This is a genomic window from Actinospineispora acaciae DSM 45401 (assembly GCF_000620785.1).
GTDB classification, from domain to species: Bacteria; Actinomycetota; Actinomycetes; order Mycobacteriales; family Pseudonocardiaceae; genus Pseudonocardia; species Pseudonocardia acaciae.
On record NZ_JIAI01000009.1, the window covers coordinates 284749 to 341123 of the forward strand.

General features: G+C 71.8%; 53 protein-coding genes (2 of these 53 only partly in view). 25 read left to right on the forward strand and 28 right to left on the reverse strand.

Translation table 11 applies throughout. The features are described 5' to 3' along the window. From N912_RS0133390 to N912_RS56285, 6 genes are all read left to right on the forward strand, one after another. A protein-coding gene (locus N912_RS0133390; protein WP_028925827.1) for a LacI family DNA-binding transcriptional regulator crosses the window boundary here: on the forward strand, window positions 1-868 show its 3' portion. The gene continues 122 nt to the left of window position 1, outside the view; 868 of the gene's 990 nt are visible here — the last part of the coding sequence; its start codon lies off the left edge, out of view; the stop codon is at window positions 866-868. Between the two features lie 338 nt (window positions 869-1206). After that, window positions 1207-2622 carry a family 2B encapsulin nanocompartment shell protein gene (locus tag N912_RS0133395; protein WP_425415341.1) on the forward strand — a complete coding sequence of 472 codons (1416 nt, stop codon included), beginning with the start codon at window positions 1207-1209 and terminating at the stop codon, window positions 2620-2622. A 1-nt stretch (window position 2623) separates the two neighbouring features. Then, window positions 2624-4027, forward strand: coding sequence for a family 2B encapsulin nanocompartment shell protein (locus N912_RS0133400; protein ID WP_028925829.1), 1404 nt, complete (start codon window positions 2624-2626; stop codon window positions 4025-4027). Further along, on the forward strand, window positions 4024-5208 hold the full coding sequence (locus N912_RS56280) for a family 2 encapsulin nanocompartment cargo protein terpene cyclase (protein WP_051581157.1): 1185 nt from the start codon (window positions 4024-4026) through the stop codon (window positions 5206-5208). The genes N912_RS0133400 and N912_RS56280 overlap by 4 nt, the downstream gene beginning before the upstream one ends. A 29-nt stretch (window positions 5209-5237) precedes the next feature. Continuing rightward, window positions 5238-6098, forward strand: a complete 861-nt coding sequence (locus tag N912_RS0133410) for a geranyl diphosphate 2-C-methyltransferase (RefSeq protein ID WP_028925830.1) — start codon at window positions 5238-5240, stop codon at window positions 6096-6098. A 294-nt stretch (window positions 6099-6392) separates the two neighbouring features. Beyond that, window positions 6393-7658, forward strand: a complete 1266-nt coding sequence (locus N912_RS56285) for an HNH endonuclease signature motif containing protein (protein ID WP_051581158.1) — start codon at window positions 6393-6395, stop codon at window positions 7656-7658. 69 nt (window positions 7659-7727) lie between these two features. Here the strand turns inward: N912_RS56285 and N912_RS0133420 are convergent, their stop codons facing one another. The 5 genes from N912_RS0133420 to glgX all read right to left on the reverse strand — a co-directional run bounded on the left by N912_RS0133420 (window position 7728) and on the right by glgX (window position 16219). Beyond that, on the reverse strand, window positions 7728-8744 hold the full coding sequence (locus tag N912_RS0133420; protein WP_028925831.1) for a substrate-binding domain-containing protein: 1017 nt from the start codon (window positions 8742-8744) through the stop codon (window positions 7728-7730). A gap of 18 nt (window positions 8745-8762) precedes the next feature. After that, a complete protein-coding gene (locus tag N912_RS0133425; RefSeq protein WP_028925832.1) occupies window positions 8763-9842 on the reverse strand; it encodes an ABC transporter permease in 1080 nt (359 codons plus the stop codon). After that, entirely contained in the window at window positions 9839-11452 is a 1614-nt protein-coding gene (locus tag N912_RS0133430) for a sugar ABC transporter ATP-binding protein (protein WP_028925833.1), read from the reverse strand. Before N912_RS0133430 ends, N912_RS0133425 begins: the two co-directional genes overlap by 4 nt. A 256-nt stretch (window positions 11453-11708) precedes the next feature. Further along, window positions 11709-14054 (reverse strand): malto-oligosyltrehalose synthase, encoded by a 2346-nt coding sequence (treY, locus tag N912_RS0133435; protein ID WP_051581174.1) that lies wholly within the window; start codon window positions 14052-14054, stop codon window positions 11709-11711. A 5-nt stretch (window positions 14055-14059) separates the two neighbouring features. Then, a complete protein-coding gene (gene glgX / locus N912_RS0133440; RefSeq protein WP_028925835.1) occupies window positions 14060-16219 on the reverse strand; it encodes a glycogen debranching protein GlgX in 2160 nt (719 codons plus the stop codon). Window positions 16220-16380: 161 nt separating this feature from the next. On the opposite strand from glgX, the gene N912_RS0133445 reads away from it, so the two are divergent. Together N912_RS0133445 and N912_RS56290 are read left to right on the forward strand one after the other, a co-directional pair. Further along, the gene (locus tag N912_RS0133445) at window positions 16381-16806 is read left to right on the forward strand and encodes an HIT family protein (protein ID WP_028925836.1); all 426 of its coding nucleotides are present in this window, start codon (window positions 16381-16383) and stop codon (window positions 16804-16806) included. A gap of 11 nt (window positions 16807-16817) precedes the next feature. Beyond that, window positions 16818-17456, forward strand: coding sequence for a histidine phosphatase family protein (locus N912_RS56290; protein ID WP_051581159.1), 639 nt, complete (start codon window positions 16818-16820; stop codon window positions 17454-17456). Here the strand turns inward: N912_RS56290 and N912_RS0133455 are convergent. After that, window positions 17433-18044 carry a TetR/AcrR family transcriptional regulator gene (locus tag N912_RS0133455; protein ID WP_028925837.1) on the reverse strand — a complete coding sequence of 204 codons (612 nt, stop codon included), beginning with the start codon at window positions 18042-18044 and terminating at the stop codon, window positions 17433-17435. The two genes, N912_RS56290 and N912_RS0133455, sit on opposite strands and share 24 nt — an antisense overlap. 91 nt (window positions 18045-18135) lie before the next feature. Between N912_RS0133455 and N912_RS0133460 the strand changes: the two genes are divergently transcribed. The 3 genes from N912_RS0133460 (at window position 18136) to N912_RS66825 (ending at window position 21596) form a co-directional block, all read left to right on the forward strand. Continuing rightward, window positions 18136-18531 (forward strand): hypothetical protein, encoded by a 396-nt coding sequence (locus N912_RS0133460; RefSeq protein ID WP_064745467.1) that lies wholly within the window; start codon window positions 18136-18138, stop codon window positions 18529-18531. Window positions 18532-18945: 414 nt separating this feature from the next. Then, complete coding sequence (locus tag N912_RS56295; protein ID WP_156994209.1) at window positions 18946-20298, forward strand: sensor domain-containing diguanylate cyclase; 1353 nt, start codon at window positions 18946-18948, stop codon at window positions 20296-20298. 419 nt (window positions 20299-20717) lie between these two features. Then, window positions 20718-21596 (forward strand): VldE C-terminal domain-containing protein, encoded by an 879-nt coding sequence (locus N912_RS66825; RefSeq protein WP_342670887.1) that lies wholly within the window; start codon window positions 20718-20720, stop codon window positions 21594-21596. Between the two features lie 2 nt (window positions 21597-21598). Here N912_RS66825 and N912_RS0133475 read toward each other — a convergent pair whose 3' ends face one another. Both N912_RS0133475 and N912_RS64695 read right to left on the reverse strand, forming a co-directional pair. Continuing rightward, window positions 21599-22372, reverse strand: coding sequence for an SDR family oxidoreductase (locus N912_RS0133475; protein WP_028925840.1), 774 nt, complete (start codon window positions 22370-22372; stop codon window positions 21599-21601). A gap of 55 nt (window positions 22373-22427) precedes the next feature. Next, a complete protein-coding gene (locus tag N912_RS64695; protein ID WP_028925841.1) occupies window positions 22428-22736 on the reverse strand; it encodes a hypothetical protein in 309 nt (102 codons plus the stop codon). Between the two features lie 100 nt (window positions 22737-22836). On the opposite strand from N912_RS64695, the gene N912_RS0133485 reads away from it, so the two are divergent. Both N912_RS0133485 and N912_RS0133490 read left to right on the forward strand, forming a co-directional pair. Beyond that, the gene (locus tag N912_RS0133485) at window positions 22837-23721 is read left to right on the forward strand and encodes a helix-turn-helix domain-containing protein (RefSeq protein WP_028925842.1); all 885 of its coding nucleotides are present in this window, start codon (window positions 22837-22839) and stop codon (window positions 23719-23721) included. 23 nt (window positions 23722-23744) lie between these two features. After that, window positions 23745-23951 (forward strand): DUF397 domain-containing protein, encoded by a 207-nt coding sequence (locus N912_RS0133490; RefSeq protein ID WP_245645595.1) that lies wholly within the window; start codon window positions 23745-23747, stop codon window positions 23949-23951. A 4-nt stretch (window positions 23952-23955) separates the two neighbouring features. Here N912_RS0133490 and N912_RS0133495 read toward each other — a convergent pair whose 3' ends face one another. The 6 genes from N912_RS0133495 to thpR all read right to left on the reverse strand — a co-directional run bounded on the left by N912_RS0133495 (window position 23956) and on the right by thpR (window position 29826). Beyond that, window positions 23956-24735, reverse strand: coding sequence for an enoyl-CoA hydratase-related protein (locus N912_RS0133495; RefSeq protein WP_028925844.1), 780 nt, complete (start codon window positions 24733-24735; stop codon window positions 23956-23958). Continuing rightward, window positions 24732-25919, reverse strand: coding sequence for a CaiB/BaiF CoA transferase family protein (locus tag N912_RS0133500; RefSeq protein WP_028925845.1), 1188 nt, complete (start codon window positions 25917-25919; stop codon window positions 24732-24734). Before N912_RS0133500 ends, N912_RS0133495 begins: the two co-directional genes overlap by 4 nt. Then, window positions 25916-27253 carry an FAD-dependent oxidoreductase gene (locus tag N912_RS0133505; protein ID WP_028925846.1) on the reverse strand — a complete coding sequence of 446 codons (1338 nt, stop codon included), beginning with the start codon at window positions 27251-27253 and terminating at the stop codon, window positions 25916-25918. Before N912_RS0133505 ends, N912_RS0133500 begins: the two co-directional genes overlap by 4 nt. A gap of 22 nt (window positions 27254-27275) precedes the next feature. Continuing rightward, complete coding sequence (locus N912_RS0133510; protein WP_037067876.1) at window positions 27276-28556, reverse strand: MFS transporter; 1281 nt, start codon at window positions 28554-28556, stop codon at window positions 27276-27278. An 84-nt stretch (window positions 28557-28640) separates the two neighbouring features. Continuing rightward, a complete protein-coding gene (locus tag N912_RS0133515; RefSeq protein ID WP_037068034.1) occupies window positions 28641-29237 on the reverse strand; it encodes a helix-turn-helix domain-containing protein in 597 nt (198 codons plus the stop codon). A 31-nt stretch (window positions 29238-29268) separates the two neighbouring features. Continuing rightward, window positions 29269-29826: an RNA 2',3'-cyclic phosphodiesterase gene (gene thpR / locus N912_RS0133520; protein WP_028925849.1), complete on the reverse strand. Its 558-nt coding sequence runs from the start codon at window positions 29824-29826 to the stop codon at window positions 29269-29271. 160 nt (window positions 29827-29986) lie between these two features. On the opposite strand from thpR, the gene N912_RS0133525 reads away from it, so the two are divergent. Both N912_RS0133525 and N912_RS0133530 read left to right on the forward strand, forming a co-directional pair. After that, entirely contained in the window at window positions 29987-30856 is an 870-nt protein-coding gene (locus N912_RS0133525; protein WP_028925850.1) for a MaoC family dehydratase, read from the forward strand. 33 nt (window positions 30857-30889) lie between these two features. Further along, window positions 30890-31690, forward strand: coding sequence for a TrmH family RNA methyltransferase (locus N912_RS0133530; protein ID WP_028925851.1), 801 nt, complete (start codon window positions 30890-30892; stop codon window positions 31688-31690). A 9-nt stretch (window positions 31691-31699) separates the two neighbouring features. Here the strand turns inward: N912_RS0133530 and N912_RS0133535 are convergent, their stop codons facing one another. Next, window positions 31700-32293 carry a TetR/AcrR family transcriptional regulator gene (locus tag N912_RS0133535; RefSeq protein ID WP_028925852.1) on the reverse strand — a complete coding sequence of 198 codons (594 nt, stop codon included), beginning with the start codon at window positions 32291-32293 and terminating at the stop codon, window positions 31700-31702. Window positions 32294-32374: 81 nt separating this feature from the next. Here N912_RS0133535 and N912_RS63970 point away from each other — a divergent pair, with 81 nt between their 5' ends. Next, on the forward strand, window positions 32375-32518 hold the full coding sequence (locus tag N912_RS63970; protein ID WP_156994210.1) for a hypothetical protein: 144 nt from the start codon (window positions 32375-32377) through the stop codon (window positions 32516-32518). A gap of 47 nt (window positions 32519-32565) precedes the next feature. Here N912_RS63970 and N912_RS0133545 read toward each other — a convergent pair whose 3' ends face one another. From N912_RS0133545 to N912_RS0133555, 3 genes are all read right to left on the reverse strand, one after another. Continuing rightward, on the reverse strand, window positions 32566-34596 hold the full coding sequence (locus N912_RS0133545) for a S9 family peptidase (protein ID WP_028925853.1): 2031 nt from the start codon (window positions 34594-34596) through the stop codon (window positions 32566-32568). Between the two features lie 9 nt (window positions 34597-34605). Then, window positions 34606-35364, reverse strand: a complete 759-nt coding sequence (locus tag N912_RS0133550; RefSeq protein ID WP_028925854.1) for an SDR family oxidoreductase — start codon at window positions 35362-35364, stop codon at window positions 34606-34608. A gap of 73 nt (window positions 35365-35437) precedes the next feature. Continuing rightward, window positions 35438-35776 (reverse strand): ArsR/SmtB family transcription factor, encoded by a 339-nt coding sequence (locus tag N912_RS0133555; protein ID WP_028925855.1) that lies wholly within the window; start codon window positions 35774-35776, stop codon window positions 35438-35440. Window positions 35777-35910: 134 nt separating this feature from the next. On the opposite strand from N912_RS0133555, the gene N912_RS56300 reads away from it, so the two are divergent. Next, on the forward strand, window positions 35911-37350 hold the full coding sequence (locus N912_RS56300; protein WP_156994211.1) for an MFS transporter: 1440 nt from the start codon (window positions 35911-35913) through the stop codon (window positions 37348-37350). Here the strand turns inward: N912_RS56300 and N912_RS0133565 are convergent. Continuing rightward, entirely contained in the window at window positions 37263-38393 is a 1131-nt protein-coding gene (locus tag N912_RS0133565; RefSeq protein ID WP_169748002.1) for an MFS transporter, read from the reverse strand. The genes N912_RS56300 and N912_RS0133565 overlap by 88 nt on opposite strands. 132 nt (window positions 38394-38525) lie before the next feature. Continuing rightward, window positions 38526-39572: a LacI family DNA-binding transcriptional regulator gene (locus tag N912_RS0133570; protein ID WP_028925857.1), complete on the reverse strand. Its 1047-nt coding sequence runs from the start codon at window positions 39570-39572 to the stop codon at window positions 38526-38528. 180 nt (window positions 39573-39752) lie between these two features. Between N912_RS0133570 and N912_RS0133575 the strand changes: the two genes are divergently transcribed. The 3 genes from N912_RS0133575 to N912_RS0133585 all read left to right on the forward strand — a co-directional run bounded on the left by N912_RS0133575 (window position 39753) and on the right by N912_RS0133585 (window position 43053). Beyond that, window positions 39753-40604 (forward strand): hypothetical protein, encoded by an 852-nt coding sequence (locus tag N912_RS0133575; protein WP_245645597.1) that lies wholly within the window; start codon window positions 39753-39755, stop codon window positions 40602-40604. Between the two features lie 142 nt (window positions 40605-40746). After that, complete coding sequence (locus tag N912_RS0133580; protein ID WP_028925859.1) at window positions 40747-41502, forward strand: ArsR/SmtB family transcription factor; 756 nt, start codon at window positions 40747-40749, stop codon at window positions 41500-41502. 156 nt (window positions 41503-41658) lie between these two features. After that, complete coding sequence (locus N912_RS0133585) at window positions 41659-43053, forward strand: MFS transporter (protein ID WP_028925860.1); 1395 nt, start codon at window positions 41659-41661, stop codon at window positions 43051-43053. Here N912_RS0133585 and N912_RS0133590 read toward each other — a convergent pair. The 4 genes from N912_RS0133590 to N912_RS0133605 all read right to left on the reverse strand — a co-directional run bounded on the left by N912_RS0133590 (window position 43019) and on the right by N912_RS0133605 (window position 48572). Beyond that, window positions 43019-44551, reverse strand: a complete 1533-nt coding sequence (locus N912_RS0133590) for an AMP-binding protein (RefSeq protein ID WP_245645599.1) — start codon at window positions 44549-44551, stop codon at window positions 43019-43021. The two genes, N912_RS0133585 and N912_RS0133590, sit on opposite strands and share 35 nt — an antisense overlap. 34 nt (window positions 44552-44585) lie before the next feature. Next, window positions 44586-45299 carry a hypothetical protein gene (locus N912_RS60955; protein WP_028925862.1) on the reverse strand — a complete coding sequence of 238 codons (714 nt, stop codon included), beginning with the start codon at window positions 45297-45299 and terminating at the stop codon, window positions 44586-44588. 852 nt (window positions 45300-46151) lie between these two features. Next, window positions 46152-47105 (reverse strand): agmatinase, encoded by a 954-nt coding sequence (gene speB / locus N912_RS0133600; protein WP_028925863.1) that lies wholly within the window; start codon window positions 47103-47105, stop codon window positions 46152-46154. A 9-nt stretch (window positions 47106-47114) separates the two neighbouring features. Continuing rightward, entirely contained in the window at window positions 47115-48572 is a 1458-nt protein-coding gene (locus N912_RS0133605; protein ID WP_028925864.1) for a sodium:solute symporter family protein, read from the reverse strand. A 119-nt stretch (window positions 48573-48691) separates the two neighbouring features. Between N912_RS0133605 and N912_RS62600 the strand changes: the two genes are divergently transcribed. After that, a complete protein-coding gene (locus tag N912_RS62600) occupies window positions 48692-50194 on the forward strand; it encodes a PucR family transcriptional regulator (protein ID WP_028925865.1) in 1503 nt (500 codons plus the stop codon). Window positions 50195-50263: 69 nt separating this feature from the next. Here the strand turns inward: N912_RS62600 and N912_RS0133615 are convergent, their stop codons facing one another. After that, on the reverse strand, window positions 50264-50686 hold the full coding sequence (locus N912_RS0133615) for a PPOX class F420-dependent oxidoreductase (protein WP_028925866.1): 423 nt from the start codon (window positions 50684-50686) through the stop codon (window positions 50264-50266). Between the two features lie 100 nt (window positions 50687-50786). Between N912_RS0133615 and N912_RS56310 the strand changes: the two genes are divergently transcribed. The 3 genes from N912_RS56310 to N912_RS0133635 all read left to right on the forward strand — a co-directional run bounded on the left by N912_RS56310 (window position 50787) and on the right by N912_RS0133635 (window position 53669). Continuing rightward, window positions 50787-51434: a TetR/AcrR family transcriptional regulator gene (locus N912_RS56310; RefSeq protein ID WP_156994213.1), complete on the forward strand. Its 648-nt coding sequence runs from the start codon at window positions 50787-50789 to the stop codon at window positions 51432-51434. Continuing rightward, window positions 51431-52417, forward strand: coding sequence for a hypothetical protein (locus N912_RS63975; protein ID WP_037067878.1), 987 nt, complete (start codon window positions 51431-51433; stop codon window positions 52415-52417). Before N912_RS56310 ends, N912_RS63975 begins: the two co-directional genes overlap by 4 nt. Window positions 52418-52553: 136 nt before the next feature. Then, window positions 52554-53669 carry a hypothetical protein gene (locus tag N912_RS0133635; RefSeq protein ID WP_156994214.1) on the forward strand — a complete coding sequence of 372 codons (1116 nt, stop codon included), beginning with the start codon at window positions 52554-52556 and terminating at the stop codon, window positions 53667-53669. 6 nt (window positions 53670-53675) lie between these two features. Here the strand turns inward: N912_RS0133635 and N912_RS0133640 are convergent, their stop codons facing one another. Together N912_RS0133640 and N912_RS0133645 are read right to left on the reverse strand one after the other, a co-directional pair. Beyond that, on the reverse strand, window positions 53676-54278 hold the full coding sequence (locus N912_RS0133640) for a response regulator transcription factor (protein ID WP_028925870.1): 603 nt from the start codon (window positions 54276-54278) through the stop codon (window positions 53676-53678). Beyond that, window positions 54275-55489, reverse strand: a complete 1215-nt coding sequence (locus N912_RS0133645) for a sensor histidine kinase (protein ID WP_211261494.1) — start codon at window positions 55487-55489, stop codon at window positions 54275-54277. Before N912_RS0133645 ends, N912_RS0133640 begins: the two co-directional genes overlap by 4 nt. Window positions 55490-55696: 207 nt before the next feature. On the opposite strand from N912_RS0133645, the gene N912_RS0133650 reads away from it, so the two are divergent. Next, entirely contained in the window at window positions 55697-56284 is a 588-nt protein-coding gene (locus tag N912_RS0133650) for a hypothetical protein (protein ID WP_028925872.1), read from the forward strand. Here N912_RS0133650 and sucD read toward each other — a convergent pair. Next, window positions 56274-56375: the 3' end of a succinate--CoA ligase subunit alpha gene (gene sucD, locus N912_RS0133655; RefSeq protein WP_028925873.1), read on the reverse strand. It continues 783 nt past the right edge of the window; only the last 102 of its 885 coding nucleotides appear in the window; the start codon falls outside the window, past its right edge; it ends in the stop codon at window positions 56274-56276. The two genes, N912_RS0133650 and sucD, sit on opposite strands and share 11 nt — an antisense overlap.

Here is a 56375-nt window from a genome sequence, read left to right on the forward strand (position 1 = left end):
CGAGCTCGGCTACCACCCCAACGGCCTGGCCCGGAGTTTGCGCAAGCGGCGCACCGCCGTGCTCGCGCTGATCATCTCCGACGTGGAGAACCCGTTCTTCACCGCGATCGCGCGCGGCGTCGAGGACGTCGCGCTGACCGCCGGCTACTCCGTGGTGCTGTGCAACTCCGACGAGAAGCTGGACAAGGAGAGCCGCTACCTCGACGTCGCGGTGGAGGAGCGGGTGGCCGGCGTGGTGATCTCGCCGACCGGGGAGTCCACCAGCGTCGAGGTGCTGCGCAGGCGGGGCACGCCGGTGGTGGCGGTGGACCGCCCGCTGGACGACGTCGACCAGGTGCTGGTGAACACCCGGCTGGCCGCGCAGGAGGCGACCGCGCACCTGGTGGCGGCCGGCTACCGCCGCATCGCCTGCGTGACCGGCCCGCCCGGCATCCGCACCGCCGACGACAGGCTGGCCGGCTACCGCGACGCGCTGGCGGCGGCCGGGATGGCGGCCGATCCGGGCCTGGTGCGCCGCGCGGAGTACCGCGCCGAGGGCGCCGAGCGGGCCACGGCGGAGCTGTTGCGGACGGCCGGTGTGGTGGACGGGCTGCTGGTGGCCAACAGCGCGCAGGCGGTCGGCTCGCTGGAGGCGCTGCGGACCGCCGGCCGCCGGCTGGGCACCGACGTGGGGGTGGTCGCCTTCGACGACGCGCCGTGGGCGACGCTGATCGACCCGCCGCTCACCGTGGTCGCCCAGCCCGCCTACGAGCTCGGCGCCGTCGCCGCCAGGCTGCTGCTGGACCGCATCGAAGGCGACGCTCACCAGGTCACCGTCCGCACCCTCGACGCCCGGCTCATCGAACGCGGCAGCAGCCGTCGAAACTGACCCGTTCAAAGAATGCGTGATCCTGGCAGCTCGCCCGATAATGAGTCAAGCGTACTCGTCGGTTATGGCACCTGGGAGTTACCCGGGGTGCCCGGTTGGCCCATTACGCAGTGACCCCGGGTGCGACCGCTCGTCACTCATTCGATAGATAGGGACGAGGCGGCCGCGCTGCTATATTGGCTTTCGTCCGGCCGGCCCATTCAGCCCACAACTCCCACACGGGCACAGCTCGGCGATCAGTTCACTTAAATAAGTTCAGCGAACATGAATCATGTGCGTACTCGCGTGCGCGCACGGCCCCTGCGTGCCCGGATTGAAAGGTGTGAATCGTGACCGACGTGCTGGAGCCCGGAACCGAGGTCGAGGAAGAACGGTCGAGGCAGAGCCTGAGTACGGCCGCCGCGCGCAATTTGGCGACCACCACAAAGTCAGTGCCCCAAATGCAGGGCATCACCTCGCGTTGGCTTTTGCGCAAGTTGCCCTGGGTCGAGGCGACCGGTGGGACGTATCGGGTGAACCGGCGGTTGAGCTATGCCCTCGGCGACGGGCGGTTGACGTTCACGAACGTCGGCGACGACGTCCGCGTCGTGCCGGGTGAGCTGCGCGAGCTGCCGATGCTGCGCACGTTCGACGCCGACGACTCCGACGAGGTGCTGGCCGCCCTGGCGGACCGCTGCGAGCAGCGCGAGTTCCGGCCCGGCGACGTCATCGTCGAGTTCGGCCACCAGGCCGACGCGCTCTACCTGATCGCGCACGGCAAGATCAGTAAGACGGGTGTCGGCAAGTACGGGGAGAGCACCACGCTCGGCGTGGTGGCCGACGGCGACTACTTCGGCGACCGCGAGATCGCCACCGAGGACGGCATCTGGGAGTTCACCGCCAAGGCCGTGACCAGGTGCATCGTGCTCAGCCTCGGCAAGGAGCGGTTCGACGAGTTCGTCGGCAACGCCGAGTCGCTGCGCGAGCACCTTGACCGGGTGCGCTCCGAGGACGGGCCGGCCCGCAACGAGCACGGTGAGGCCGAGATCGACCTGTCGTCCGGCCACGCCGGCGAGCCGGACCTTCCCGGCACGTTCGTGGACTACGAGCTGGCGCCCAGGGAGTACGAGCTGAGCGTGGCGCAGACCGTGCTGCGGGTGCACACCCGGGTGGCGGACCTCTACAACGAGCCGATGAACCAGCTCGAACAGCAGCTGCGGCTGACCGTGGAGGCGCTGCGCGAGCGCCAGGAGCACGAGATGGTCAACAACAGCGAGTTCGGCCTGCTGCACAACGCGGACCTGAGCATGCGCATCCCCACTCGCGCCGGCGCGCCCACTCCCGACGACTTCGACGAGCTCCTTTCCATGGTGTGGAAGGAACCGGCATTCTTCCTGGCCCACCCCCGGGTGATCGCCGCGTTCGGGCGGGAATGCACCAAACGCGGTGTCTACCCCAGTGGCGTCGATTTCGGCGGCCACAAGATACCGGCCTGGCGGGACATCCCGATCTTCCCGTGCAACAAGATCCCGGTGAGCGACGCGCGTACCAGCTCGGTCATGCTGGTGCGGGCCGGCGAGCAGAACCAGGGCGTGGTCGGCCTGCACCAGACGGGAATTCCGGACGAGTACCAGCCGGGGCTCTCGGTGCGGTTCATGGGCATCAGCGAGAAGGCAATCATGTCGTATCTGGTCAGCGCCTACTATTCGGCGGCGATCCTGGTCCCGGATGCGCTTGCGGTGCTCGAGGATGTCGAGATCGGCCGCGAAGACTAAGATGACAGAGCTAGCCGAACCCGTTTCTGTCGAGGAGCAACGGCGGCACAGCCTCGGTACGGAGGCGGCGCGCAACCTGGCCACCACCACCAAGACGGTGCCCCAGATGCGGGCCATCACGCCCCGCTGGCTGCTGCGCACGCTGCCCTGGGTCGACCTCGCGGCGGGCACCTACCGGGTCAACCGCAGGCTGACCTACACGGTCGGTGACGGGCGGCTGACCTTCGTCGGCGAGGGCGAGCGGATCCGGGTGATCCCGGCCGAGCTGCGCGAGCTGGCGCCGCTGCGCGAGCTGCCCGACGACGAGCCGCTGGCCGCGCTGGCCGGTGCGTTCGAGCAGCGGGAGTACGCGGCGGGGGAGGTGCTCGCGGCCGAGGGCGACCGGGCGGACGAGCTGTTCCTGATCGCCCACGGCAAGATCGACAAGCGCGCCACCAGCAAGTACGGGGACGCCTCGGTGCTCGGCACGCTGACCGACGGCGACCACTTCGGCGCGGCGGAGCTGATGCGCGGCGGCGAGTGGGAGTTCACCGGCGCGGCGGTGACGCGGTGCGTGGCGCTCGTCCTGACCAGGGAGGCGTTCGAACGGCAGCTGTCCGCGTCGCCGGGGCTGCGGGCGCACATCGACGCCGTGCGCGACTCGACGGCGCCGCCCGCGAACAAGTACGGGGAGGCGCCGATCGACCTCGCCTCCGGTCACGCCGGCGAGCCGGACATCCCGAGCACGTTCGTGGACTACGAGCTGGCGCCCAGGGAGTACGAGCTGAGCGTGGCGCAGACCGTGCTGCGGGTGCACACGCGGGTCGCGGACCTCTACCGCGAGCCGATGGACCAGCTCGAGCAGCAGCTGCGGCTGACCGTGCAGGCGCTGCGCGAGCGCCAGGAGCACGAGCTGGTCAACAACCGCGAGTTCGGGCTGCTGCACAACGCCGACCTCGGCCAGCGGATCCAGACCCGGACCGGGCCGCCCACCCCGGAGGACCTCGACGAGCTGCTCAGCAGGCGGCGCAAGACCAGGTTCTTCTTCGCCCATCCGCGCGCGGTCGCCGCGTTCGGCATGGAGTGCACCCGGCGCGGGCTGTACCCGGAGGGGGTCGAGGTCGACGGTGCGCGGGTGCGAGCCTGGCGAGGGGTGCCGATGCTGCCCTGCGACAAGATCCCGATCAACCCCGACGGCACCACGTCGATCCTGGCCATGCGGGTCGGGGAGGAGAGCAACGGGGTGGTCGGGCTGCGCCAGACCGGGCTGCCCGACGAGTGCGAGCCCGGGCTGAACGTCAGGTTCATGGGGATCGGGGAGAACGCGATCGCTCGCTACCTGGTGAGCGCGTACTTCTCGGTCGCGGTGCTGGTGCCGTCCGCGCTCGGCGTGCTGGAGAACGTGGAACTGGGGAGGTCGGCATGACCGTACTGGCGGCCGGCACGGACATCCTGGCCGACATGACGGGGGCGCCCTCGACGGATCTGTCCGCGCTGCTCGCGGCGGACGGTGCGGGGGCGGAGGCCGCGGTGCCCTCGACGGTGCGCCGGTTCGCCAGCGGGGTCGGGATGGCCGGGTTGCGGTTCCCTCGGCTCCTGACCGAGCCGTCGCCGTCGCCGTCCCCGGAACCCTCGTCGGAGTCCGAGGCCGAGGACGACGACTCGATGCCCGAGCTGTTCTGCCCGGGGCCGATCCGCGACGACCCGGCGCTGGGGGAGGAGGTGAACGAACGGCTGGTGGACTGGGCCGAGGAGATCGGGATCTACGAGGGACGGCTGGACAAGCTCCGGGCGTGCAACTTCGGGCGCCTGATCATGCTGACCCATCCGGCCACCGACGACCCGGATCGGCTGCTGGCGGCGACCAAGTGCGTGGTCGCCGAGTGGGCCGCGGACGACTACTACGTCGACGAGGTCTCGCTGGGCGCCGACCCGAAGGTGGTCGGCTCGCGGCTGGCCAAGCTGCACGCGATCGTGGACCCGGCGCCGCTGCCGGCCCGGTACGCGCCCCAGCTGGACGCCTACCGGGACGCCGAGCCCATCGCCACCGCGTTCCGCACCGCGATGGAGCACCTCGCCCGCTACACCACGGCGTCCCAGCTCGGTCGGTTCCAGCACCAGATGTCGATCCTGTACGTGGCCTGGAACCAGGAGGCCGACTGGCACGCCAACGGCCGCACCCCGCCGGTCTGGGAGTACCTGGTGCAGCGCCATCTCAACAGCTACCTGCCGCCGATGATCCTGATCGACGTCCTGGCCGGCTACGAGTTGCCCAGCGTCGAGTTCTTCGACCCTCGGGTGCGCCGGGCGTTCACCATGGCCGGCGACGCCAACGTGCTGCTCAACGACCTGCACTCGGGCGCCGCCGAATCGGAGAACGACTTCAACCTCCCACGGGTCATCGCCGCCGAGGAAAAATGCACCCCCAGGGAGGCGATCAAACGCACCGTCGAAATCCACAACGAGCTGATGCATAAGTTCGTGGAAGAGGCCGGCGCGCTGAGCGTCGTCGGCTCGCCGATGCTACGACGGTTCTTTGCCGACACGTGGGCATGGTTGGGCGGCAGCCGTGAATGGCACGCCACGACTGCCCGCTACCACCAGTAAAATCGAAGGTCCACCCGAGAGGAGCACTCATGACGTCCACCGCTGTCGAGAGCAAGGTCCTGCGCACCGCGTACCAGAAGTCGGTCGCGGCATACTGGAACAACAACCAGCAGGACCCGGTCAACCTGCGGCTCGGCGAGATCGACGGCCTCTACCATCACCATTACGGGATCGGCGAGTACGACGCCTCCGTACTGGAGGGACCGGAAGAGACGCGCGACGCCCGGATCATCCAGGAAATGCACCGGCTGGAGACAGCGCAGGCGGACGTCCTCCTCGACTACCTCGGTGACGTCCAACCGACGGACCAGCTCCTGGACGCCGGGTCCGGGCGGGGCGGCACCAGCATCATGGCGAACCACCGTTTCCGCTGCCGGGTTGATGGTGTCACGATCTCGGAGTATCAAGTGGGCTTCGCGAACGAGCAGGCCGTCCAGTGGGGCTGCTCGGATGATGTCCAGTTCCATTTCCGCAACATGCTCGACACCGGGTTCGACACCGGGTCAAAGCGCGGCATCTGGACGAACGAGACGACCATGTATGTGGACCTTTTCGATCTTTACGCCGAGTTCTCCCGGCTGCTGGAGTATGGTGGCCGGTATGTGTGCATTACTGGTTGCTACAACGATGTGACGGGTGGGCGGTCGAAGGCCGTCAGCAAGATTGACGAGCACTACACTTGTAACATTCACCCGCGCAGCCATTACTTCAAGGCGCTCACCGCGAACAACCTGGTCCCGATCAATGTGGTTGATCTTACGGCTCAGACCATTCCGTACTGGGAGTTGCGGGCGCAGTCCTCGGTGGCTACTGGGATCGAGGAAGCTTTCCTTAATGCTTACCGGGAGGGGAGTTTCCATTACTTGTTGATCGCGGCTGATCGGATCTGAGGTTCGTGGGGGTGCGTGCCGTCATTTGTTTCGTTCGAAAATCCCTGGCGGGATTTCCGGCGAACTGAAATTTTCTGGGTGCGGTTTGGGTGCCGTACCCGGGTGGTGGCCGGTCACTTTGGGTGTCTTTTGGTCACTTTTCGTGGTGTTCCCGGCTTGGTGGTTGCGTTTCGGTGGGCTGAGGGGGCGTCAGTCCGGTATTTCATGATCAAAACCGGGCTGGTGTCCTCTTGGTTGCGGGGTACGGGCGTCGAGCATGACGAAACTGTCAGACCCCCCGGGCACGATCACGGTATGTCCGGAAGCGCGCTGCTCGCGGCGTACGGTGAGGCCATCGAGGCGATGGTCCGCGTTCGCGCGCTGGTGGCGGTCGCTGACGGATCTGAGTTGATCGAGGCGCTGAAGTTGGGTGCCAGGCTGCAGCGGTTGGCTCGTTACGGCGACATCTGCGCTATCGCGCGGCTGGACCGTGAGGGCGAGTTCACCGAGCGTGGGGCGGATGCGGCGCCGGCGGTGTCGGACATCCTGCGGGTGCCTCGCCGTGCGTCCGCGCGGATGGTGGCGGTGGCGCGGGCGGTGTTCCCCACCACTCTGGATGGACATCCCGTTGAGCCGAAACTCCCGGCCACGGCGACCGTGTTGGCCACTGGTGAGATCGACGCCCAGCATGCCGATGTGATCGAGCGGCATTTGTCGTCGGAGGCGGCGCGGCGGATCGACCCGGCGCGGTGGGCGGCCGCTGAGGTGCAGTTGGCGGATTGGGCGCGGTTGTATCGGCCGGATGAGTTGGACAGGATGGCTCGGGAGCTGATCGAGCAGTTGGATCAGGATGGTCCGCCGCCGGGGGATGGTGAGGATCAGGTCAACGTGTTGCACCTGTCCAAGTCCCGCAACGGTGTGGGTGGGCGGGTCAAGGGCGAGTTGGACTCGGTGACCTTCGAGATGTTCGCTCGGGCGATCGAGGCTGCCCTCAAGCCTGACGATCAACAGAAGACGTTGGGCGAACGCCAGGCCGACGCGTTGGGCGAGATCTGCGAGAACGCCCTGGACGAAGGCCGGCTGCCAGTTAAGGGTGGGCAGCGGCCGCACGCGGTGATCAGCATCGGCTACGACACCCTGCTCCACGATGCCAAGGGCGCCACGCTGGATTACGGCGGCTACATCGGCGCCGGCGACCTCCGACGGTTGCTCTGCGACGCCTGCGTTGTCCCGGTGGTGTTGGGTGGCAACAGCGAAGTCCTCGACGTCGGCCGCACACAGCGCACGGCCACCAAGCCGCAGCGTGACGGGCTGGTCGCGCGAGACCGCGGTTGCGCCTACCCGGGCTGTGACGCCAGGGCCTACCGATGCCAGGTTCACCACGTCGTGCACTGGGCTCATCGCGGCCGCACCGCGATCCATTCGATGGTGTTGCTGTGCGTCACCCATCATCGGATGGTTCACCGCGCCGGCTGGACCATCCGCATGGTCGACGGGTTCCCCGAGTTCATCCCCCCGAAGTGGCTCGACCACACCCAAACACCCCGCCGGAAACCCCGACCAACCGTGCTCAGGGTGTAGGCCGTCCGCCGGCGCCCGGTACTTCGCGGCCCCCTCGACCGCGAAGTACCGGGAGCGCGTCCGTCCAGGTCAGCCCTTGTTCAGCTCGGAGTAGACCTGGTCGGCGTTGTCCTTGGTGACGAGCTTGGTGGACAGCGTCTGGGTCTTGGGCAGCTGCTTGCAGTCGATCAAGATCTGCTTGGCGGCGTCGATGGCCTCCTTGCCGCCGGTCGGGTAGAGCAGGGTGGCGGACAGGCGGCCGGCGGAGACCGCCTTGAGGCCGCCGGACTCGATGGGCAGGCCGTCGATGCCGGTGATGACCAGGTCGGTCTTGCCGGCGTTCTGGGCGGCGATGCGGGCGCCCTCGGCCATCGGGTCGTTCTCGGAGTAGATGGCCTGGATGTCGGGGTGGGCCTTGAGCATGGCGTCGGCCTGGGCCTGGCCCTTGTCGCGCAGCCAGTCGCCGTCGGCGGTGGCCACGACCTCGATCTTGGAGCCCTTGATGCCCTCGTTGAAGCCGTCGCTGCGCTCCTTGGCGGGGGTGGAGCCGGCCAGGCCCTTGAGCACGCCGATCTTGCCGCCGTTCGGGAGCAGGGTCTTGGCGAAGTACTGGCCGGCCTGCTTGCCGATGTCGACGTTGTCGGCGCCGATCCAGGTGGTGTAGGCGGTGCCGTCGACCTTGCGGTCCAGGACCAGGACGGGGATGCCCTTGTCGTAGGCGCGCTTGACGGGGGCGGTGAGCGGGGTGGCCTCGTTCGGGCTGATGATCAGCAGGTCGATCTGCTGGGCCAGGAAGGTATCGACCTGTTCGACCTGCTTGGAGTTGTCCTGGGCGGCGTCGGCGAAGTTCACCGTGAACTGGGGGACGGTGGCGGCGGCCTTGCGGATGTCGTCGTCCATGCGCTGGCGGTACGGCTCGGCGACGTTGGCCTGGCTCATGCCGATGGTGTACTTGCCGTTCGGGCCGCACTTCGCCGGGGTGGCGGCCTGGCCACCGGGGGGTTTCGGGGCGTTCTCGCTGGTGGTACCGCATGCGGTGAGGGCGGCCAGCGCGCAGGCCAGCAGTGCGGCGGCCAGGGTGCGGCCGCCGGATGACTTCGTCGTCATTCGCCGAATCCTTTCTTGTTAGGAGCCCATGGAGGCGGGCCGGAGCCGCTGGAGACCCGCGGCGAGGACGATCACGCATCCGATGATCAGTAGCTGGATGTTCGAGTCGATGTTGTTCAGGGCCAGGATGTTGCGCAGGACGCCGACCAGGAGCGCGCCGGCGACGGTGCCGACCACCGAGCCTCGGCCGCCCATCAGGCTGGTGCCGCCGATCACCACGGCGGCGATCGCGTCCAGCTCGTACATGGCACCGTCGTTCGGGCCGCCGAAGTTGAGCTGGCCGGCGTGCACGATCCCGGCCAGCGCGGCGAGCAGGCCGCAGATCCCGAAGACGATGACCTTGACGCGGGTGACCGGGACGCCGGACAGGCGCGCGGCCTTCTCGTTGCCGCCGATCGCGTAGACGTGCCGGGAGAACGCGCTGACCCGCAGCAGCACGATGGCCAGCGCCGCGACCACTATGAAGATCAGCGCGGGGATCGGGACCAGGCCGTCGAAGGTTCGCTCGCCGAGCAGGGAGAACACCACGGGGGCCTGTTCGGGGCCGTCGCCGTAGGTGATCGAGATGCCCTGGCCGCCGGACCAGATCCTGGCCAGGCCTCGGGCGATCTGCATGCCGGCGAGGGTCACGATGAACGCCTGGATGCCGAACCGCGCGACCGCGAAGCCCTGCAGCAGGCCGAAGCCCAAGCCGATGGCCAGCACCACCAGGACGGCGGCGGCCACCCCGTAGTCGTTCTCCACCAGCAGGATCGCGGCGCCCACGCTGGCCAGGCCGAGCACCGAGCCGACCGAGAGGTCGATCCCGCCGATCAGGATCACCAGCGTCATGCCGACGGCCAGGATGCCGATCTCGGAGATCGACCGCACCACGTTGAACAGGTTCTGCGAGTTCAGGAACAGCAGCTCGCCGTTCTTGGTGGGGGAGAACGCCACCGCCGCGAGGAACACCAGCACCAGGCCGAACAGGCTCTGGAACTTGAACAGCGAGGCCGCGATCGTCGCGCCCCTGCTCGGGCCGGCGGTGGGCGCGGCCGGAGCGGTTTGGGTGCCGGGCTCGGTGGGCTGGGCGGTCTCGGTCTTCGTGTCGTCGCTCATGGCGTTTCCCCCGTGGCCAGCTCCGGTTGGCTGGCCGCGCTGTCGGTTCCGTTGGCGCCGTTGTTCATGGTGGCCGCGAGCAGCTCGGCCTCGGTGACCTCGGCGGTGTTCAGCTCGGCGACGTTCCGGCCGCCGCTGAGGACGATCACCCGGTCGCACACGCCGATCAGCTCGGCCGGCTCGGAGGAGGCGAGCAGCACGCCCACGCCCTGCGCGGCGGCCTGGCCGAGCAGCCGGTAGATCTCGGCCTTCGCGCCCACGTCCACGCCACGGGTCGGCTCGTCGAGCAGCAGCAGCGCGGGCTCGGTGAGCAGGTTGCGGCCGAGCACCACCTTCTGCTGGTTGCCGCCGGACAGCGAGCCGACCGGGCTGGTCAGGGACGCGAGCTTGACCCCGAGCCGCTCGACGGTGCTCCGGGTGACGCTGCGCTCGGTCGCCCTGGACACGGTGCCCAGCCTGGCGATGCGCTCGACCACGGAGAGCACGGTGTTGGCCAGCACGGAGTGCTCCAGCGCCAGGCCGGCGATCCGGCGGTCCTCGGGCACGAACGCGATCCCGAGCTTGATCGCCTGGCGCGGGCTCCTGGGGCGGATGGGCTTGCCGTCCAGCAGCACGCGGCCGTCCCAGTGCCCCTTCGAGCCGACCCCGAACAGGGTTTCCAGCAGCTCGGTCCGGCCGGCGCCGAGCAGCCCGGCCAGGCCGACGATCTCGCCCCGGCGCACCCGCAGGCTGATCCCGGCCGGGTCGCGGCGTCCCGAGCGGGGCTGTCGCAGCCGCAGCGCGAGGTTCTCCACCCGCAACAGCTCGCCGTGCGCGGACGCCGGCTCCTCCGCGTCGTCCGAGCCGGCGCGGAACATCAGGTGCAGCGGCCGGCCGACCATCGCCTCGGAGGCCTCGGTGGCGGTCATCGCGCGGGCGTCGAACTCGGCCACCACCGAGCCGTTGCGCAGCACGGTCGCCCGGTCGGCGACGCGGCCGATCTCGTCCATCCGGTGCGAGATGTAGACGATGCTGGTGCCGGCCCTGCGCAGCTCGGCGATCACCCCGAACAGCTGCTCGACCTCGTGCGTGGACAACGCCGAGGTGGGCTCGTCCATGATCAGGATACGGGCGTCCAGGGAGAGCGCCTTGGCGATGGTCACGAGCTGTTGCTCGCCGGTGCGCAGCTGCTCGACGGGCCGGCGGGGGTCGAGCGTGACGCCGGTGCGGGTGAGCAGCCGCGCGGTGTCGGAGACCATCCGCGCCATGTCCACGGTGCCCAGCCGGGTGCGCGGCTCGCGGCCGAGGTAGACGTTCTCCGCGATGGACAGCGCCGGCACCAGGTCCAGCTCCTGGTGGATCATCGCGATGCCGGCGCGCTGGGCGTCCGAGGGGCTGGTCAGGTGCACCGGCCGGCCGTCGATCCGGATCTCGCCCCGGTACCCGCCGACCTCGCCGGAGAGGATCTTCATCAGGGTGGACTTGCCCGCGCCGTTCTCGCCGAGCAGCGCGTGCACCTCACCCGGCCGCAGGCTGAAGTCGACCTCCCGGACGGCCCGGACGCCGCCGAAAGACTTGCTCACGCCGACCATGTCCGCCATGGTTCTGGGTGCGCCGAGCTTGCCGTCCATCACACCTCGCGCCGTTGCTCGTCCGTGCGCCCGTTGCCCGTGAGCGACCCACCGTAGCGGCTGGGCGCCCGGCGAGAAAACGATTACTCGCCGGAAAGCTAGAGCCCTCCGCCCGGGGTGTCAAGACCAGCGCGGCCGCGCTCTTTCTGGCGCTGGCACACCGACTTCGTACCTCGCACACGCGCTGCAGCAGGTGTGCGGGACACGAACGGGGTGTGCGAGCGAGATGGCCGGCGGTGGCGGGCGGGGGTGGGGGTTAGGCGGGGCGGACGAGGAGGGCTACGGGGTAGTGGGTGAGGAGGTCGGCTAGGTGGGGGGTCGCGCTGGGTACGGGTTGGCCGGTGATGACGTCGGTCCAGTCGTCGGCGCCGGCGGGGAGGGCGAGCGTGGTGTCGGACCAGCCGCCTCGGGCGGTCAGGGTCAGGGGGAGTCGGGTGGCCACGGCGACCAGGCCGGGGTCGCGGGCGAACGCGAGCGCGTGCGCGGCGGCGGGGCCGTCGGCGGTGAGCGGGCGGTAGCCGCCGAACAGCTCGGGGCGGTAGCGACGCAGGCGCAGGGCGGCCGATGTGACCAGGAGCTTTGACGCGCCACTCGGGTCGTCCAGCGGGGGCAGCCAGTGCTCGTCGAGGCGGGCCAGCAGGGCGCGGCGGGCGGCGAAGTCCACCGGGCGGCGGTTGTCCGGGTCGACCAGGGAGTATTCGAACAGCTCGGTGCCCTGGTAGACGTCCGGTATGCCGGGGCCGGCGAGCTGGAGCAACTTCTGGCCCAGGGAGTTGGAGCGGCCGGCGGGGGCGATGCGGGCGACGAACTCCTCGACGGAGGCGGTCACGGCGGGATCGGAGAGCACGGACTCCGGCCAGCGCGCGATCGCCTCGTCCACCTCGGGCACCGGGTCGGTGTGGCTGGTGACGAGCTTGGCCTCCTTGGCGGCCTTGAGCAGGTACGCGGACAACCGGTCGGCGGGGATCGGCCACGCCCCGACCAGGCACTGCCAGGCCAGCAGCTCCAGCGACCGGTCCGGCAGCGGGTGCGCGGCGGCCCACCCGCGCATCGCGTCCGCCCATTCCGAAGGGATCTCGGCCAGCACCGCCAGCCGGGCCCGGACGTCCTCGGAACGCTTGGTGTCGTGGGTGGACAGCGTGGTCATGCCGGCCGGCGTGCCGGCATCCCGAGCGGCGGCCGCCGCGTGGAACTCGGCCACCGAGACGCCGAACCGGGACGGCTCGCCGCCCACCTCGTTCAGCGCCACGAACCGGTTCCAGCGGTAGAAGGCGGTGTCCTCGACGCCCTTCGCGGTGACCATCCCGGAGGTCTGCTGCACGCGCCGCGCCAGCTCACCGCCCGGCTCGGCGAGCATCCGGCGGTGGACCAGCTCGAACGCCTCGGTCAGGTCCGGGCGGTTGCACCGGGCCACGGACACCGCGACGTCCAGCGCCTCGCGCCGTTCCGGCAGGTAGGAGCGGTACACCGGGAAGGACGAGAGCAGCTCGGCGGTCGCGTCGGTGGCCTTCGCCGGGTCCAGCTCGGGCAGCAGCGCGGCGATCCGGCGGACCTCGGCGGCCAGGATCGTGTCGGCCACCTCCCGGCGCGCCCGGCGTTCCGCGACATGCGCGGCCAGCCGCTCGCCGGTGTGCTCGGCGGCGAACTGGGTGAGCAGCCCGGCGCCGGACGGGTCCACGAACACCCCGCACAGCTCGCGCAGCGCCTCGTACCCGGTGGTGCCGTCCACCGGCCAGGACGCCGGCAGCGTCTCGCCCACGCCGAGCACCTTCTCCACCAGCAGCCAGCGCCGGGGCCCGATCGCCGCGCGCAGCCGCCGCAGGTAGGCGCCCGGGTCGGCCAGCCCGTCCGGGTGGTCCACCCGCAGCCCGTCCACCTCGCCGGCCGCCACCCAGCGCAGCACCTCGCCGTGCACGGCGGCGAACACCGTCGGATCCTCGATGCGAACCGCGGCCAGCCCGGACACGTCGAAGAACCGCCGGTAGGTCAGCTCGGCCGCGCCGCGCCGCCAGTGCACCAGCCGGTAGTGCTGCCGCTCGTGCACCTCCCGCGCGGTGCCGGAGTCCGCGCTCCCCACCGCCACCGGGAACAAATGCTCGTAGTAGCGCAGCCCGGGGTAGCCGTTCTCGTCGCGGACCAGCTCCAGCCGGTCCAGCTCGGAGTCGTCGCCCGAGCCCAGCACCGGCAGCAAGAGCGCGCCGGCGTCCCAGTCGATGTCGAAGTACCGCGCGTACTCCGACTCACGGCCGCGCACCAGCACGTCCGACCACCACGGGTTCGCCGTCGGCACCGCGACCCCGACGTGGTTGGGCACGATGTCCACCACCAGCCCGAGCCCCGCCGAACGCAGCGCCGCCACCATCGCGCGCCGGCCCTCCTCGCCGCCGCGCTCGGCGGACACCCTGGTCGGGTCCACCACGTCGTAGCCGTGGTTCGAGCCGGGCGCGGACTCCAGCATCGGCGAGGCGTACAGCGCCCCCGCGCCCAGGTCGGCCAGGTAGTCCGTCAGAGCGGCGGCGTCGGCGAAGGTCTGGCCGGCGTTGAGCTGCAACCGGTAGGTAGAGGTGGCGGGGGCGGTGGTGGAAGAAACAGTCGGAGCCACCGCGATCACTCCGTCCGCTGCAGCACGAGCAGGGACCGGGACGGAACCGTCAGCGTGCCCCCGGCCGGCTGGGTCGAGGGGCTGGCCGCCACCACCCCGGGAGCGTCCGAGAGCGTGACCACCTCGCCGCTGTCGGTGTTCACCACCACCGCCCAGGCCTTGCCGTAGTGCTGGTCGGGCAGCGCCACGTCGATGCCGTCCGCCGAGGCGTTGAAGCAGAGCAGGAACGAGTCGTCGAGCACCCGGTCGCCGCGTTCGTCCACGTCCGGGATGCCGTCGCCGTTGAGGAACACGGTGATGCACTGCCCGAACCCGCTGGACCAGTCCCGGTCGGTCATCTCCTGCCCGGACGGGGTGAACCAGGCGATGTCGTTGAGGTTCTCGGTGTCCGAGACCGCGCCGCGCACCAGCGAGCGGCCGGCGAAGAACCGCCTTCGGCGGAACACCGGGTGCGCGGCCCTGATCGCGGCCACCCCGGCGGTGAACCCGAGCAGCCCGGCGTTCTTGTCCGCCAGCTCCCAGTCCACCCAGGACGTCTTGTTGTCCTGGCAGTAGACGTTGTTGTTGCCGCCCTGGGTGCGGCCGATCTCGTCGCCGTGCAGCAGCATCGGCACGCCCTGGCTGACCAGCATGGTGGCGATGAAGTTGCGCTGCTGGCGGGCGCGCAGCTCCAGCACCGCCGGGTCGTCGGTGGGGCCTTCGACCCCGCAGTTCCAGGACCTGTTGAAGCTCTCCCCGTCCTTGCCGTCCTCGCCGTTGGCCTCGTTGTGCTTCTCGTTGTAGGAGACCAGGTCGGACAGGGTGAACCCGTCGTGCGCGGTGATGAAGTTGATCGACGCGAACGGTCGGCGCCCGTCGTCCTGGTACAGGTCCGACGAGCCGGTCAGCCGGGAGGCGAACTCGCCGAGCGTGCTGCCCGACTCGCCGCGCCAGAAGTCGCGGACGGTGTCGCGGTACTTGCCGTTCCACTCGGTCCACTGCGGCGGGAAGTTGCCCACCTGGTAGCCGCCGGGGCCGACGTCCCACGGCTCGGCGATCAGCTTGACCTGGCTGATCACCGGGTCCTGCTGGACCAGGTCGAAGAACGCGGACAGCCTGTCCACGTCGTAGAACTCCCTGGCCAGGGTGGACGCCAGGTCGAACCGGAAGCCGTCCACGTGCATCTCCAGCACCCAGTACCGCAGCGAGTCCATGATCAGCTGCAGGGTGTGCGGGTTGCGCACGTTCAGCGAGTTCCCGGTCCCGGTGTAGTCCATGTAGTACTGCAGGTCGTTGGCCACCAGCCGGTAGTACGCCGCGTTGTCGATGCCGCGCATGGACAGCGTCGGGCCCAGGTGGTTGCCCTCGGCGGTGTGGTTGTAGACCACGTCGAGGATCACCTCGATGCCCGCCTGGTGCAGCGCGCGGACCATCGCCTTGAACTCGTTGACCTGCCCGCCGGGGCGGTCCTCCGAGGCGTAGCCGTGGTACGGGGCCAGGAACGCGATGGTGTTGTAGCCCCAGTAGTTGGACAGGCCCCGCTCGTGGAGGTGGTGGTCGGTGATGAACTCGTGCACCGGCATCAGCTCGACGGCGGTCACCCCGAGCCGCTGCAGGTGCTCGATCATCAGCGGGTGGGCCAGGCCGGCGTAGCTGCCGCGCAGCTCCTCGGGGATGTCCGGGTGCGCGATGGTCAGGCCCTTGACGTGCGCCTCGTAGATGAACGTCTCGTGGTACGGGGTCTTGGGCGGTCGGTCCGCGCCCCAGTCGAAGTACGGGTTGACCACCACGGACTTCGGCACGTGGTCGGCGGAGTTGGCGTCGTTGCGCTCGCCGTGCGCGTCGAACTTGTAGCCGAACACGGACTCGTCCCAGTTCACGCCGCCGTCCACGGCCTTGGCGTAGGGGTCGATGAGCAGCTTGTTCGGGTTGCAGCGGGCGCCGGCGGCCGGGTCGTACGGGCCGTGCACCCGGTAGCCGTAGTACTGGCCGGGCTCCACGTTGGGCAGGTAGCCGTGCCAGACGAACCCGTCCACCTCGCGCAGCCGGATCGCCTCCTCGTTGCCCGCCTCGTCGAACAGGCACAGCTCGACGCGCTCGGCAACCTCGGAGAACACCGCGAAGTTGGTCCCGGCGCCGTCATAGCTGGCGCCGAGGGGATAGGCACTTCCCGGCCACGGCTGCATTACTCGGTTCTCCCTGCCTTCTACTTGACAACCGGGGGCGGTCCGGTTTGGGGCTACAGGTTATCGGTGTGACGTTCCGACGTCGGGCGGACGCGCTCTGTGTCGTCGAGGTGGGCGTTAGCATCCCCGGAAAGAGCGGCACACCGGGGAGGAAGGTCGCGATGGCGACGCTGTTCACCAAGATTATCGAGGGCGAGCTGCCCGGGCGGTTCGTCTGGAGCGACGAGCTGGCCGTCGGGTTCCTTTCCATCAACCCGTTGGGGCCCGGGCACACGCTGGTCGTGCCGCGCGCCGAGGTCGACCAGTGGGTGGACGCCGACGACGAGCTGCTCGGCCACCTGCACCGGGTCAGCCACCGCGTCGCCGAGGCGGTCCGCGCGGTGTGGCAGCCGCCCAGGGTGGCGATGATCATCGCGGGCTTCGAGGTGCCGCACCTGCACCTGCACGTCTACCCGGCCTGGAAGCTGGACGACTTCGACTTCCGCAACGCCGCGAGCGACCCCGACCCGGCCGAGCTGGACCGGCACGCGGACTCGCTGCGCACGGCCCTGCGCGAGGCCGGACATACCGCTCATGTTCCTTCCTGAGTCGGGCTGACATGCGGTTGATACTGGTCCGGCATGCGCTGCCGCACCGGGGTGAGGCCGGTGACGGGAACGGCGTGGCCGACCCGGGACTGACCGAGCTGGGTCGCCGGCAGGCGGACCGGGTGGCCGAGGCGCTGGCCGGCCAGCCGGTCGCGGCGATCTACACCAGTCCGCAGCGGCGGGCTCGGGAGACGGCGGCGCCGCTGGCCGGGGCGTTGGGTATGGCGGTCACCGTGGCCGAGGGGTTGGCCGAGTACGACGCGGGGGACCGGCACTACATCCCGGTGCACCAGATGGCGGAGGCGGATCCGGCGGCCTGGGCGCGGATGCTGGCCGGTCAGCTCCCGGAGCACGTGGACGTCGAGGCGTTCCGCGCCCGGGTGGACGGGGCGCTCGGCGGGATCGCGGACGCGCACCCCGGCGCGGCCACCGCTGTCTGCTTCGCGCACGCCGGCACGATCAACGTCTACCTGGCCGCGCTGCTCGGGCTGGCGCGGCCGCTGACGTTCCCGCTGGACTACACCGGGATCACCCGGGTCACCGTGTCCCGCGCCGGCCGCCGCTCGGTGCGGACGATCAACGAGATCGCGCACGTCGCCGACCTGCTCGACCCGACCACACCCGCCCTACCCGGGGTGCCGGGCAAGTAGGGCGTCCAGCCGGGTGTGGATCGCGCGTTCGGCCAGCCGGTAGGGGGTGTCGTCGTCCTGGAGCAGGGCGGTCGCGTTCGCGGTCTCCAGGAAGGCGATCAGCTCGAACGCGAGCTGTGCCGGGTCGGTGTCCGGGGCCAGCTCGTTCAGGGCCACGGCGTCGGCGATGGTCTGGCTGACCAGGCCGGTCCAGGCCCGGCTGGCCTCGGCGAGCGCGTCGCGCACCGGGCCGGGGCGGGCGTCGAACTCGGCCATGGTGGCGAAGAAGAAGCAGCCGCCGGGGAACACCCGGCTCCGTGAGTAGTCCAGCCAGCGCGCGCACAGCGCCCGGAGCCGTCCGATCCCGGGCGGGGTGCGCAGGGCCGGGGTGATGACGTGCTCCAGGTACACCTCGGTGGCGATGCGCACGGTGGCCAGCTGGAGCTCCTCCTTCGAGCCGAAGTAGCCGAACAGGCCGCTCTTGCTCAGGCCGAGGGAGGCGGCGAGGCGGCCGAGGGTCAGGCCGTCCAGCCCGTCGACCGAGGCGAGGTCGGCGGCCCTGCGCAGGATCTCCCGGCGCGCCTGTTCGTTGCGCGGTCGCCCGGCCACGCCCGCTCCTTCCGTCCGGTCCGGATATCAGGTTAATTGTACGAACGGTCGTGCCTATAATTCGGGCGGAGACGAACACAGAGGAGGAGCGATGCTGCTGCGTACCCGATGGGCGGCCGGGCCGGACCGGCCGGTCGATGGCGACCAGGTGCTGGTCAGCGTGACCCGGTTCGACGCGGCCAGCCGGGTCGACCTGCCCGGCATCTACCGGGCCGGGCTGGCGCTGCGCTCGGCCTGGCCGGAGCTGCCCGGCGCGGTCGGCGTGTGGCTGTGGTCGCAACCGCTGGCCGGCAGCTCGGGGTCGGTCTCGGTGTGGCGCTCGGCGGGGGCGCTGGGCGCGTTCGTCGGGCTGCCCGAGCACGTGCGGATCATGCGCCGCTACCGGTCTCGGGGCGTGATCAGAGCGACCACGTGGACCACCGGGTGGGGAGACCCGGTGGAGCTGTGGGCGCGCGCCCGGCGGTGGTTGGCCGAGGCCCGCGCGTAAGGCATCACCCGGGGTCACCGCGCCGGCGGTGGCCCAGCTGTGGGACCGTCCGCGCCGGAGCCCGGGCGGTCATGGTCGGTTCTCACCAGTGGCGGTTGTCCACGACTCTCATCTCCTCGTCTCGGTGTCGGGTCGGGGGTCGGAACGCGTCGATCACCAATGCCTGTTGCGCATGGCGTGCTCCCTTCCGGGCATAGGGCAGGGCGGACCGCGTCAAGAGATCACCAGTGGCGATTACGCATCGCGGTACCCTCCTTTCGTCGTGCGCTGGGGATACCGGGGCTCGTGTGAATCAGCGCCAGTGCTTGTTCCGCACGGTCTCCACCTCCTCAGGCGGCGAGTCGATCGCCGTGACAGCTGCGAGGGAAGGGATTACTCTCACGTCGCGTGATCCTTGTGTCACACTGAGTATGGATGGCCACTGAGCTGGGAGAACATATGCAGTCGGAGTCGTCACCGGCTCGCCCGTGGCGGCTCACCCGTTGGGCGGTGTGGGCGCTTCCGCCGCGGGTCGTCACGCCCATCCTTCTGGTCGAACTCACGGCGCTCGGCCTGTTCGCGCTGGATGCCTCGCAGGGTTCGTTCACCCAGTCAGCCTTATTCTCCACGCTGATCCTGTGCGTACTCGGCGTGGTCCACACCGAGATCGCGGTGGGCCTGGAGCGGCTGCGCCGTCAGGTCGCGGACACGCCGCACGGTGACCTCAGCTCGGTGTGGACGTTCGCCGGCGCGGTGTTGCTGCCGCCCGCCCTGGCGACGGTCGTCGTGGTGGTCATCTTCACCCATCAATGGTTCCGGGTGTGGCGATCGATCCAGGTCCCGGTCTATCGGCACACGTTCAGTACGGCGACCGTCGTGCTGGCCTGTCACGCGGCGTCCGCCGTGCTCAACTATGCCGGGGACGGCCGGCCGCCCGACTTCGGCAGCGCCAAGGAGCTGCTCGTCGTCACGCTGGCGATACTCGCCTACGCGACGGTGAACACCGGCCTGGTCGCGGCCGCGATCGCGCTGAGCGCGGCACCGCCGAAGCCCAGCCCGGCGCAGCTTATCGGGCACTGGGACGACAACATGCTGGAGCTGGCCACGCTGTGCCTCGGCGCGCTGGCCGCCCTCACGCTGGGCACCAAGCCGTGGCTGGTGGTGCTGGTCATGGCCCCGCTGCTGGTGCTGCACCGCGCCGTGCTGGTCCGCCAGCTCGAGGAGGTCGCCAGCACGGACAGCAAGACCGGCCTGCTCAACGCGGCGGCCTGGCACACCCGCGCGGCCAAGGAGCTGCGGCGCGCCCAGCGCGGGCGCAACACCGCGGCCGTGCTGATCATGGACCTGGACCACTTCAAGTCGGTCAACGACGACCACGGGCACCTGGCCGGCGACGAGGTGCTCAGCGCGGTGGCGGCGGCGGTGCGCGGCGAGGTCCGCGAGCACGACCTGGTCGGGCGGTTCGGCGGCGAGGAGTTCGTGGTGCTGCTGCCCGAGCTGGGGCGCGAGCTGAACGGCAACGGCGAGCTGCACGCCATCGCCGAGCGGATCCGGCACCGGATCAGCACGCTGTCGGTGGCGGTGTCCACGCCGAACGGGTCGTTGAGCATCGCCGGCCTGTCGGTGTCCGTGGGCGGCGCGACCTTCCCGGAGCACGGCAACGGCCTGGAGCCCGTGCTGGAGGCCGCCGACTCCGCGCTCTACGCCGCCAAGCGCGACGGCCGCAACGCGGTGCGGATCGCCGAGTTCTCCCAGGTTCCTCGGCCGCGTTCGCCCGGGCGTCGCTAGGAGGGTTGGGCACGCTCCTGACGGGGAGGGCGGGCCGGAGGCTCGTCCGAGCGGCTGGATCAGGCGGTTTGATCGCCGAAGGCGATTCGTGACCAACGCTCCGGATAAGACAGAGCTTTTCGCCAGCCGGACCGGGCAAGTGGACCTTCCGTTGTTACTCCAAGAGTGGCGCTGGCAAGGACGGTTGCTGCGCTCAGTGGTGAGGCTCGGCGGGCGTCCGGCGCGAACCTCACCGTTCGTCGCTCGGAACCGCGCGGCAGCCTGACCGTGCGTAACTTCCGGTTGACCCCGGCCGTACGCCAGGTAGCTTTTTTCACGGATTCATGACGGCGCGATCACGAATAGGACACGGACGACTCCCTCGGCGTCCACCGGCCCCCGACCGGAAGTCCAGCGCCGTTGATCCGGAAGGAAGGTACGTGGCACGGCATCGCTCCCCCCGTAGCCGTGGCGCGCGCCAAGGGTCCCCGCCGTCGGGAGCAGTCCTGGCGGCGGGGGCCGGCGGTGCGCACCGGGTTTCGGTCGGCGCCTCCGGCGGGGTCTCGGCCCTGGCCTCCCGGCGCGGGCTGCTCGCCGCCGGTGGCGCGGCGGTGGTGCTCGGTCAGGCCGCGCTGTCCCATGTCGTCGACCCCGGGCGGCCGTTGCTGCCGTCGCTCGGCTCCGCCGTCACCGATGCCATCGACGACGCCTTCAGCTCTCCCGAGACCCAGACCGCGGCGGCGCAGGCGCACACCGTGACCGTGGTCCCCGCCGCCAGGTCATCCGCCGAGCCGGCCCGCGGCATGATCGAGCCGGTGCGACCCGGGCCCGTCGAGGAACTGGGCCAGGCCGACGTCGCCTCGCTGGTCAAGGCCGCCGGGCTGGCCGAGGCCGCCCGCGCCGCCGAGGAGGCCAAGCAGCAGGCGGCCGCCGCGGCCGCCGCCAAGCTCGCCGACAAGCCGTCCGTGCGGGGCAGCGCGTGCGCGCCCAACAGCGCGGGCTTCGGCCCGGTGAAGGCCTTCGTCGGGGACGCCGGGCACTGGCTGCGGTGCATCTTCGGCGTCCAGACGGTGGGCGGGGTGGCCGGCCGGGCCGGCACCTCGGACCACCCGTCGGGCCTGGCCCTGGACTTCATGGTGAACAAGGCCAAGGGCGACCAGCTCGCCGACTACGCGCTGAAGTACAAGGACGACCTGAAGATCAATTACGTGATCTGGCGGCAGCGGATCAACTTCGGCTCCGGCTGGCAGTCCATGGAGGACCGGGGCTCGGCCACCGCGAACCACTACGACCACGTGCACATCTCGTTCAGCAAGTAGCTTTACAACACCCCGACCAGGCCGCCGTCGCAGCGGACCGCGATGCCCGTCAGGTACGAGGCGGGCGCCCCGCACAGGAACGCCACCAGCGCGCCGAACTCGTCCGGCCGGCCGTAGCGGCGGGCGGGGATCTCGGCGGCGGCGTCCGCGCGGACGTCGGCCAGCGTGCGGCCCTGGCGTTCGGCCTGGGCGCCGTCGATGGCGTCGGTGCGGTCCGTGCTGATCCGGCCGGGCAGCGCCAGGTTCACCGTGACCCCGTCGGCGGCGACCTCGGTGGCCAGGCTCTTCAGGTACGCCGCGAGCGCGGAGCGGCCGATGTTGGACAGCGCCAGCCCGGTCAGCGGGGCGACCACGCCGCTGGAGCCGATGGCCACGATCCGGCCCCAGCCGCGCTCGCGCATCCCGGGCAGGACGGCCTCGACGAGGGTCTGGTGTACGAGCAGGAGGTCGTGCACGGCGCGCGCGGAGTCCGCGGCGGTCACCGTGGAGGCGGTGGCCGGGCGCGGGCCGGGGCCGTTCAGGACCAGGATGTCGACCTGGCCGAACGCGCCGGCGGCCGCGGTGAGGAGGGTGTTCGGGCCGTCCGGCGCGAGCAGGTCGACCTCGGCGCCGACCGCACCGGGCAGCTCGGCGGCGATCGCCCTGGCCCGCTCGCCGCGCCGGCCGGACACCAGCACGTTCGCCCCCTCGGCCGCGAGCGCCCGCGCCGACGCCTCGCCCAGCCCCGCCGTGGACGCGCACACCACCGCGTTCCGACCGCCGATCCCCAGCTCCATCGGGTCTCCTCCCGTTCGACCCCTTCACGCTAGACGCCGCGCGGCGCCGAGACGATCACCCGCTGCCGGGAGGCACGGGGCGGAGGGGCTCGGTGTCCGGCTCGGTGGCGCGGGCGGCGGCTTCGGTGGCGTGGCGTTGGGCGGCCGCGAGCTGGCTGGCGATCACCCAGGAGAACCGGATGCGGCCGTTCGGCAGGCGGCGGTAGACGGGTTCGCCGTCGTCGAGAGGGCGGCGCAGGGCCAGGCCGGTCATGGCGGCGGCCCAGGTCAGGGCCGCGGCGGCGACGATCAGGGCGGCGATCAGGAGGGTGGGACTCACCGAGACGACCACCTGCGGGTCGTCGGCTGCCGGGGCCGCTAGCATCTGGACTCCCTGCCGAAGAGTGGGTGATGGGAACTTTGCCAGCGAACTTCCGGTTTTAAAAGTGGGAGTTGCAGTTTCTACACGGAAAGCGGAGCGCGGCGTGACGGAGAGCGACGGCGGTAGCTCGATCGTGCGGCGCTGGCAGCTCGCGGCCGCGCTCAAGGACCTTCGGGAGCGGGCCGGGCTGACCCAGGATCAGGCCGTCGAACGGCTTCACGGAGGCGGTGGGAAGTGGTCGACGTCGAAGCTGTCGCGGGTGGAGAACCGCGAGCACGGCATCCGCCCGAGGGAGGTGGAGCAGTTGCTCGATCTCTACGGCGTGAGCGATCCGGTCGAACGCGAGCAGTTGCTGACGCTGGCCGCCCGTGCCCGCGAACGCGACTGGCGCTACACCTACGGCCCGGACCTGTCGATGCCGTTGCGAACAGTGGTCAGTCTCGAAGCCGACGTGATCGCGATCCGTCAGTTCGAGATCATGGTGGTCCCAGGACTGTTGCAGACCACTGACTACACCCGTGCGTTGATCGAGGCGACCAGCCCAGTCACGCTCAGCCCGATTGAGGTGGACCGTCGGGTTGCGCTCCGGATGACTCGGCAACACATCCTCCGCAAGGAGCGGCCGCCGACCATCCACGTAATCCTGGACGAGGGTGTCCTGCGGCGGGTCGTCGGGAACCGATCAATCATGCGGGATCAGTTGCGGAAGCTTGTTGATCTCGCTTCTGAGCCACCTCTGACCTTGCAGGTCCTGCCGTTCGGGCGAGGCGCCGGCCCTGGCTTCAACGGCCCATTTACGCTGCTCACGCTGCCCGAGCCGACGCCCGATGTGTTGTACGGCGAGAGCGGCCCCTCGGGTATGGTCTTTATTGAGGATCAGGAACGGGTACGCACGTACACGCTCTGGCACGGGATGCTCACGCAGCTCGCGCTGTCTCGGGGCGAGTCACTGGAGATGCTCGGCGAGATGGCCACGAGCTTCGAGTGAGCGCCATGGGGAAGGTGAGGAACATGCGTTCTTGCGACTGGCGCAAGAGCAGCTACTCCCACGAGGCGAACGGCGGCTCCGAGTGCGTCGAGGTTGCGGGCCTGAGCAGCGGGCGGGTTGGCGTGCGGGACAGCAAGAACCCTGACGGCGGGCACCTCACGTTCAGCCGTACCGAGCTGGCCGCCTGGATCACGGCCGTGAAGGCCGGGGAGTTCGACGACCTCGGCTGAGCCGTCACTCGCCCGGCCAGACCGGGGGCCGTTTCTCCTGGAAGGCGCGGACGCCCTCGACGCTGTCGGCGCTGGACAGCGCGGCGATCACCGCCGGGAGGCGCTGGGCCTGCGCCTCTCTCGCGGACAGGTGTTCCGTCCGCTGGACCAGTTGTTTGATCGCGCGCAGTGACGTCGGCGCGCAGGCCAGCACGTCGGCCACCCACCTGTCCACCGCCGCATCCAGTTCGGCGGCCGGGACGACCTCGTTCACCAGGCCCATTCTGTGCAGCTCGGCGGCGGGGGCGCGGCGGCCGGTGAGCAGCAGGCCCATGGCCTGGGTGTGCGGCACCCGGCGGACCAGGCGCGCGATGCCGCCGTCCAGTGGCAGCCGGCCCACGCGGGGCTCGGTCAGGCCGAACCGGGCGTGGTCGGCCGCGATCACGATGTCGCAGCCGAGCACCATCTCCATTCCGCCGCCCAGTGCGTAGCCGTTGACCCGCGCGATCACCGGGACGTCCAGGGAGTCGCGCAGCGCCAGCGCGCCGAAGCCGTTCGGGTCCAGGTCGGCCCAGTACTCCAGACCAGTCTTGTCGACCGCGGCCGCCGACATGTCCGCGCCGACGCAGAACGAGCGGTCGCCGGCGCCGGTGAGCACCACGACGCGGACCGAGCGGTCGTCCTCGATCCGTCGCCAGATCTCGTCCAACTCCCGGTGGGTGGCCGGGTCGACGGCGTTGAGGACCTCGGGGCGGTCGATGGTGACCCGGGCGACGTGCTTGTCGACCGCGTAGTGCACCGTCATCCCAGCACCCCCTCGGCGCGCAGCTCGGCGACCCGGGACGGGGGGTAGCCGTGCTCGGTGAGGATCTCCTCGGCGTGCTCGCCCAGCCGGGGCGGCACCCGGCGCACCCGCGCGGGCGTGCCGGAGAGGTGCACGGGCGCGGCGAGCACCTTGACCGGACCGGCGGCGGGGTGCTCCATGTCGAGCAGCATCCTGTTGACCGCCGTCTGCTCGTCGGCCAGCGCCTCGGCGAGCGAGCGCACCGGCGCGCAGAGCAGGTCCTGGTCCTCCAGTCGCTTGAGCCAGTGTGCGGTGGTGTTACCGGCGAACCGCTCCCGGAAGATCCGTTGCAGCTCGGGGCGGTGCTCGATCTGGCGTTCGAGGGTGGCGAACTCCGGCCGCTGCGACAGGTCCTCGTCGAGTTCCAGCGCGGCGGAAATGTCGCGCAGCGGGTTCTGCTTGAACGCGCCGACCATGCACACCGCGCCGTCGGTGGTCTCGAACACGCCGGACAGCGGCATCGCCGCCCAGTTGATCTCCCGGCCGCGATTGAGGCGCATGGACGCCTCCTGCATCTGCATGTGCAGCATGGAGTCGTACATCGCCACCTCGACGCGCTGGCCCTCGCCGGTGCGCTCGCGGGAGAGCAGCGCCAGCAGGATGCCCTGCATCAGGTGCATGCCGGTGGTGTAGTCGCACAGTGTCGTCGGGTAGATGCTCAGCGGCAGGTCGTCGGACGCGCGGCGCCACATCACGCCGGAGTAGGCCTGGGCCAGCACGTCCTGGCCGCCCTTGTGCCGGTACGGGCCGTCGGGTCCGAAGCCGGTGCCGGACGCCCAGATCAGCCTCGGGTTGATCGTCTTCAACGAGTCGTAGCCGAAGCCGAGGCGCTCCATCACGCCGGAGCGGAAGTTGCTCACCACCACGTCGGCGTCCCTGACCAGGTCGTAGACGAGCTGCTTGCCGTGCTCGGAGCGGGTGTCCACGGTGATGCTGCGCTTGTTGCGGTTGATGCTCAGGAACACCGGGTTGTCCGGGCCGGCGGGGTCCGGGATGGAGGTGCGGGACAGGTCGCCGGCGCCCGGGCGCTCGATCTTGATCACGTCGGCGCCGAAGTCGCCGAGCAGCTGGGTGCAGCAGGGGCCGAGGTAGACCTGGGTGAAGTCCAGGACGGTCACCCCGTCCAGCGGCATCGCGGTGGTCACGCCGGCACCTCCTCGTCGACGGTGGCGTTCGCGGACGGTACGTCTCCGGGGTCCGCGCCCTGTTCGTGCATGGCCTTCTGGATCCGCGGCGCGGGCACCTCCCGGACGGTGGTGCCGGCGTCGGCGGCGATCGCGGCGGCCACCCCGGCGGCCTGGCCCATCGCCATGCACGGCGGGATCTCCCGGGACATGCGCTGCGCGTCGGGGGTGGCGGAGTAGTGGCGTCCGGCGACCAGGAGTTGCTCCACGCCGGTCGGGAGCAGCGCCCGGTACGGGGTGTAGTAGTCGCGGCCCCGGCACACGGCGTCCGGGAAGTGCCGGCGGGTCACCAGGTCGTCCTTGGTCACCACGTACTCGCCGCGCAGCAGCCGGGTCTGGCGCACTCCGATCTGCTCGGCCACGTCCACCACGTAGCAGCGCTCGAACCCGGGCAGGACCTCGCGCACGTACTCCACGACGGACGCGATCCGCCCGCGCGCCTCGAACTCGGCGTCGGTGAGCGACTCGGGGTCGGCGCCGTCGAAGCCGGTCAGGTGCGGGCAGTTGCACCACACCACGCCGGGCAGCGGCGTCTTGAGCCACCACAGCTCCCACGCCCCGCCGAGCATCCGCTTGACCTTGCGGTTGATCGCCCGCACCTCGCGCGGGTGTTCCAGCTCGAAACGGTCGGCCGTCTCGGTGTCGACGCCGCCGAGGCGGAAGACCAGGGTGACCAGGTACCTGTCGTGTACGAACTCGGCGCCGCTGCGGGAGGCCACGTCGATGTCGCCGGTGGTGTCGATGACGATGTCGCCGAGGACGGCCTGCGGGCCGGCCTTGGTCTCGCACACCACGCCCTTGATCGTGCCGTCCTCCAGGACCGGCCGGGAGAACCAGCTGTGCAGCCGCAGGCGCACGCCGTTCTCCCTGACCAGGTCGTTGGACACCCGCTTCCAGCCGTCCGGGTCGAACGCGACGGCGTAGCAGATGGGCTTGGGGTTGGTGTGGGTGTGGAAGTCGTAGGCGCCCCAGCGCGCCCAGCGCGCCCAGGTCTCGGGGGAGGCGTACCGGTCGGCCTCGGGTGGGTAGACGGCCAGGCCGAGGGCGGCCAGCCGGTCGACGTACTCGGAGACGATGCCGCGCACGGTGACCTCCGCGCCGTTGCACATGTCGTCGAGCACCAGCACCATCCCGCCGGAGGCCAGCCCGCCCAGCGCGGCGTAGCGCTCCAGCAGCGTCACCGAGGCGCCCCGCCGCGCCGCCGCGACCGCCGCACTCACCCCCGCCGGCCCGCCGCCGACCACCACCACATCGGCGCGGTCCACCACCGGAGCCCGTACCTCGTCCACAACCACGCGCGCCTCCTTCGTTATGGGCTCACTCACCGACGTACACCCCGCCGCGCCGGCGGGCGATCACGTACAGCACCGCGCTGACCGCGCACAGCGCCGCGAGGTAGCAGGGGAACAGCCAGCCGATGTGCCGGCTCTGCAGCCAGACCAGCAGGTACGACGCGGTGCCGCCGAACAGCGCCACGCCGATGCCGTACCCGACCCCGCACCCGGTGGCGCGGCACGTCTTGGGCATCAGCGACACGCTCACCACGTTGTAGAGCGTCAGGTTCACGGTGAGCACCACGCCGCCGGCCAGGAGCACGGCGGCCAGCGCGCCGACGCCCTGGCCGGAGTAGGCCAGCATCAGGAACACCGTCGGCACCGCGGCGATCCGGCCGACCAGGAACAGCCGGGACAGCCGCAGGCGGTCGGCCAGCGCGCCGACCAGCGGCGAGCCACCGATCATGATCAGCCCGAGCAGGGTGGTCAGGCCGTAGACGGTGGTCGGGTTCTCGCCGAAGCCGCTGCGCGCCAGGTTCGGCAGGCCGACGTTCCAGGCGTAGCTGAACGCCTGCACCGCGCCGACCACGAACACGATCGCCAGCAGCCCGAGCCAGTGCCGGCCGACCTGGCGCCACACCGCGCCGGCGGTGGGCGCCTGCTCGGTGTCCGCCGCGTGCAGCGTCTCGGGCAGCGAGCGGCGCAGGTAGACCACCACCACGCCGAGCACGGCGCCGAGCACGAACGGCACCCGCCAGCCCCAGTCCCGCATCGCCGCGTCGTCGAGCACCGCGCTGACCAGGAAGCTCACCAGGGCCGCGCCGACCACCCCGAAGTTGACGAACATGCTGATCCAGCCGCCCGCGTAGCGGCCCTCCCTGCCGGGCGCGAGCTCGGCGGCGTACGCGGTGCCCAGCGGCGCCTCCACCCCGGTGGACAGGCCCTGCGCGAGCCGGCAGGCCACCAGTACGACGCCGGACCAGGCGCCGATCCGCTCGTGCGTCGGCAGTACCGCGACGACCAGCGTGGACACCGCCATGATGCCCACCGACAGCAACATCACCGTGCGGCGGCCGACCCGGTCGGCGACGGTGCCGAGCAGCATCCCGCCGAACGGCCGGGCGGCGAACCCGACGGCGAACACCGCCAACGCGGCGAGCGTGGCCGACATCGGCTCGGCGGCCGGGAAGAAGTGCGGGCCCATCAGCGAGGCGAGCAGCCCGTAGACCTGCCAGTCGTACCACTCGACGGTGTTGCCAAGGCCCAGGCCGAGCAGTGCGCGGCGGTCGACTCCCTGGGGCGGGCTGTCTGTACGGACGGTCATGGCTGCCACCTCGTCACTGAAGGGCGCGCGGGATCACGGCGGCCGCATGCGGGTGCGGCCGGCCGGTTGGGAATCGTGGAACGGCTACCAGGTGGGCGGCGTGATGACCCACACCGAGATGCACACCTGGTCGCCCGGGTTGACGTACCAGTGCGGGATGGTCGAGGCGTAGCGGATCGAGTCGCCCTCGTACAGGCGGTGTCGGACGCCGTCCAGGTAGACGTCCTTCATCCCGGACAGCACGAGGCCGAACTCCTCGCCGTTGTGCCGGAACGGCGTCGCGCTGGTGTCCGAGCCGGGCCTCGACTCCACCCAGGTGGCCTCGAGCGCCCCGTTGAGGTCGGGCGTGAGCAGCTCGTAGACGTCGTCGGACTCGACGCCGTGGTGGTCGAGCCGGCGGCGCTCACCCTTGCGCACCACCGGGGAGCTCTGCTCCTCGACGTGGAACAGCCGGCCCACCGGGATGTCGAGCCCGTGCGCCAACTGGGCGAGCGAGGTGAAGGCGGGGTTGGCCTTGCCGCGCTCGATCTGGCTGATGATCCCGGTGGACAGCCCGGTGGACTCGCTGAGCTGCTCCAGCGTGAGGCCGCGCTCCTTGCGCAGCGCCCGGACCTTGGCTCCCACGGCGGCGAGCAGCTGCCCGGTGTCTCCGGACGTCTCCGACACGACCGAGTGAGCCATGGTGTTCACCATAATGAAGTTCTTCAGTATGTCAACGTTCTGCTGAGAGTGGCCAGCGTTCGACCGAGTCGTAGAGCGAGGTGCGGCCGGGGCCGGCGGCGAGACGGCTGCGGACCAGATGCAGTTCGGACGCCGTCCACGGGGAGCCTTCGAAGTTGGCCAGCCCGGTGACGGCGGGGCGCAGGTCGGCGGTGCCGTTTGCCCTGGCCAGGGTGAGGTGCGGGCGGTAGGGGCGGTCCTCGACGGGGAGCTTGACGCGGCGGGCGGCGGCGCGGACCGAGGCCGCCAGCTTCCGGAGCCGGTCGGTGTCGCCGCGCACCCTGGCCCAGAGCACCCGGTCGCCGAACCGGCCGCCCGCGCCGAGCTCCAGGCTGAGGGGAGCCGCTCGCGCGGCCACCCGTTCCAGGCGGGTGCACAGGTCGGCGCGCGTCGGGTCGTCGACCTCGGCGAGGAAGGCGAGCGTGAGGTGCCACTGCTCGGGCCTGGTCCAGCGCAGTCCCGGCCGGGCTTGGCCGCGCAGCCTCTCGGTGGCGCCCCACAGCTCGTCGACCGCCTCCGCCGGCGGAACAAGCGCCACGAACAACCGCATGCGCCTATTTTCCCGCCACCTCGCCGGCCGCGAAGGGCCGCTCGCACACCCACTTCGTGTCCCGCACACGTGCTGCAGTGCATGTGCGGCGTACGGAGTGGGTGCGCGAGCGGAAGGTGTGTCAGGGTGAGGAACACGAGCGTCGACCAGGGAGGGTGTCGTGGGGATCGATCCGGGGAGTGTGGGGGCGACGGCGGGGCCGGACACCCGGAAGTGGGACGATCGGGACACGCTGTTGTATGCGATCGGGGTGGGCGCGGGGCTGGACGAGCTGGCGTTCACCACGGAGAACTCACATGACACGCCGCAGCGGGTGCTGCCTACCTACGGGGTGATCGCCACCGCGGGCGTCGGCGCGCTGGCCAAGGCGGGCGAGATCAACTGGGGCATGGTGGTGCACGGGTCGCAGAGCGTGCGGCTGCACCGTCCGCTGGCCCCGGCCGGCGAGCTGTCCGTGACCAGCGAGATCACCGCCATCCAGGACAAGGGCGAGGGCAAGAACGCGATCATCACGGTCACCGCCACCGGGGTCGACCCGGCCAGCGGCGAGACGGTGGTGGAGACCGGGTCCCAGATCGTGGTGCGCGGCGGCGGCGGGTTCGGCGGCGAGCCGGGGGCGTCGCGGGTGCCGGTGCGGTACCCGGAGCGCGAGCCCGACCTGCTGCGCGCCGAGGCCACCCGGGAGGACCAGGCGCTGACCTACCGGCTGTCCGGCGACCGCAACCCGCTGCACAGCGACCCCTGGTTCGCCACCGAGCTGGCCGGGTTCCCCAGGCCGATCCTGCACGGGCTGTGCACGTACGGGTTCGTCGGGCGCGCGCTGCTGCACGGGCTCTGCGGCGGCGACCCGGCCAGGTTCGGCTCGATGTCCGCGCGGTTCTCCGCGCCGGTGTTCCCCGGCGAGACGCTGACCACCTCGGCGTGGCGGACCGGGGACGGCACCGCGGTGTTCCGGGCGGAGGCGTCCGGGCCGGACGGGCAGAACCGGCGGGTGGTGCTGGACGACGGCACCTTGGAGTACACCGGCTGACGTCGTGGCGCGCGGCCGGGGGAGGATCGGTGCGTGCCGCACGACATCACCAGCACGGCGAACCCCCGGATCAAGGCGCTGGCCAGGCTGCGCCGGCGCCGCTACCGGGACGAGCGCGGGGAGACGCTGGTCGAGGGGTACGAGGAGCTGGCGCTCGCGCTGTCCGCCGGGGCGCGGCCGGTCGCGGTCTACCACTGCCCGGAGCTGGCCCGGCCCGGCGAGTGGGAGGCGCTGCACGACGCCGCCCTGTCCGGTGGCACCGAGCTGGTGCGGGTCAGCGCGCCGGTGTTCGAGAAGATCGCCTACCGCGAGTCGCCGGACGGCTGGCTGGCCGTGCTCCCGGCCGTCCGCACCGGGCTGGCCGACCTGAGCCCGGGCGCCGACCCGCTGATCCTGGTCTGCGAGGGCGTGGAGAAGCCGGGCAACCTGGGCGCCATGCTGCGCACCGCGGACGCCGCCGGGGTGGCCGCCGTGATCGCCACCGACCCGGGCACCGACTGGTCCAACCCGAACGTGATCCGGGCCAGCAAGGGCGCCGTGTACGCCGTCCCCGTGGTCGCCGCCGGCACCCCCGAGGTGCTCGCCTGGCTGGCCGCCCGGGACATCCCGGTGCTGGCCGCCACCCCCGAAGCTGCCACCCGCTACACCGACCTGGACCTGCGCGGACCGCTGGCCATCGCCGTCGGCGCGGAGAAGCACGGCCTGTCCGGGCCGTGGCTGACCGCCGCCGCGCACCGCGCGCTCATCCCCATGCACGGGCGGGTGGACTCGCTCAACGTGTCCACCTCGGCGGCCGTCCTGCTCTACGAGGCGGTCCGCCAGCGCTCTGTCTAGCCCGGCGGCTCAGGCCCGCGCGGCCCGCACCAGGGTCTCGGCGGCGGCGCGGGCGGCGGCGGCCGAGCCGCGTTCGCCCACGATGGCGTAGCAGACGATCGCGCCCTCGTGCAGGCTCGTGATCGCCACCGCCAGCTCGCCGGGCTCGGCCACGCCGGCCTCGCGCAGCAGCCGGGCGAACAGGTCGCGCAGCCAGGTCTTCTCCGCCACGACCAGTTGATGGCCGGGGTGGTCGGGCTCGGGGAACTCGGCGAACGCGTTGACGAAACTGCACCCCCGCGCCATCGGCAGCAGCCACCCCGGCAGTACGTCGAACGGCACCAGCACCCGCTGCACCGCGTCGTCGGGCACCTCCGCCAGCCGGGCCTCGATCAGCTCCCGCCAGCGCCGGTCCCGGGACTCCAGGTAGGCCAGGACCAGGCCGTCCTTGGAGCCGAAGCGGTCGTAGAGGGTCCGCTTGGTCACGCCGGACTCGGCGGCGATGGTGTCCACCCCGATCGCGTGGATGCCGCGCCAGTAGAACAGCTCGGAGGCGACGTCCAGGATCCGCTGGGCGCCCGGGGTGAGCCGGCGCTCGGCCTCGCCGGCGGTCGGTTCCGGCATCGTGCATCCCTCCTTGTGTTTACAGGTCTGTGTACCTACACTGGTCTGTGAACTTCACAGGTCAGTATAGGAGGGTTCGTCATGCGACGCTTGATGGCGGTAGTGCGCGACATCGGCTACGGCATCCACGCCGGCAACGCGATCCGGCACGGCCTGCCCATTCCGGCTCCGGCGCGGCCGAGGCGCGGCGGCGGACCGGTCCGGCTCACGGTCGTGCGCCGTTGACCCGTGAGTGGCTAGGGGTGCCATAGCACCCCTAGCCACTCACGGGGTCAGCGCAGCAGGTCGGGGACCTCGAGTTCCTTGCCGAGCACGTGGTGCGCCAGGAACGCGATGACCGTGCGGTACCAGAGCGCGGCGTGTTGCGGCGCGAGCACCCAGTGGTTCTCGTCCGGGAAGTAGAGGAAGCGGTGCGGCTGGGTGGCGGGGTCGTCCTGGCGGGACTGGAGGTCCCACCACAGCCGCAGCGCCTCGCCGATCGGCACCCGGTAGTCCTTGTCGCCGTGGATCACCAGCATCGGCGTGCGGATCCGGTCGGCGTGGGTGTGCGGGGTGTTCGCGGCGGCCATCTCGTCGGTCATCTCGGCGGCCCAGTAGTGCGCGCTGTCGGTGGTCCTGCCGAACTGGTCCATCGCCCAGAGGCTGGCGTGGGTGACGATCGCGGCGAACCTGTCGGTGTGGCCGGCGATCCAGTTCGCCATGTAGCCGCCGAAGGAGCCGCCCATCGCGGCGGTCCGCGTGTGGTCGATGTCCGGGCGGGCCTCGGCGGCGTCGGTGAGGGCCAGCAGGTCGGTGTACGGGGACTTGCCCCACCGGGCCCAGCCGCGCTCGATGAACGCCTGTCCGTAGCCGGTGGACAGCGCGGGGTCGGGGAGTAGGACGGCGTAGCCCTGGGCCACGAGCAGCCACGGGTTCCACCGCCAGTGCCAGGCGTTCCAGCTGGTCAGCGGGCCGCCGTGGATCCACAGCAGCATCGGCGCCGGTTCCTGGTCGGCCCCGGAGGGGACCGCGAGCCAGGCCCGGAGCGCGGTGCCGTCCTCGGCGCGAGCGGTGACCTCGCGAAGTTCGCCGGGGAGTGCGGGCCTCGGGGTGGGGGCCTGTAGCGGGGAGGGGTGTTGGTCGGGGGTACGGGCGTCCAGCTTGACCGGGGCCGGTGGGGAGTCCACGGCGCTGCGCAGCGCGTAGACGTGCCGGCCGTCGGGGGACACGCAGGGGTCGGTGTAGGCGGCGTCGTCGGCGGTCAGTTGGGTGATCCCGGTGCCGTCCGAGGGCAGCCGGAAGAGCGGGGCGCGGCCGTCCTGGTCGGCGGCGACGATCAGGGCCTCGGAGTCGGGGGTCCAGCGCGCGTCGGTGGGCCAGCGGTCCCAGCCTTCGGTGAGGACGCGCGGTGAGCCGCCGGCCAGTGGGACGAGCACGAGGTCGATCTCGGGCGGGGTGGTGGGCGTGGCGCGGCGCTCCCGCAGCGCGGCGACGGTGCGCCCGTCCGGGCTGATCCGGGCGGAGTAGAACTCGTGGTCGGGGTCGTCGAGCAGGGGGCGGCGCGCGCCGTCGGTTCGGACGTCGATGGCGACCACCGTGCTCCGGCTGGTGCCGCGCGGCTCGGCCACCTGCCAGTCGGCGACGGCGACGGTGCCGTCCGGGCTCAGCTCGGCGTGGGTCTCGCGCAGCGCCTGGCCGGGGGTCGGGGTGAGGTCGATCCAGTCGATCCGGCCTTCGGCGGGTGGCTCGGCGGCGAGCAGCCGGGTCTGGTCCGGGCCGAGGTGGTGGTCCCAGTACCGCACCGGGTACCCGTCGTGCAGCACCGCGGAGATCTTCTTCTCCCGCCGGGCGGTGCGGCGGCGCTCGTCGTCCTCGCCGGTGACCGCGCCGGGCAGGGTCGCGGACGTGACCAGCACGGTTCCGGACGCGGCGGCCACCGACGGCGCGTCGACACCGCCCGGGCGGGTGCCGACCACCCGCGCCTCGCCGCCGCCCTTCGGCAGCAGCCACAGCGCGGCCGGCGGTTCGTCCTTGGCCGGTGCGGCCGGCGCGCGCTCCGGGTCCGGGCGGGCGGAGACGAACAGCAGGTCGCCGTCCGGGGTGAACGCGGGCGCCCGCTCGCCCTTCGCGCCCCTGGTCAGCCGGCGGGCCGGGCCGGTGCCGGTGGGGTCGATCTCCCAGAGGGCGCTCAGGTACCGGGTGCGTTCCGGGTCGGGCGTGGACACCGAGGTGACCAGCCGCTCGCCGTCGGGTGAGAGCCGCAGCCCGGACAGCCTCGGCAGGTCCAGGTAGTCGTCGAGTTGGTGGAACGGGGTGTCGGTCACGTCTCCTTCTTAGACGACCTGCTCGGTGGGGCGCACCAGCATCTCGTTGACGGCGGTGCGGCGCGGCCGGGTGACCATGTAGACGATCGCGTCGGCGATGTCGGCGGGTTGCAGCGCGCCCAGCTCGGTGGCGGCGCTCGCGTTCGGGGCGTTGTTGCGTCCGTTGGTGGTCATCTCGGTGACGACGACGCCCGGCTCGACCAGCCCGACCCGCACGTGCTGTTCGGCCAGCTCCTGGCGCAGGCCCTCGCAGAACGCGCCGACCGCGTGCTTGGTCGCGGCGTAGACGTTGCTGGGTGGGGCGGTGACCTTGCGGCCGCCGAGCGAGCTGACGGTGACCAGGTCCGCGATGCCCCTGGGGCCGAGCGCGGCGGCGGTGAGGTGGGGGAGCGCGGCGTGGCTGGTGGCCAGGACGCCGTTGACGTTGACGTCCACCATCTTCCGCCACTCGGCGAGCACGGCGTCGCGGGCGCGCGCCCACATGCCGTAGCCGGCGTTGTTGACCAGGATGTCGATGCCGCCCAGGTCGGCGGCGACCCGGTCGACGGCGGCGCGCACGGCATCGGCGTCGGTGATGTCGACCTGGTAGGCGTGCGCCCGGCCGGCCGCTGAGTTGATCTCCTTGGCCAGGGTCTCCAGGCGGTCCAGGCGGCGGGCGAACAGGGCCACCGTGGCACCCTCGGCGGCCAGCGCGCGGGCGGTGGCCGCCCCGATACCGCTCGACGCCCCGGTGACCACCGCGGTCGTCCCGTCCAGCTTGCCGGCCATCGGCTCCACGCTCCGTTCGTCCGCGACGTCGTCCTGGGAGTGATCCTTGTCCAGTTCGGCGACGAGCGCAGCGTCACGACCCGGCGGTGTCGGAGGCTTCCTCGGACGCGCCGCGCAGCACGGAGTCGAGCAGGCCGGGGTAGCGGAGCTGCAGGTCGTCGCGGCGGAGCGTGAGCAGGTGCTCGCGGCCGTGCGGGCGCTGCCAGATCACCCCGCTGTCGCGCAGCACCCGCCAGTGGTGGGTCAGCGTGGACTTGGAGATCTCGGTGCTCAGCTGGGTGCCGACCACGCCGCAGGTGCGCTCGCCGTGCTCGGCCAGCACGCGCACGATCTCCAGCCGGATCGGGTGGCCCAGCGCGGACAGCACGTTCTCCAGCTTGATCTGGGCGGGGTCGGGGTGGCCGGTGATCACGCCGGCCAGTCTAGACGATAGTACGAACAAACGTGGACTCTCGAACTTGAGGGCCTCGACGAGAGTTGCCGTTCGACTGTACGTTAATTCTCGTACAGTCAGACCGTTGATCTCGATCGGGAGTTGGGACACGCATGTCGACCTTGTACCCGGAGTCCGGCTCTCGCCGGCTGGGGTGGAGCCTCGCGCTGTTCGCGCTGGCGCAGCTGATCTTCTCGCTGGACCTCAACATCGTGTTCGTCGCGCTGCCCGACATCGGGGCCGAGCTGGGCTTCTCCGCGCAGACCCAGCAGTGGGTGGTCAGCGCGTACGTGGTGTTCGCCGGCGGGTTCCTGCTGCTCGGCGGGCGGGCCGCGGACCTGCTGGGCCGCCGGCGGGTGTTCGTGGCGGCGCTCGCGGTGTACGCGGTGTCCTCGCTGGCCGGCGGGCTGGCGACCGGCCAGCTCATGATCGTCGTCGCCCGCGCGGTGCAGGGCATCGGCGGCGCGCTGCTGCTGCCGTCCACGCTGTCGTTGATCAACACGCTGTTCCGGGAGGGACGGCCGCGCAACCGGGCGCTCGCGGTGTGGGGCGGGGCGGGGGCCAGCGGGCTGACCGTGGGCGCGCTGCTCGGCGGCGTGCTGACCCAGCACTTCGGCTGGTCCGCCGTGTTCCTGGTGAATGTCCCGCTGGCCGGGCTGGTCGCGGTGGCCGCGCTGGCGGTGGTCCCGCCGGACCGGCCGGGCGGGCGGCGCCGGTTCGACCTGCCGGGGGCGCTGACCGTCACCGGCGGGCTGACCATGTTGGTGTTCGTGCTGGTGCAGGGGCCGGAGCTGGGGTGGGCCACGCCGGCGGTGCTGGGCGCGGCGGTGCTCGCGGTGCTGCTGCTCGGCGCGTTCGCGGTGATCGAGGCGCGCGGCGCGGACCCGCTGATGCCGCCGAGGCTGCTGGCGAACCGGGGGCTGGCCGGGGCGGTCGCGGTGACGTTCCTGTACATGGGCACGTTCGGCGCGCTGCCGTACTTCCTGACGGTGCTGTTGCGGACCGTGCACGGGCTGAGCCCGCTGTGGACCGGCCTGGCGTTTCTGGTGCCCTCGGTGGCCATCGCGGCGGGCACCCAGCTCGGCGAGCGACTGACCGCCCGGTGGGGCGTGCGCGCCACGCTGCTGGCGGGGTTCGGGGTGGGTGCCGTCGGTACGGCCCTGCTCGCGATCGGCTTCGACGCGGGCAGCGGGTACGCGGCGTGCGTGCCGGGGCTGGTGGTGTCCGGGGTGGCGCAGGGCGTGACCTGGACGGCGATGTGGATCGCGGCGGCCACCGGGGTCGCGCCCGGCCAGCAGGGGGTGGCGTCCGGGATGGCGTCGACCGCGCTGAACATCGGCAACGCGATCGGCCTCGCGGTGCTGATCGGGGTGTCCAACTCGGTGGCCGACGACGGGCGGGTCGCGGTGCTGCTGGCGGCGGCCGGGATGGTGGCCGGCGTGCTGTTGGTGGCCGTGGCGTTCCGTCAGTCCGCGCGCAGGGCCAGCAGCGCCGCGATGGCCAGCACCAGGGTGGACGCGGCGATCACGAAGGACAGCCCGGCCTGCAGTTGATAGAACGGCAGCAGGATGACCGGGGCCAGCGCGCCGCCCGCGAACCGGAACGCGGAGACCACCGACAGCGCGCCGCCCCGGTTGTCCGGCACCGCGCGCATGGTCAGGTTCTGCATCGCCACGTTCAGCAGCGAGGCCGCCGCGCCGGCCGCCGTCCAGATCACCGTGAGCTGCCAGCCCGAGCCGGTCAGCCCGACCGCCGCCACGAAGCCGGCGGTGACCACCGCGCCGATCACCCCGCACCACCGCGCGCTGACCTTGTTGATCAGCATTCCCCACACCGCACCCAGCACCATGCCGGCCACCCCGAAGCCGAGCAGCACCACGCCGGTGACGTCCGGGCGCAGCCCCAGGTGGTCCTGGGCGAACAGGGCGACCAGGAACGGCAGCGACGCCGAGCCGAAGTAGGACACGAACGCGGCCACCGACAGCAGCGCCATCGGGCGGCTGAGCAGCGGGCGCCAGCGCGGGGCCGCCGCGCCGGGCCGGGGCGCGCCCGGGGGAGGGGCCAGCGCGAGCAGCCCGGCCGCCACGGCCACCGCGACGAACCCCCAGCGCCACGAGCTGGCCGCCGCGATCCCGCCGATCAGCGGCGCGAACGACTGGCCGGCCGCCTGGCAGCTGGCGTAGATGCCCACCGACTGGGTCAGCCGGTGCCGGGGCACGATGTCGGCCAGCCCGGCCAGCAGCAGCGGCGAGGTGAACCCGTTGGCGAGGCCGAGCAGCGCGCGCATGGCCAGGAACACGGTGATGTTGGGGGCGAACGCGGCGGCCAGCGCGCCCACCACGAAGACCAGGTACGCGCCCAGCACGGTGTTGCGCCGGCCCCACCGCTCGCCGAGCGTGCCGGAGATGAGCTGCACCGCCGCGAACGGCACCAGGTACACCGTCAGCGACAGCGCCGAGGTGTGCGTGGACACCCCGAGCGACTCGCCGATCTGCGGCAGCATCGGTGACACCACGCCGCCGCCGAGCGGGCCGAGCCCCGCCCCGACGTACACGGCGCCGACCCGGATCCGCCTACGCAGCGTTCGGGGTCCCATCTCCGCCATGCTGGAGCCGGCAACCGGTCGCGACACCGCGTCCATAGCGCCCCCCGAGAGTGGTTGCAGCCGAGCCGACCTTCCCCCGGGTCAGGCTCCCAAGCTCCATCCACCCTAGACCGTTAGCGGGGCTTACGATTGTGGCAATCCCGACATGGGGCGGGCGGTGGACTCCCGCACCACCAGCTCGACCGGGTCGGCGACGACCTCGGCGATCGGCTCGTCCGGGCCGAGCTTGGCCACCATCTCCAGCGCCCGGCGGCCCAGCTCCTCCAGCGGCATCCGGATCGTGGTCAGGCCCGGGACCAGGTGGCTGGCCAGTGGCATGTCGTGCACCGCGATCAGCGACAGGTCGCGGGGCACGCACAGGCCGGCCGCGTGCGCGGCGTGCAGCGCGCCCACCGCCGAGGCCACGTTCGACACGAACACCGCCGTGGGCGGGCGGGGCGCGCACAGCAGCCGGTCCAGCGCCGCCGCGCCACCGGCCGGGGTGTAGTCCGCGTGCACCATCAGGTCGGGCTCGACCCACAGGCCGGCCGTGCGCATCGCGGCCAGATAGCCCGCGCGCCGACGGCTGCTGGTGTCCGCCTGCTCCGGGCCGGCCAGGTGCGCGATGCGGCGGTGGCCCAGCGAGATCAGGTGCTCGACGGCCATCCGGCCGGCCCGCTCATCGTCCAGGATCACGTAGCGCGACCCCTCCAGGGTGCGGTTGACCAGCACCCACGGCACCTGCGAGGCGCGCAGCTGGGCCAGCGCGTGGCCGGAGTCCTCGCCGGCCAGCAACAGCCCGTCCACCCGGCCCTGGCCGAGCAGCGTGAGGTAGTGGTCCAGGCTGAGCCGCACGCCGGCCGAGCTCGCGGTCATCAGCCCGTACCCCAGCTCACCGGCCGCCCGCTCCGCGCCCTTGATGATCTCGGCGAACACCGGGTTGGCGTAGTCGGGGACGAGCAGCCCGAACATGTAGGCGCGCGAGGTGCGCAGGCTGCGGGCCGCCACGTTCGGGCGGTAGCCGAGCTGCTCGATGATGTCCCTGACCCGCTGGCGGGTCTCCGGGCGCACGCTCAGCTTCGGGTCGTTGTTGATCACTCTCGAGACCACCGACCGATCCACGCCGGCCTGCATGGCGACGTCGTTGAGAGTGACCTTGACCGGCCTGGCCGGACTCACATCGCTGGACATCGGCCCGCCTTCCCCCGAAGACTCGTTGCCCGTGCGGCACAGGTGATATCACGATTCGACGGCCAGTGGTGGGCACGCCACGACTTCGACGCGCTCGTTGACCGTTTTGTTCAAGGAATCATGCTGCGAAACGGTGACGATGGCGAGATGCGTTTCGACATGGGCGAGACTGCCCGCTTCATGACGACCCATGCACGGTTGCTGGATCGCCGCCGCTTCGATCTGGTCACCGGGCGCGGGTCGGCGGACGGGGCGCTGTGGGCGCTGGCGGGCTACCGCAACGCCGACGGCGGGTTCGGCTGGGCGCTGGAGCCCGACCTGCGCTCGCCGGAGAGCCAGCCCGGCGGCGCGCTGCACGCGTTCGAGGTGCTCGAGGAGGCCGGCCCGCGCACCAGCGAGCTGGCAGGCCCGCTGTGCGACTGGCTGGCGTCGGTGACGCTGCCCGACGGCGGGTTGCCGTTCGCGCTGCCGGTCACCGAGCCGGCCGGTTCGGCGCCGTGGTGGGTGGGGGCCGACCCTGGCGAGTCGTCGCTGCACATCACCGCCGCGGTGGCCGCCGTGGCGCACCAGGTGGCCCGGCACGACCCCGTGGTGGCCGGCCATCCGTGGCTGGCGACGGCGACCGAGTTCTGCCTGCGTCGCATCGGCGAGCGGCAGCGGCCGGAGAGCACGCTGGAGCTTCGCTACGCGCTGTCGTTCCTGGACGCCGTCCACGACACGCACCCGGAGGCCAAGGCGGAGCTGCACCGGATGGCCGCGTTCGTCCCGGCGGACGGCACGCTCGCGGTCGAGGGCGGCGTCGAGGGCGAGGCGCTGCACGCGCTGGACTTCTCCCCGCTGCCCGACCGCCCGCTGCGCGAGCTGATCACCCCGGAGGCCGTCCGCGCCGACCTGGAGCGGGTCTTGGGGCAGCGCCGGCCGGACGGCGGCTGGGTCGTCGACTTCGCCACCCAGACCGACGCCGGCGCGCTGGAGTGGCGCGGCTACGCCACCGTCGCCGCCGTCAAGCTCCTGCTGGACCACGAGGACTAGCCCGGCATCGTGCCTGGTCAGAGGCCGTGAGTGGTTAGGGGTGCCATAGCACCCCTAACCACTCACGGGTCATGACCAGCGGAAACGGGCGTCGGCGACGATTCGGCCGTCGCCGAACCATGTCGGGGCTAGCGTCGGTGACATGAACGTGAATGCCCAGCCCGTGCTCGGTGATGTGGAGATCGCGTCGGTGGGTGCGCTGCTCGCGGACCCGGCGCGGTGCCGGATCCTGATGGCGCTGCACGACGGGCGCGCGCTGCCGGCCAGCGTGCTCGCCGACGAGGCGGGGGTGTCCCGGTCGACGGCCAGCGGGCATTTGGGCCGGCTCACCGCGGAGGGGATGCTGTCGGTGGAGAGCCACGGGCGGCACCGGTACTTCCGGCTGTCCGGGCCGAAGGTCGGCGAGCTGCTGGAACGGATCATGGAGCTGGCGCCGGCCCGGCCGGTCCGGTCGCTGCGGGAGGGGACCAGGGCGGCGCAGCTGCGCGCGGCCCGGACCTGCTACGACCACCTGGCCGGGCGGCTGGGCGTGGAGCTGATGGCCGGGCTGTTGGCGGCCGGGCACCTGGAGGGAGGGGATGGCCGGTATGCCAGCGGGGACGGGCCGAGGGGGTACGGGCGGGGCGTTGACTACGCGGTGAGCCGCTCCGGGTGGGAGTTCCTGGACGGGGTCGGCGTGCGCGTCCCGGACGGGGACCGCCCGCTGGTGCGCTACTGCGTGGACTGGAGCGAGCAGCGCCATCACCTGGCCGGTCGGTTGGGGCGCGGGCTGCTGGACAGGTTCCTGGACGCGTCCTGGGTGCGCAGGCGGGAGGTCGGGCGCGGCGTGCGGGTGACCCCGGACGGGCGGGCCGCGCTGGCCGAGCTGTTCGGCATCGACTGGGAGGCGGCCGCGTGAGCCCACGACGAGAAGTGCCCAGCAGAACCACTGCGAACGCGCTCCACGCCGAGCGCAGCGAGGCAGGTGTCACAGCGTGAGCCCACGACGAGAAGTGCCCAGCAGAACCACTGCGAACGCGCTCCACGCCGAGCGCAGCGAGGCAGGTGTCACAGCGTGACGGAGCCGGCTCTCGGACGCCAACGGCTGGCGCTGGTCGCGCTGTGCCTGGGGTTCTTCGTGGTGCTGTTGGACGCCACGGTGGTCAACGTCGCGCTGGAGGCGATCCGGGCGGACGTCGGCGGCACGCTCGGCGACCAGCAGTGGATCGTGGACAGCTACACGCTGGTGCTGGCCGCCGGGATGCTCGGCGCCGGGTCGGCGGGGGACAGGTTCGGGCCGCGCCGGGTGTATCTGGTCGGCCTGCTGGTCTTCGCGCTGGCCTCGGTGGGGTGCGCGCTGGCGCCGGGCATCGGGGCGCTGGTCGTGGCCAGGGCCGTTCAGGGCGCCGGGGCGGCGGCGCTGCTGCCGTGCTCGCTGGCGCTGATCGTGCGGCAGTTCCCGCACCCGATGCAGCGGGCGCACGCGCTCGGTGTCTGGGGCGGGGTGAGCGGGATCGGCCTGGCCTCCGGGCCGGCGCTGGGCGCGCTGCTGCTGGCGACCGTGGGCTGGCGGGCGATCTTCCTGCTCAACGTGCCGGTGTGCGCGGTCGCCGCCGTGCTGCTGTGGGCGTTCGTGACCGAGGGCGACCGGCGGGCCGTGGGGCGGTTCGACCTGGCCGGGCTGGTGTTGGGCACGGCGTCGCTTGGTTGCCTGACCGCCGGGCTGATCGAGCTGGGCCAGCGGGCGGCGGGGGCGGTTCCGTTGCTGGTGCTGTCCGGCGGGTGCCTGCTGTTCGGGCTGTTCGTGCTGGTCGAGGCCCGGCACCCGGCGCCGATGGTGCCGGTGGGCATGTTCCGGCGCCCGGCGTTCTCGCCGGCCGTGACCGTCGGGTTCCTGTTCAACTTCTGTCTGTACGGCGCGCTGCTGTGCGTGTCGCTGGTGTTCCAGGCGTACCTGCGGCTGCCGGCGTTCCAGGCCGGGCTGCTGGTGCTGCCGATGACCGTGACGGTCGCCGTCGGCGCGGCGCTGAGCGGGCGGCTGACCGCGCGGTACGGCCCACGGCGGCCGATGATGCTCGGCTACTGCTGCGGGGTGGCCGGGTCGGTGGTGACGGCGGTCGGTGGCACGGCGGGCTCGCTGCCGGTGATGGTGGCCGGCGCGACGCTGCTGGGGTTCTGCTCGTTCGCGATGCCGGCGATGACGTCGGTGGTCATGGCCGCGGCGGACCCGGAGCGTCCCGCGCTGGCCAGCGGGGTGCTGAACTCCGCGCGCCAGACCGGCGGGGCGCTCGGGGTGGCCGCGCTCGGCGCCCTGCTCGCCGCGTCCGGCCCGACCACCGCCGCGCTGGTGCCTCCGCTGGCGGCCGTGGTCGTGGCCTACGGCGTCGCGGCGGCCTGCACGCTGGTCGCCACCCGGCAGGCCCGCCCGGCGGCGGTCACGGCCAGTACGCGGCGCGGATCCGGCGCTTGAACAGCTTGCCGGACTCCTCCCGGGGCAGCTCGCGGTCGATGACCACCACCTTGGGCACCTTGTAGCCGGCCAGGTTCCGGCGGACGTGCTCGCGGATGTCGTCCTCGGACAGGCCACTGGCCGGGTCGGTGTCGGCGTGCACGGCCAGCGCCTCGCCCCACTCCGCGTCCGGGATGCCGAACACCGCGACGTCGCGCACCCCGGGCAGGGTGATCAGGCACTGCTCGATCTCGGCCGGGTAGATGTTCACCCCGCCGGAGATGACCATGTCGTTGATCCGGTCGCTGAGGTAGAGGAACCCGTCCCCGTCCAGCCAGCCGCCGTCGCCGATGCTCAGGTAGCCGTCGCGCTCGATCTCGGCGCGCTTGGCGTCGTTGCCGATGTAGGTGAAGTCGGGCCAGGCCGGGCCGGGGCGCAGGTAGACCTCGCCGACGGTGCCGGTGGGCGCCTCGGTGCCGTCCGGGAGGTAGACCTTGACGTCGCAGCCGTCCAGCGGGCGGCCCACGGTGCCGGGGTGGGCCAGCCACTGCGCGCTGTCGCAGGCCACGATCGCGCCGGTCTCCGAGCCGCCGTAGTACTCCAGGATGATCGGCCCGAACCAGTCGATCATCCGCCGCTTGACCTCGGGCGCGCACGGCGCGGCGGCGTGCACGACCGCGCGCAGCGAGGACAGGTCGGCGGCGCGGCGCTCGTCCTCGGGCAGCGCGAGCAGCCGGACGAACATGGTCGGCACCACCTGGGAGTGTTCAATGCGGTGGCGGGCGATCGTGGCCAGGAACTCGCGCGGGTCGAACCGGGGCATGATCGTCACGTCGATGCCGGCGGCGACCGCGAACAGCGCGTGCGCGTTGGGCGCTGTGTGGTAGAGCGGCGCCGGGACCAGGGTGCGGTACTCGGGGGCGAGCCCGAACGCGCGGAAGATCCGCTCGGCCTGCGCGTCGGACTGGTCGGGGGCGAGCGGCTTGCGCAGGATGCCCTTGGGCTTGCCGGTGGTACCGGAGGTGTAGATCACGCTCAGCGGCGCGGTGGGCGGGGTGTCCACCCGGTCGGTCTGGCCGGCCAGCCAGGCCTCCAGCTCGGGGTACCGTCCGGTGGCGGTTGCGGTGTCGGGCAGGCGGTAGGCGCGGCGCAGCGCCGGGCTCGGCTCGACCTCGACGATCGGGATCGGCCGCCGCAGCGCCCCCTCCGCCGTGGGCACCAGGTCGGCGTGCACGAACGCGGCCGTCGCGCCGCTGTCGGTGAACAGGTGCGCCAGCTCGGCGCCCTTCCAGTGCCAGTTCACCGGCACCGGGACCGCGCCGAGCAGCGCGACGCCGATGCTGATCTCGACGAACTCGATGTCGTTGCGCATCATCACCGCGACCCGGTCACCGGGTACCACCCCGAGACCCTTGAGCCCGGCGGCGATGCGAGCGGCGCGCTCCATCGCCTCGTCCCGGCTCCACGCCCGGTCCCCGCAACGGATCTGTGGCCCGGTCATGGGCTCTGGCCCGGTCATGTGCGCAGTGTCACACAGTTCACGGGCGTGCGCCTCACAGCTTGTTCAGGAACCGCAGCGACCGCTTGAGGTAGGCGCGCGGGTTGGTGTCGAGGTGCTTCGCCCACGGCGGGTTCGACTCGCCGCGCAGCCAGGCGTACTGGGCCAGCCCGTAGCCGAACATCCGCTCGTCCAGGTAGCCCAGGCGCTGGGTCCGCCAGCCCTGGTTGTTCTGGGAGAAGCGCAGGGCGGCGTTCGCGTTGAACACGCCGAAGCCCAGGTACACGGTCAGCAGGTCGGTGAGCGGCTCGTGGTCGCGCTCGTGCCCGGTGACCCGGTACTCGCCGATCAGCCGCTCGTGGCCGAGCTCGTGCGCGATCGTCGCCACCAGCGCCGTCGGGTCCGTCGCCTGGGTGCCGCTGACCGCGATCACCGTCCGGCCGTTCTCCCTGCGGTAGTGCCCGGCGGCGCCGTGGAACGGGCCCGCGCCGAAGTACGGGCTGTTGCGGCGCAGCTCCTCGTCGCTGTCGGTGAGGTACTCGAACTCGACCCGGTCCGGGTCCACGCCCATGTAGAGGCACACCCGGTCCAGCACCAGGCGCACGTCGTCCTCGGTGCCCTGGTACGAGCCGGGGAAGAACTCGTCGGTGGGCAGGATGACCTCGCGGTTCAGCGGCATCGTGCCGAACTCGCCGACGAACCAGCGCATGGACCGCTCGATCCAGTTCCGCTCGTCGGTCGTGACCGGGCTGCGGGCGGTGCCCCACATCGTCGACGGATCCCCTCGCCACCCACGCAATCAGTGCACTACATAGGTTACCTCGTCGAAACGAATGCGTGATCACGGCGGTTGGCACCGATGAAATTGCAGGTATAGTTTCGTATCTGGATGCTGGGCGGCCGGCTCTTTCTCCAGCGGCCGACCGCCCAGCACCCGACTACGGCATCAGCGATGCCTGTTCCAGATCGCAAGTGCTAGCTGACCGAGCCATGCGGCGATCCGGACGACCGCGGCGGTGATGGTTGCCCGCGTGAGCAGCCTTTCGCCGTCGCGGTCTCGCTGGGCTCGGTAATGCTGTGCCCTGCGTCGGCGTGCCATCGGCGCGCACCTCCTTCCTATCGAGAAAGCCCCGGGCCCCGGGGCCGGGGTGACGGGCCGATCCGGCGCCACCGGTTCGCGTCGGAAATGGCGGCCGGCACCTCAACTCGATACGAAGTACCGGTAACCCTACGGCACCCTTGCGGTGCCAAACAGCGCTGAGATTTGCGCAAATCGGCGCAGGTAGGGGCGGGTCGACGGCAAATGCGAGCACCACAGCGGCCGGCGGGGTCACCCGGCCGCACCACACGGACCCACGGGCGCTCACCCGCGCTCATCAGTACCGTCAGTAACGCTCTGTCATCACAAACAGGGGCCCATTGGTGCGTATGCACGTTCATATGTCCGTGCATTAAACGTTGATCAGTGATGTAAATCACATCACGGATCGTGTTGTAGCTGGTCGACGTTTTCCGTATTACTTTCTCATGACTCGCTCAGCTACGCACTGTTCCGATCGGGTTACTCGTTGCGTTATTCGACGGCCCGGCGGAATTACCGTGTGTTGCCACTCCGCCACCTTCAGCTCGATTTCTTGAGGGCGAGCAGGGTCACCAGGTCGTACACCACGTGCGACGCGGCGATCGCGGTGATCTGGGCGTGGTCGTAGGCCGGGGCGAGCTCCACCACGTCGGCGCCGATGAGGTTGGTGTCCTTGAGCCCGCGCAGGATCTCCAGCAGCTCGCGGCTGGTCATCCCGCCGGCCTCCGGGGTGCCGGTGCCCGGGGCGTGCGCCGGGTCCAGCACGTCGATGTCCACCGAGACGTACAGCGGCCGGTCGCCGATCCGCTGGCGCAGCGCGTCCACCGTCTCGTCGATGCCCCGCCGCATCACGTCGGCGGAGGTGACCACGCCGAACCCGAGCCGCCGGTCGTTCTCCAGGTCGCGGGCGCCGAACAGCGGACCCCGGATGCCGACGTGGCACAGCGCGCTGGTGTCCACCACGCCCTCCTCGACGGCCCGGCGGAACGGGGTGCCGTGGGTGTACGGCTCGCCGAAGTAGGTGTCCCAGGTGTCCAGGTGCGCGTCGAAGTGCAGCAGCGCGACCGGGCCGTGCGCCTGGGCGGCGGCGCGCAGCAGCGGCAGCGCGATGGTGTGGTCCCCGCCCACTGTGACCAGTCGCGTGCCGCCCGCCGAGAGCGCCCGCGCCTCGTGCTGGATGGTCTCGATGGCCGCGCCGATGTTGAACGGGTTGACCCCGATGTCCCCGGCGTCCACGATCTGGGCGGCCTCGAACGGCGCCACCGCCAGCTCGGGGTGGAACGGGCGCAGCAGCCGGCTGGCCTCGCGCAGCGCCGCCGGGCCGAACCGGGCGCCGGGCCGGTAGGTCACCCCGCTGTCGAACGGCACCCCGAGCACCGCCACGTCGGCCCGCTCGACCTGGTCGATCCGGGGCAGCCGCGCGTAGGTGGCGAACCCGGCGAACCGGGGCACCCGCATCGAGTCGACGGGGCCGACGGGGGACTGCTCGGGCATCTGTTCTCCCTACTGGTTGACGGGCGCCGTGGGCGCATCCTCGGTGGAGTCGTGGCCGGCGCCGGCCAGCCGGTGGCGCCAGGCGGTCAGCACGTTCGAGTCGGTCGGCGGGGTGGCCAGGCTCACGGCGACGTAGACGACCAGGCCGGCGCCGAGGCCGTAGAAGATCGGCTCGTTGGCGTCGAGCCCCTTGACGACCATGGACACGATCGCCACCAGTGACCCGACTGTCATCGACGCCATCGCGCCGGCCCGGGTGCCGCGCGCCCAGAACAGCGCGCCCAGGATCGCCACCAGCAGCCCGCCGACCAGCACGTTGTAGGCCACCGTCAGCGCGGACACCACGTCGGTGACGACCATCGCGATGCCGATGGCCAGCGCGCCGAGCACCAGCGTGGTCAGCCGGTTGGCGTTCACCTCGGACAGCCGGCCCCATTTCTCGCGGCGCGACCGGGGGAGCAGGTCGGTGGTGGTCACCGTGGAGCAGGCGATCAGCGCGCCGCTGGAGGTGGACATCAGCGCGGACAGCGCGGCGGCCAGCACCAGGCCGCGCAGCCCGGTCGGCAGCAGCTCGCGCACCACGGTGGCGAACGCGTCCTGCGCGCTGCCCAGGTTCGGGAACAGCGCCTTGGTCGCGGTGCCGATCAGCGCACCGGCGATGCCGTACGCGACGCAGTACACGCCGGAGATGATCCCGCCCGCCGTGGCCACCCGGGGGGTGCGCGCGGTGAACACCCGCTGCCAGATGTCCTGGCCGATCAGCAGCCCGAAGCTGTAGGTGACCAGGTAGGCCAGGATCGTCGCGCCGCCGATCGAGGTGACCGAGAAGTAGGACGCGTCCAGCTTGGCGTGCAGCCCGCCGAAGCCACCCGCCGCGGCGACCGCGACCGGCAGCAGGATGAACAGGATGCCGATCGTCTTGATCACGAACTGGGCGATGTCGGTGAGCGTGATCGACCACATCCCGCCGAGCACCGAGTAGAGGACCACGATCGAGCCGCCGATCCCGATGCCCGCCGCGTCCGGCAGGTCGAACAGGACCTTGAAGATGGTGGCGAACGCGAGCGTCGAGGTGACCGTGAGCATCAGCGTGTAGACCCACATGACGATCCCGGAGATCACCGTGGTGGACCCGCCGTAGCGCAGGTCGAGCATCTCGCTGACGGTGTACACCCGCAGCTTGACCAGCCGGCGGGCGAACAGCGCGTGCAGCACCAGGATGCCCAGCCCGATGGTCACCACCAGCCACGCACCGGAGACGCCGTAGGTGTAGCCGAGCTTGACCCCGCCGACGGTGGACGCGCCGCCGAGTACCACCGCCGACATCGTGCCGGAGTACATGAACCAGCCCAGGCGCCGCCCGGCGACCAGGTAGTCGCTGCGGGTCCTGGCCAGCCGCACGCTGACCCAGCCGATGCCGATCATGCCCGCTATGTAGAGCGCGATCACCGCGTAGTCGGCACTCATCTGACCAGATGCCACGGTGTCCTCCTCGCTGGGGCTCGCCGTTCGGGTCACCGTAGAGGTGGTCTTTGTCGTGATGGAATGGGTTGGTTCGTCCCAGTTGCTCGTATTCTGTGGACGAAATGACTAAGGACACGGATTCGCTCGACGCACGGATGACGGTGCCGCTACGCACCGTGGTCGGGGATGTCGATCTCGCCGTGGACGTGGTTGACGAGACGCTGCGGCCCGGCGCTCTGGACCTGCCGGTGCGGTGGGCGCACGTCTGCGAGCTGCGCGATCCCGCGCCGTACCTGCTCGGCGACGAGCTGCTGCTCACCTCGGGGGTGAACCTGCCGACCGGGGCGGCCGAGGTGGACCGGTACGTGCGCGGGCTGCGGGCTTCGGGGATCGCCGCGCTGGGCTTCGGGATCACCCCGCCGATGAGCGCGGTGCTGCCCGACGCGCTGCGTCGCGCCTGCGTCCGGCACGGGCTGCCGCTGCTGGTGGTGCCCCAGCGGACCCCGTTCCTCGCGGTGAGCAGGGCGGTCGCGGTGGCGCTGGCCGAGGCCGGCCGGCGGGAGCTGCGCCGGATCGCCGACGCCCGCGAGGCGCTGACCAGGGCGGCCACCGACGGCCTCGACGAGCTGGCGCGGCGGTTGGCGGACCGGCTCGCCGGTTGGGTGCGGCTGCTGGACGCCGACGACCGGGTCGTGACCGAGCACCGGGTGCCGGCCCCGCCGCCGCCGGAGCTGGGCGGGCTGCTCGCGCACCTGCGCGCCGGCAGCGGCGTGCGCAGCGCCAGCACCGAGCTGGCGGACGGCAGCCACGTCGTGGCGCAGCCGGCGTATCCGCAGGCCACCTCGGAGTTCCTGGTGATCGCCGGGCGCGGCGAGCCGTTCGGCGGCGCGGAGCGGGCCATCCTGGCGGTGGGCGCCGCGCTGCTCGGCCTGGTCGGGCGCGGCGGTTCGGGTTCCGGTGACCTGGCCGCGTCGGCCACCGGGTTGCTGCTGGCCAGCGCCGGTCCGGGCGAGGCGGCCGCCGCGCTGCTCGGCGACGGGCCGTACCGGGTGCTCGCCGGGACGCCGTACCGTCGCGGGCCCGGCGTCGTCGAAGCCGGTTATCACTGGCTGCGGGCGCGGCTGGGCACGCCGCTGATCCAGGTCACCGAGGGGCCGGCGTTCACGGCGGTGGTGTCGTCGCGGTGGGACACCGCGCGGCTGGACGGGCTGCGCGCGGACGGCTGGCTGGCCGTGGCCGGCGGCTTGGTGCCGGCCGAACGGCTGCCCGGTGCGCTGGCCGAGGTGAAGGCGCTGCGGGAGCGGGCGGTGGCGTTGGGGCGCCCGGTGCTGGGCGGCGCGTCGGGGCTGGCCTCCGTGATCGAACCGACCGCCGCCGCCGGCTACGCCGCCCGAATGCTCGCGCCACTGCACTCGCTGGACGCTTCCCGAGGCGGCGAGCTGCTGGACACCCTGCGCGCCTGGCTGGCGCACCACGGCGGCTGGGACCGCACCGCCGCCGCCCTCGGCGTGCACCGCAACAGCGTCCGGCACCGCATCGGCCAGGCGGAGCGCGCGCTCGACATGGACCTGAGCGACCCGGAGACCCGGATGGAGCTCTGGTTCGCCCTGCGCTGGTCCCGCTGACCGCCGTACCCGTGAGTGGCTAGGGGTGCTAGAGGACCCCTAGCCACTCACGGGTCCTGACCAGGGATTTCACCCAGCGACGTTGCGGGACTCGCCGTTGGGGTTGTCCGGGTCGATGTGCCAGCTGATGATCCGGCGCGGGTGGATGCGGATGATCTCTTTGCTGAACCACTCCGGGTTCACCGGCGGGTCGTCGACGGTCAGGGTCTCGGCGTGGCCCCGGATCTCGATGCCTCGGCCCCAGCCCGGTTTGACCTCGCCGGGTTCGTCCGGGGTCATGTCGTCGACGAGCAGGGACACCTGGGGGTTGGCGAGCACGTTGCGGTACCGCCGGGACGCGGTCAGGTTGGGGCCGCCGGTGTCGATGGTGCCGTCGGCGTTGAGGCGGAAGCCGAGCGGGCGGACCTGCGGGGCGCCGTCGGGTCCGACGGTGGCCAGCCGGGCCAGGGCCTGGCCGGCGAGGTAGCGGCGTTCGATCTCGGTGAAGGTCATGCCGGTGACCCTAGAAGCTTGACATTAGTTGAGGTCAAGTTCGGTGTTGTTTGTTGACGGCTGGCTGGTCTATTTGACAGGTGTCAAGTACGGTGTGGTCATGGCTGATCTGGCGGCGGTCACCGGGGCGCCGCGGCGGTACCGGCCGGCCCCTCGGCGGGGGGAGCGGCGGCGCGACGCACTGTTGGCCGCGCTGCGGGAGCTGCTGGAGACGCGGCCGCTGGCGGGCATCAGCGTCGGCGACATCACCCGGGCGGCGGGCGCGACCCGCTCGGCGTTCTACTTCTACTTCCCGACCAAGGCCGCCGCCGTCGCCGCGCTGCTCGAGGACCTGTACCTGGGGCTGCTGGAGGCGTCCGGGCGGTGGCACGGCGTCGAGTCCGGGCGCGGCGACGACGAGCTGCGGGAGGGCTTCGACGCGGTGGTCGGCTATGCCCGGGCCAACCCCCGGCTGCTGGTGGCGGTGTTCGACGCGGTGGGCGGCGACGCCGAGGTGCGCGAGATGTGGCGGCACTGGATGCACGAGCTGGCGGTCCGGGTTGGGGAGAAGATCGCCAGGGAGCGGGCGGCCGGGCGGGCGCCGGACGGGGCGGACCCGGCGGTGGTGGGCGCCGCGCTGGTGGCGATGAACGAGCGCGTGCTGGAGTCCGAGGTCCGCGCGATCGTCCGGGGAGCCGCGGCGTCGGACGCGGTGACGGACGCGCTGTACGAGATCTGGCAGCGGGCGGTCTATGGGGGGCGGTCGTGACGTCGGCCTGGCCGGACGCGGTGGAGGAGATCCTGGACGGTGACCTGGCGGTCGCGCTGGCCCAGGTCACCCCGGCGCGCGGGGTGGTGCTGACCCCGATCACGAACTTCGCGCTGCGCGACCGGGGCGCGTCGACGGTGACGGTGCTCAGCTCGCTCGGGGCGTGGCGCAAGCTGGACCGGATGCGGCGCGATCCGCGCGTCGCGTTGGCGTTCCACACCCGGGCCCACGGGTTCACCGACCGCCCGGAGTTCGTCCTGGTCCAGGGCACCGCGTCGTTCTCGGCCCGGCCGGATCGGGCGTGGCTGGAGTCCATCGAGGACACCTGGGTCCGGTTCATGGGGCCGCGCGAGCTGGGGCCGGTGTGGGACAGGTGGATGCGCGTCTACCACTGGGAGCGGGTGGGGGTGCGGATCGCGGTGCGGCGGGTGACCGTCTGGCCGGACCTGGAGTGCCTTGGCGAGCCCGCGACGTTCGGCGCGCCGCCGTGCCCGGACTCGCCGTCCGCGCAGCGCGAGCCGGCGATGGGCACCGCACCCCGCGTCGACCCCGTCAAGGCGGCCGCCCGTGCCACCCGGCTGCCGCACCGGTTGCTGGCCTGGGTGGACGCGGACGGCTTCCCGTTCGTGGTGCCGGTCGGCTCGGTGTCGGTCGGCTCGGTGTCGGTCGGCTCGGTGTCGGGCCGGCCGGGCGGGGTGGCGCTGTCGGTCCCGCCGGGCCTGGCGCCGGCCGGCGGGCGCCGCGCGGGGTTGCTCTCGCACTGGTTCAGCCCCGGCGTGCTCGGCCAGCGGCAGCACGGCCACACCGGATGGCTGGCCGCCGAGCCCGGCGCGTGCGAGGTCGGCTACGCGCCGCACACCCACGCCGGCTACCACCTGCCCCCGTCGAGGCTGCTCTACCGCGCCCTGGTCGGCGGATTCGCCCGTCGCGGCCTGCGCCAGGCCCGCCGCGCCGGGTTCGTGGACGGACCTGTGAGTCGCTAGCGGCACTGCCACACCCGGGTTCATAACCACCAAAGCGGCTCGCCGGTATTTCGTGATTGGGCTCGTGGCTCATAGAGCCCGTCGGAGAACTCCTCGGTCACCTCCAGGAAGCCGTTCACCCATGCGTAGCACCACCATGAGTCGATGCGCCCTGCTCGCCGCGGTTCTTCTCTTCCTCCTGACGGCCCCGTTCGCTCCGGCCAAGGCCGCGACGCCGACGCCGCCCCCGCCCACCGCGACGGCGACACCCACCGCGACCACGGCCCCGAAGACCTCGCCCAGCGCCACGCCGACCGTCACACCCACCACCGCCCCGAAGTCCCCGACCTCGCCCACGGTGGCGGAAAGCTCGATCGCCTGCGGTTCGCCGGCCCCGGCCGCGACGTCCGCCAGCCCGTGCGCGGCGAAGGAGGAGTCGGTGAATGCGATCGAAAAGTCGTTCCCCAGGGCGGGTGCCGACTCCAGCGACGACGCGAGCACCAAGCTCGCCAAGGAGGTGCCCCAGGCGCACACGACGACGCGGACGTTGCTGCACGAGAAGGCGCCGCTGCCCGAGTCCGGCCAGAGGCCGTGGCTCCTGCCCGGGACCGACGACGCGGTCGGCCTCGACGTCACCAGACAGGGGCAGCTCGGTGGCGGGCGAGCGGTCGGTCCCGGACTGCGTGAGTACACCGGCGGCGATCAGGCCGCACGGACGGTCCTGCAGCAGCTGCCCGGCCAGAGCGTCCGCATCTACAAGGTCATCGACCGGCACACGGCGGCGCCGGGGGCGCCCACCGAGCTCAGCTTCCGGTTCCAGCGGGCATGCGGGCGCACATGCAGCCAGGCATGGCTGCTCTCCGACAGGTATCACTATCTCGGCTCGCGGGGAATCACCCTCATCGACCCGAGCAGGACCTCGGACATCATCGCCGAGGGCACCCCGCGCGGCTTTCTCACCGCACCCGCGGCGCGCGACGCGAACGGCGGCCCGGTCTCCCTGACCTGGGAGATCCGCAACGGGGACACCGTGGAGATGAGGGTGGACGACGGGCTGGCCGGCGTGCGCTACCCGGTCGTGGTGGACCCCCAGTGGTTCATCGGCCGCTGGCTGGCCAAGGGTTCGCTGCTGCTGGCGGCGCCCGAGGTCGCGGTGCCCCTCGCGGCGATCGGATGCGGCTACGGAATCGCGGTGGACTGGCAGACGACCGTCGGGCAGGTCTGGTACGAACGAGTGTGGCGCGCGGCGCTTGCGTGCCTGGTGGCGCTGTGACCGTCGTCAGATCCAGCCTTCCTCCCAGGCGCGGTGGGCGGCGGCGTGGCGGGTGGTGACGTCCAGCTTGGTCATGGCGGAGGAGAGGTAGTTGCGGACGGTGCCGGGTGCGAGATGGACCTGGGCGGCGATCTGGCCGGCGGTGGCGCCGGTTCGGGCGGCGCGCAGCACGTCGAGCTCTCGGTCGGTGAGCGGGCAGGCGTCCTCGGTGAGGGCGGACGCGGCGATGTCGGGGTCGACGTAGCGGCGTCCGGCCGCGACATCGCGGATGATCTCCGCCAGGCGGGACGCCGGGGTGGTCTTGGGTACGAAGCCGCTCACGCCCGCGGCCAGCGCCCGCCGCAGCACCCCTGGCCGCGCGTGGCGGGTGACCAGGATGATCTTCGTTGGTAGGTGCGAGCGGATCTGTTCGGCGGCGGACAGGCCGTCCGAGGGTGGCATCTCCAGGTCGAGCACGGCGATGTCCGGCCGGTGCTCGCGGGCCATCCGGACGGCGTCGGTGGTGGTGGCGGCCTCGGCGGTGACGGTGAGGTCGGGTTCGAGCTCCAGCAGCGCGGTCAGGGCGCCCCGGAGGAGGTCCTCGTCGTCGGCGATCAGCAGGCGGATCACCGCGGGCGGGGGCTTTCCGGGTGGGCGTGCGCGGGTGCCGTCACCGTCACCGGCAGTGACGCCGTGAGGACAAACCGACCGTCGGTCTGTTTCCAGGACAGCTGGCCGCCGGCGGCGGTGAGGCGGTCGGCCAGGGTGCGCAGGCCGGTGCCCTCGGCGGGTTCGGGCGGCGGGCCGGCCGTGCCGTCGTTGCTGATTCGCAGGCGCGCGAGGCCGTCGGTGACGCGGTAGTCGAGCTCGGCGTGCCGGGCCCGGCTGTGGCGCAGCACGTTGGTGGTGGCCTCCCGCATGACCAGGCCGAGCAGGTGGCGGCCGGGGTCGGGGAGGTCGGCGGCGGCGGGGTCGACGTCCATCCGGGCGGTGATGTCGGCGGCGGTGAGCACCTTGGCGGCGTTGGCCATCTCCTCGTCGAGGGTGGTGCGGCGGTAGCCCTGCACCACGGCGCGGGTGTCGCGCAGGGCGTCGGCGGCGAGCCGGCGTACCTCGCTCATCTCGGCGCCGGCGCGGTCCGGGTCGGTGCGGGCCAGCCGCGCGGCCAGCTCGCTCTTGAGCGCGATCACCTGCAGGTGGTGGCCCTGGATGTCGTGCAGGTCGGCGGCGAACCGCAGCCGCTCGTCCTTGACCGCGAGCTGCGCGGACAGCCGGCGGGCCTGGTTCAGCCGCTCTGCGACGTCCCAGGACCAGAGCATGCCCACCATGACCCACACGACCAGCGCGACCATCCCGGCCGAGAACGCCGCCGCGTATCCGGCCGATCCCGATCCCGAGGCCATGATCCCGCCGAGGGCGCCCGCGCCCAGGATCGCCGCGGTGACCAGCGCCCACCGGCGCCGGGCCGGCAGGAACGTCACGGCCACCGACACCATGGTCGCGGGCGGCACCGACCACAGCTCGTAGTTCCGCGCGGCCAGCAGGAACCCGCCGAGGGCGGCCGCCGCCACGCTCCCGGCGGCCAGCCAGGCGATCGGCGCGCGCTCGTGCCCGACATCGGCCGCACCAGGCGCGACGCCGGCATCGGGCGTGTCGCCGGGCGCCTCGGCCAGCCGGCGCGCGAGCACCACCGCGCAGGCCACCACGGTGACGGCCAGCGCGACCGAGGCGGCGACCCTGGCCACCACCGGCGGACCCGGGCGCAACAGCCAACGGCCGACCACGAAGATCAGCAGGAACGCGGTGGTGGCGAGCAGGCTCCACCACGTGTAGCGGCGCAAGCTCGTCAACCCCGCCCGGGGATGGCCCTCGCCCACGCGGTCATTGTCGCAGCAACGGGGCGCCGGACCTCGGCCGATGACAGTTGTCATGAGGCCCGGTGACATCCGCACGGCACCGCGTGCGGTTCGGCACTACTGGTCCGAGGCCCGCCTCGCCAGCCTGGACTCCGGTAGAAGCCACACCCGAGCACCGGAGGACGACGCGACATGAGCACGACGACCACGGCACCCGCCCGCCGGCGATGGACCGGCTGGCGATGGATCGGTGCGCTGACGAACCGCTGGCCCACCGCGCTGGCGGTCGGGTTGACCGCCTTGACGTGGGGTGGCGGCGGGTCGGACGCCGAGGTGGGCGGGCTGGGGGAGACGCTGTTGTTGTTGCCGCTGCTCTACCTGGTGGTCGCGACGACGCGGCGGCCCCGCCTCACGTGGCCGGTGGCCGTGGCGGGGATCGCGCTGGTCACCGTGCTGCGGATGCTGGACGTGGTCGCACCGTCGACGGTCCTGGTCCTGCTCGCGCTGCTGGGCCTGCTGTGGGGCGTGGTCGACGGGCACGGCCACGGCCACGGCATGGTCCGCGTCCAGGCCGTAGGGATGATCGTTTTCGGCGCGCTGGCGCTGGTCGGCCTTGCGGTGGACCCGGCCCTGGGGCGCTACCTGGTCGCGGGCGGGTGGTTCGCGCACGGCGTCTGGGACTTCGTCCACCTGCGGCTGAACAGGGTGGTGGCGCGCTCCTTCGCCGAGTGGTGCGGGGTGGTGGACGTGCTCATCGCCGTCCAGTTGGTCATGGGCTGAGCACGTGTCGTACCAGGCGGGCGGTTTCGCTGGGGGTTTTGCCGACCTTCACCCCGGCGGCTTCGAGGGCTTGTTTCTTGGCTTGGGCGGT

Coding starts and splice junctions, on each gene's coding strand:
- N912_RS0133510 (WP_037067876.1), bottom strand. CDS start 28,556: ATGACCGTCCGTACAGACAGCCCGCCCCAGGGAGTCGACCGCCGCGCA.
- N912_RS0133475 (WP_028925840.1), bottom strand. CDS start 22,372: ATGGAGCTGGGGATCGGCGGTCGGAACGCGGTGGTGTGCGCGTCCACG.
- N912_RS0133400 (WP_028925829.1), top strand. CDS start 2,624: ATGACAGAGCTAGCCGAACCCGTTTCTGTCGAGGAGCAACGGCGGCAC.
- N912_RS0133425 (WP_028925832.1), bottom strand. CDS start 9,842: ATGAGCGACGACACGAAGACCGAGACCGCCCAGCCCACCGAGCCCGGC.
- N912_RS0133570 (WP_028925857.1), bottom strand. CDS start 39,572: ATGTCCAGCGATGTGAGTCCGGCCAGGCCGGTCAAGGTCACTCTCAAC.
- N912_RS0133515 (WP_037068034.1), bottom strand. CDS start 29,237: ATGGCTCACTCGGTCGTGTCGGAGACGTCCGGAGACACCGGGCAGCTG.
- N912_RS0133550 (WP_028925854.1), bottom strand. CDS start 35,364: ATGGCCGGCAAGCTGGACGGGACGACCGCGGTGGTCACCGGGGCGTCG.
- N912_RS63970 (WP_156994210.1), top strand. CDS start 32,375: ATGCGACGCTTGATGGCGGTAGTGCGCGACATCGGCTACGGCATCCAC.
- N912_RS0133420 (WP_028925831.1), bottom strand. CDS start 8,744: ATGACGACGAAGTCATCCGGCGGCCGCACCCTGGCCGCCGCACTGCTG.
- thpR (WP_028925849.1), bottom strand. CDS start 29,826: ATGCGGTTGTTCGTGGCGCTTGTTCCGCCGGCGGAGGCGGTCGACGAG.
- N912_RS0133650 (WP_028925872.1), top strand. CDS start 55,697: ATGAGCACGACGACCACGGCACCCGCCCGCCGGCGATGGACCGGCTGG.
- N912_RS0133580 (WP_028925859.1), top strand. CDS start 40,747: ATGAACGTGAATGCCCAGCCCGTGCTCGGTGATGTGGAGATCGCGTCG.
- N912_RS0133460 (WP_064745467.1), top strand. CDS start 18,136: ATGCTGCTGCGTACCCGATGGGCGGCCGGGCCGGACCGGCCGGTCGAT.
- N912_RS60955 (WP_028925862.1), bottom strand. CDS start 45,299: ATGTGGGGCACCGCCCGCAGCCCGGTCACGACCGACGAGCGGAACTGG.
- N912_RS56290 (WP_051581159.1), top strand. CDS start 16,818: ATGCGGTTGATACTGGTCCGGCATGCGCTGCCGCACCGGGGTGAGGCC.
- N912_RS0133495 (WP_028925844.1), bottom strand. CDS start 24,735: ATGACGGTGCACTACGCGGTCGACAAGCACGTCGCCCGGGTCACCATC.
- N912_RS56300 (WP_156994211.1), top strand. CDS start 35,911: ATGTCGACCTTGTACCCGGAGTCCGGCTCTCGCCGGCTGGGGTGGAGC.
- N912_RS56285 (WP_051581158.1), top strand. CDS start 6,393: ATGTCCGGAAGCGCGCTGCTCGCGGCGTACGGTGAGGCCATCGAGGCG.
- N912_RS56310 (WP_156994213.1), top strand. CDS start 50,787: ATGGCTGATCTGGCGGCGGTCACCGGGGCGCCGCGGCGGTACCGGCCG.
- N912_RS0133445 (WP_028925836.1), top strand. CDS start 16,381: ATGGCGACGCTGTTCACCAAGATTATCGAGGGCGAGCTGCCCGGGCGG.
- N912_RS0133605 (WP_028925864.1), bottom strand. CDS start 48,572: ATGAGTGCCGACTACGCGGTGATCGCGCTCTACATAGCGGGCATGATC.
- N912_RS56280 (WP_051581157.1), top strand. CDS start 4,024: ATGACCGTACTGGCGGCCGGCACGGACATCCTGGCCGACATGACGGGG.
- N912_RS0133565 (WP_169748002.1), bottom strand. CDS start 38,393: ATGGGACCCCGAACGCTGCGTAGGCGGATCCGGGTCGGCGCCGTGTAC.
- N912_RS0133535 (WP_028925852.1), bottom strand. CDS start 32,293: ATGCCGGAACCGACCGCCGGCGAGGCCGAGCGCCGGCTCACCCCGGGC.
- N912_RS64695 (WP_028925841.1), bottom strand. CDS start 22,736: ATGCTAGCGGCCCCGGCAGCCGACGACCCGCAGGTGGTCGTCTCGGTG.
- N912_RS0133490 (WP_245645595.1), top strand. CDS start 23,745: ATGCGTTCTTGCGACTGGCGCAAGAGCAGCTACTCCCACGAGGCGAAC.
- N912_RS0133635 (WP_156994214.1), top strand. CDS start 52,554: ATGAGTCGATGCGCCCTGCTCGCCGCGGTTCTTCTCTTCCTCCTGACG.
- N912_RS56295 (WP_156994209.1), top strand. CDS start 18,946: ATGGCCACTGAGCTGGGAGAACATATGCAGTCGGAGTCGTCACCGGCT.
- N912_RS62600 (WP_028925865.1), top strand. CDS start 48,692: ATGACTAAGGACACGGATTCGCTCGACGCACGGATGACGGTGCCGCTA.
- N912_RS0133430 (WP_028925833.1), bottom strand. CDS start 11,452: ATGGACGGCAAGCTCGGCGCACCCAGAACCATGGCGGACATGGTCGGC.
- N912_RS0133590 (WP_245645599.1), bottom strand. CDS start 44,551: ATGACCGGGCCAGAGCCCATGACCGGGCCACAGATCCGTTGCGGGGAC.
- glgX (WP_028925835.1), bottom strand. CDS start 16,219: ATGCAGCCGTGGCCGGGAAGTGCCTATCCCCTCGGCGCCAGCTATGAC.
- speB (WP_028925863.1), bottom strand. CDS start 47,105: ATGCCCGAGCAGTCCCCCGTCGGCCCCGTCGACTCGATGCGGGTGCCC.
- N912_RS0133410 (WP_028925830.1), top strand. CDS start 5,238: ATGACGTCCACCGCTGTCGAGAGCAAGGTCCTGCGCACCGCGTACCAG.
- N912_RS0133575 (WP_245645597.1), top strand. CDS start 39,753: ATGACGACCCATGCACGGTTGCTGGATCGCCGCCGCTTCGATCTGGTC.
- N912_RS0133615 (WP_028925866.1), bottom strand. CDS start 50,686: ATGACCTTCACCGAGATCGAACGCCGCTACCTCGCCGGCCAGGCCCTG.